The sequence below is a fragment of the Stenotrophomonas sp. 115C5 genome, from assembly GCF_056861055.1.
In genome coordinates, this window is the sequence record NZ_JBSPUQ010000001.1 from 111,553 (window position 1) to 167,321 (window position 55,769).

The following is a 55,769-nucleotide window of genomic DNA, read 5'->3' on the forward strand; positions in this document are numbered from 1 at the left end:
AGATTCACCACGCGGAAATCGCACTCACTGGCGCGGCTGACCGGCTCGCGCAGCGGTCCGGCCGGAATCATCCGGCCATTGCCGTAGCGGCGCTGCGCATCGACCACTTCGATCTCGATGTCGCGCGCCAGCCGGTAGTGCTGCAGGCCGTCGTCGCAGACGATCACATCGCAGCCGGCCTCGATCAGCGCCTTGCCGGCAGCAACGCGATCACTGTCCACGCGCACCGGCACGCCTGTCTTCCAGGCAATCAGCACCGGTTCGTCACCGCCCTTGGCGGTCGGCGTATCGGCCTTCACCCACAGCGGTTTGTCGGCATCTTCGCGGCCGTAGCCACGACTGGCCACGCCCGGCTTCCAGCCGGCGGCACGCAGGCGCTCCACCAGCGCGATGGTCAGCGGCGTCTTGCCAGTACCACCGGCGGTGATGTTGCCAACCACGATGACCGGCACCGGCAGCGTGTAGCGCTTGCGCCAGCCACGCCGATAGGCGCGCCGGCGCAGCGCGGTGACGCCGGCATACAGCGGCGCCAGCAGGCGCATCGCCCACGGAACCGGGCTGCCGTCGTACCAGTACGGCGGGGTCTGGGTACCCTTGCCGGCCATCAGTCCTGCCTTTCGCGGAACTGCATGCTGTGCAGATGCTGGTAGAGGCCACCCATGGTGAGCAGCTCCTTGTGGGTACCTCGCTCGACGATCCGACCGTGGTCCATCACCAGCACCTGGTCTGCATGCTCGATGGTCGACAGGCGGTGCGCGATGACCAGCGTGGTGCGCTCGGGCATCAATCGCTGCAGCGCGTCCTGCACCAGGCGCTCCGATTCGTTGTCGAGCGCTGCGGTGGCTTCATCGAGGATCAGGATCGGCGCGTCGCGCAGGATCGCGCGGGCGATCGCCAGGCGCTGGCGCTGGCCGCCGGACAGCAGCGCGCCGTTCTCGCCCACCGGGGTCTGCAGCTGCTGCGGCATGCGCGCGATGAACTCCCAGGCGTTTGCGGCTTCGGCCGCCGCTCGGATCTGTTCATCGGTCGCGTCCATGCCATAGGCGATGTTGGCGCCAATGGTGTCATCGAACAGCATGACCTTCTGCCCGACCATCGCCACCTGGCGACGCAGGTCGGCCAGCGGATAGTCATCCAGCGCCACCCCATCGAGGGTGATGCGCCCGCCGCTGGGTTCGTAGAAGCGCGGCACCAGCCGGATCAGGCTGGTCTTGCCACTGCCGGACCGACCGACGATGGCGGTGACCGTACCCGGCTTGGCCACGAAGCTGATGTCGTCCAGGGCGATGCCACTGTCTTCGCGGTAACGCAGCATGACGTGCTCGAAGGCCAGTTCGCCACGCACGCGCTGCACCGTGTTGCGGCCATCGTCGCGCTCGACCGGCATGTCGAGGATGTCGAACAGGCGCTCGGCGGCGGACACACCGCGGGAGATCGAGGACTGCACGCTGGTCAGGCGGCGCAGCGACGGGATGATCGCCGTCATCGAGATCATCAGGCCCATGAACTGGCCGGCATTGAGGCGGCCTGCCAGTGCTTCGCGGGTCGACACCCAGACGATCACCGCCAGCGCCAGCGCGGCCAGGAACTGGACCACGCTGGAGGCACCGGCACGGGTGATTTCCACCTTCATGTTCAGCGCCAGCATGCGGTTGGCCAGGCGCGAGTAGCGCGACATTTCGTGCTGCTGCGTGCCGTGCACCTTCACTTCCTGCTGGGCCGCCAGCGACTGCTCGGCAGTCTGCGCCATCGTGCCCATGCCGTCCTGGATGCCGCGGCTGATGCGCCGGTAGCGCTTGCCGACGTAGGACACGATCACGCCGATCATCGGCACCACCACCAGCATGGCCACGGTCACCTTGACGCTCATCTGCAGCATCACCGCCAGCATGGCGATGATGGTCAGGGTGTCGGCAACCACGGTCTTGAGCGCGTCGGCACTGGCCTGGGTGACCTGCTCGGTATCGAAGTTCAGGCGGCTGACCATCACCGGCGTCGATTCGGTATCGAAATGCGAGGACGGCAGGTGCAGGTACTTGGCCAGCACCTGTTCACGCAGGTCGCGCACCACGCTGCGACCGGTCTTGGCCAGCGCGTAGTCGCTCACCCAGGTGGCGGCGCTGCGCATCAGGAACAGGCCGAGGATGGTCAGCGGCAGGATCACCGCCATTTTCGGTTCGGGATTGACAAAGCCGCGGTTGACCAGCGGCTCCATCAGCTTGGTGAAGTGGTAGCCGGCCACCGACTCCACCGCCATGGCGATGACGGCGGCGACCATCATGCCCCAGTAGGCACGGGTGTATCCCAGCAGACGTTTGTAGATCGGCCACACCGGCGCGTGTTTGGAACTCATGGACGCACCTCGGGTGCTGTTGCAATGGCAATACGGCGGAAGCCGAGCTGACCGAGCGCATCCTGCGCGGTCACCACGGCCTGATAGGGCGTGCGGGCATCGGCACGCAACAGCACCGGCTGGGTGCGGTCGCTGCCGGCAACGGCCGCGATGGTCTGCTTGACCGACTCGACGTCGTTGCGCAGCACTTCCTGGTCATTGATGAAGTAGCGGCCTTCGGCGTTGATCAGCACGCTCAACGAGCGCGGTGGCTCATTGCTGGGCTGCTGGCTGGCCGTGGGCAGCTGCACCTGGAGTGTCGAGCGCGCGTCAAAGGTAGTGGTGACCACGAAGAAGATGATCAACACCAGGATGACGTCGATCAGTGGCACCAGGTCGATATGCGGCTCATCCTGGGATCGGTCGTTGCCGATACGCATCGATCAGGCCTTCGCCGTCGCCGCGCCGGCCGGGCGCGTGGCAGCGGCAGGGTTCATCACCCCGGGTCGGCCATCCAGCGTATCCAGCAGCGCGCTGGCTTCCTGCTCCATCTCCACCACGTAACCGTGGATGCGGCCCTTGAAGTAGCGGTGGAACATCAGCGCCGGAATGGCGACGATCATGCCGGTGGCGGTGCACACCAGCGCCTTGCCGATACCACCGGCCAGCTGGTTCACATCACCGACGCCGTGGTCGAGGATGCCCAGGAACATCTGGATCATGCCGATCACCGTGCCGAGCAGGCCCAGCAGCGGCCCGGCCGAAGCGATGGTGCCCAGCGCGTTGAGGAAACGCTCCATGCGGTGCACCAGGTGGCGGCCGGTGTCTTCGATGCGCTCGCGGATCTGGTCGCGCGGACGGTTGCGCGCTTCCAGCGCCGCGGCCAGCAGCGCGCCCAGCGGCGAGTTCGCGCGCAGGGTCTGCAGGTGGGCCGGGTCGAGCTTGCCGCGTGCCGCCCAGTTGCGCACTTCCTGGCCGAGGCCGGGCGGCAGCACTTCAGTACGCCGCAGGGACCAGAAACGCTCCAGGATGATCGCCAAAGCCAGTACGCCCAACAGCAGCAGCGGCACCATCGGCCAGCCACCGGCCTTGACCAGTTCCCACACGTTTCAACCCTCCGGCCCAACGGCCGCTTGTTCGATCGGCGATAGGATAGCAGCCGACCGCGCCCGCCCAGCGGCATCCCACCAGCGGGATGCGTGGATGCGCTGTTCACGCAGCTGCAGCCCTTGTGCGCCAAGCCATATGCGGATCGCCCCGGAATCGGCCGTGGCCAGTACCTCGGCCCCTTGCGCCTGCCAGCGCTGGACCACGTCCTGGCGAGGGTGCCCGAAGCGGTTGCGGTGCCCGGCCGAGACCACCGCCAGCCGTGGCGCCACGGCCTCAACCCACGGCGCGCTGGAGCTGCCGCCGCTGCCATGGTGGGGCACCAGGACCACATCCGCCTTCAGCGCTGCCGGAGACGCCTGCAGCAGCGTCCGCTCGGCCGGCCGGCCGATGTCACCCGGCAGCAGGACCACGCCGTGGCGGCTGGCGATGCGCAGCACGCAGCTGTCCTCGTTTTCGGCCTGACGGCTGCCCGGCGCCGGGTGCAGGACCTGGAAATCAACCCCGTCCCACCGCCAGCGCAGCCCCTGCTGGCAGGGCGTGGCGCCAGCGATGGTGCTGCCCGGTGGTGCCAGCAGCTGCAGTCCGGGCAGCTGCCGTCGCAGGCTGGACAGGCTGCCGGTGTGATCAAGATGGTCATGGCTGAGCATCGCCTGCCGGGGCGGCCCCTGGCCGAGCGCGCGCAGGGCCGGGACCAGAATGCGTTCGTTGCCCTCGCCGCCGGTCGGCGGCCCCACGTCGTACCAGAGCGCGTGCCGCGCCGTACGTACCAGCACCGCAGTGCCCTGCCCTACGTCATGCACCAGCAGCTCAAGCTCCCCTTCGGCCGGTGCATGCCGGGCGGGCCACAGCAGCGGCAGGCACAGCAGCAGGCCCGCCAGGCCACCGCCTGGGCCGCGCGGCAGCAGCCACCAGAACACCCCCGCCAATGCCGCCGGGACGGCCCAGCGCGGCGCCTCGGCCAACCACCACATCGCCTGCGGGTGCAGCGCCAGTGGCTGCAGCGCCTGCCAACTCAGCTCGAACAGCCAGGCAGCGGCACGCCAGGCCCAGCGCCCGGCACCGTCGTGCAGCACCTGCAGCGCAGTACCCAGCAACGACAACGGCACCACCAGCAGGGTCCACCACGGAATGATCGGCAGGTTGACCAGCGGCCCCAAGCGCGCGGTGCCGCCGAACAGGGCCACGCACAGCGGCAACAGGCCGAGGCTGGCCACGCCCTGGGCGGCCAGGAAGCCACGCAGGCCCCCACCGGCGCCCTCCGGCCCGGTTCGCGGCAGGCACCACAGCAGCCACAGCACGCCGCCAAAGCTGAGCCAGAAGCCGGCCGACAGCACCGACAGCGGCGCCGGCAGCAGCATCACCATCGCGGCCAGGGCCAGCCCCTGCCCCGCACCCACCGGGCGACGTCCGGCACGGGCCAGTGCCACCAACCCGATCATCAGCGCCGCGCGCACCGTTGGCAGCGCGCCGCCGGCTGCCACGGCATAGGCGGCTGCGGCCAGCGCCGCGCCCCATGCCGCCGCCTGCGGCCGTGGCCAGTACCGTCCCAGCAGCGGGCACAGCCACCACGACACGCGGCACAGCAGTACGCCGAAGCCCGCCACCACGCCCACGTGAAACCCGGAGATGGCGACCAGATGGGTCAGGCCCAGGGCGCGCAGGTGTTCCCAGTCGGCATCAGACAGGCCGCGGGTGTCGCCCAGGGCCAAGGCCTGCACGAACCGCGCGGCAGGATGTGCCACCTGCGTGGCGATGGCGTCACTGCTGCGCTCGCGCCAGGCCGGCAGGCCCTGCGCAGGCGCGTGCTCACGGGCAGCGCCCGGGTCGCGCACCGTGCCATTGCCGGAGATACCACGCAGCAATGCATGGCGTTCGCCATCGAAGCCGCCGGGATTGATCCGCGAGCGTGGCGCACGCACGCGCAACGACAACTGCCAATGCGCCCCTGCACGAACCGCATGGCGTCCGCCCTCGGCCCCGTGCGCTGACGATCCGCGCCACGGGTCGTTCCAGGTGATCTGCAGGCGCTTGCCACGCAACGCTGGCAACGTATCGGCCTCATCCACGTGCAGCACGAAGCGCGTGTAGCCGGGCCCGCTCTGTGGAAGATCAGCCACCCGCCCTCGCACCTGCACATCCTGCGGCGGCGTGCCGGGTGGTAGCTGGCTGTACATGGCCCACTGCCCGTGCACTGTTGCCCATGCCAGGCCGAGCATGACTGCAGCCCAGGTGCGGCCGCGCCAGCGCAGCAGCCAGCCCGCGCCACCGGCAACCGCCATCGGCACGCTCAGCCACAGCGGCAGCAGCGCCGGCATCTGCACGCAGGCCAGCGCGCCCAGCACCAGGCCGGCGGCGCAGCCGGGGCCGAACAGGGCCGGCGCGGAACGTTCGGAAGCCATTCCATCAGCCTGCCGCCGGGCGCGACAGGTTGCCTATCGGGGTTTTCCCCGCGTGGCTGTCAGCGCCGGACGGTGCCGCGGTGGAAGTTGACCCGGAAGCTGGCGCCGCCGCCGGCGGCCTCGCCGACACTGACCGAGCCGCCGTGGTGCTGCACGATTTCCTTCACCAGATGCAGGCCCAGGCCACTGCCACTGCCCGCCGCGCGGAGGCGATGGAACGGCTCGAAGATCGCTTCACGATCGCTCACCGGAATACCGGCACCCTGATCGCTGACTTCCAGCAGGCCGCGCGTGTCCAGGCGCACGCAGATGGTGCCGCGCCCGCCGCCATGGACGATGGCGTTGTGCACCAGGTTGGCGATCACCCGGCCCAGCGCCAGGCTGTCGCCGTGGATCCACACCGGCATCTCAGGTGCATCCACTTCGAAGCCGTAGCCGGCACCGACTACCAGCGGCGCCAGATCGGCTGCCGCTTCACGCACCAGCAGCGCCAGATCCAGCCGCTGCAGTGCGCCGACATTGCGATCAAGTCGCTGCAGGTCAAGCAGGTGCTCGGCGACGTTGCCGAGCCGCGCCACGTCGGTCAGCAGCTGCGACTTCAGCTCGCCCTGCGGCAGCTGCGACAGGCGCGCCTGCACCACTGCAATCGGCACACGCAGCTCGTGCGCGGCATCGGCAAGGAACTTGTCACGCGCCGCATAGCCCTGCTGCACCTTGTCGATCGCGTCGTTGAAGGCTTCGACCAACGGCGCGACCTCGGTCGACACCAGCTGCGCATCCAGCCGCGCACCCGGCTGGCCGATATCCAGCTCCTTGGCCTGTTGCGCGGAGCGGCGCACGCCACGCATCGCGCGGTGGATCACGGTCGGCATCACCAGCAGCGTGACCACGATCAGCGGCAGGAAGAACCACAGGCCGATCAGGCGCAGCACCATCAGCGCGCCGTCCAGCAGCCCGCCCTTCGGTGCCCCGCCCACCATCACCGTGATGCGCCGCCCGTCCTCGTTGCGGATCATCACCCGCGCCACATCCAGGTAGGGCGGCACCAGCGAACCGAGTTCGGTCGCGCCCAGCGTCGGCAACCGCGCCAGCAGCGGCGCGTGGATCGCCGGAATCGTGCCGCGCTCCAACCAGACCCCCTTGTCGTCGACTGCCGCGAACCAGAGGTTGCCGCCGGCACTGGCATCGAGCTTTTCCCAGCGTGCCTGGTCCAGCACCAGCCGGCCACCTTCGCTGTGCACCGCCTTGGCCACCGCCTCGGCCATGAACATGTCCATGCCCCAGGTGTCCTTGTCACCCCAGGTCAGGATCAACGCAACCACCGCGAACAGCACGGTAAAGGCCTGCGCCAGGAACAACCGCCAGGCCAGGCCCAGGGTGATGGAGCGGATCGGACGGGCCATCTCAGGCCTCCGCCAGCAGGTAGCCGACACCGCGGATCACATGGATCTCCACGCCGGCCCCGGCCTGCTGCAGCGCCTTGCGCAGCTTGGAAATGTGCGCATCAAGCGCATTGGACTGGATCTCATCATCAAACCCGTACACCGCCGCCTCCAGAGCGCTGCGGGTGACCGTGCGCCCCTGCCGCATCGCCAGCGCCTGCAGCACCAGCACCTGGCGCCGGGGCAGCGCCAACAGCTGGCCCTCCACCTGCGCCTGCAGCGATTCGAAGTCGAATTCCAGCCGGCCCAGATGCAGGCTTGGCGTCACCATCGCCGAGGGCCGGCGCGAGACCGCGCGGATCCGCGCCATCAGCTCCTCGATCGCCACCGGCTTCACCAGGTAGTCATCGGCACCGACATCCAGCCCCTCGACCTTGTCCGACAGCCTGCCCTTGGCCGTCAACATGATCACCGCCAGGTTCGGGCGCAACGCGCGCGCGGTGGCGACGAAAGCCGCGCCATCGCCATCGGGCAGCTGGCGGTCGAGCAGCATCAGCTGGTGCACCGGCTCGCGCAGCGCGACCGCGGCTTCGGCCAGGCTGCCGACCACGTCGGCGACCACGCCCTGCCGCTCCAGGCCCGATTGCAGGGCACGGGACAGATCGGGATCGTCTTCGACCAGGAGGATGCGCATCAGGGGCTCGGCTACCGGAAACGGTGCCGATCATAGTGCCTGGCGCCGGCTTTGGGCGCCTTCGCGTGCCGAATGCCAAGGCGCAATGTTCTGACAATGTTGTGCCCGCACCATGCACAGCCATCCCCCGCAAAGTGGCTGATCGATGCCGTCGCTGTCCCCGACCCTGCTGCGCCCGTTGCTGTTCTCCGCTGCCATCGGCCTTCCGTTGATCACCCACGCCGCCGACCGGAACCCGGGGGTGCAGGCCGGTATCAGTGCCGGCGCGACCTCAGGGGCCTACGCCCACTACGACGTCAAGCCGCTGGTCGTACCGTCCATTGCCTGGCAGGGCGAGCGCTTCTTCGCCAGCCCGGGCTCGCTGGGCATGTACCTGTACAAGCGCGAAGGCCTGCGCCTGTCGGCGGCGGTCACGCCCTACACGCTGCGCTTCAAGACCGACGACGTGAACGATCCTCAGCTGCGTCGCCTGCACAGCCGGCAGATGTCCGCCATGGCCGGCATCAATGGTGAATACAGCGCCGACTGGGGCATCGTCGAGGCCAGCGTGATGCGCGAGGTCACCGGCCACGGAGGTGGCATGGAATCGCGCCTGCACTACAGCTATCCGATCCAGGCCGGTCGCTTCACCTGGGTGCCCAAGGTCGGCGTGGTGCACTCCAGTGCGCGCCTGCTCGACTACTACTACGGCATCACCGACGAAGAAGCGCTGCGCTCGGGACTTGCCGCCTACACCCCGGGCAGCGCGACATCGCCGAGCCTGCAGATCGCGGTCAGTACGCCTCTGGGCACGAAGTGGCGCGCGACCGGCGTCGTCGCCAACCAGTGGTTCGGCGATGCCGTAAAGGACAGCCCGATGGCCCGTCGCGGCACGCAGACGTCGGCCTTCATTTCCCTGATGCGCTCGTTCTGATCGAGCGCCCGCAACGGACAAGGACCCCCCATGGCCTCCGTCTCCCCTGCTGCTGAAGCGCACGCGATCCTGCGTGCCCCGGACCTGGACAGCGCCGAGCGCGCCTACCTGGGGCTGCTGCCCGACCTGGAACACGTGAACGCACTGACGCGCCGCGCACTCGGCCTGTCGCGTGCCGCCGATGCGGCACGCGGCTATGCGTTGTCGATGACGCTGGTGGGATTGCGCCTGCAGGAACTTGAGATGGGCGAAGCAACCGCAAAGGAACATCGCCAGGCCACCCTGCGCAGCCTGCGCCAGGCCTTCAGCGCCTGAGCGCAGGCCAGCAACGCTGCCGGTGCTGCAGAGCCGCGGGAAGACTCAGCGGAACGTGGTCCACGCCAGCACTGCCGCCAGCAGGGCCACCCAGATCACCGCCTTGAAGGTACCCTCCAGCATGTTGCCGCCGAACAGCAGCTCGAGGATGGGATTGGGCCGGGAAACCGGAACGTGATCGCTCATGCGGCAGCTCCTTGCAGTGACGGCGCGATTGCGCGGTAGACCGAAGTCTACGCCTGCATGGCCCGGATTCATCGCCCCCCCGGCCGTCTTTGGCGGCTCAATTCCGGCCTTCGTCGCAGACCGGCTGCAGCACCCCACATGTCATGCCAGCCTGCGTGCACTTTCCCGCTGGAGCACCGTGCCATGCCGATGCTTGCCCTGATGCTGCTGCTCTCCAGCCTGTTCGGCGCGGGCAACGAACACTCTGAAGAGGCCCTTCGCAGCCAGATCCTGATTGCCGAAACCCAGCAGCCGGAAGCCGTACGACAGGATTGCGGTTCGCCCTCCCTGCTGCTTTACCGGCTGCGCCAGGACCGGGTCCTGAGGCTGGCCAACCAGCCTCTGCAACGCGAACCCGCCGATGCCCAGCCCACGCGTGGTGCGACGGTTCGCGTTGCCCAGCTCTGGGAGCGCGTGGACGGCCACTGGAAGTTGCAGCGGATGATCAGCGTCGAAGACCTGGCCGTGCAACGCTGACCATGTGGAACCATGGTCGATGCCTAAAACGAAAAAAGCCGGCCCAGGGCCGGCTTCCATCGTGATCCACCGCTGCACCGGCAATGCCGGGAGCCAGGTGGTGGGCGGTACAGGGTTCGAACCTGTGACCCCTACCATGTCAAGGTAGTGCTCTACCGCTGAGCTAACCGCCCATCTTGTTCTTGCCGCCCGAGAGCTGGCCTTGCTACGTAAAAACCCGGCGCCAGGGCCGGGCTTTGCAGTTCACGACAGCCTCCTTCCGGAGACTTCGTGGTGGGCGGTACAGGGTTCGAACCTGTGACCCCTACCATGTCAAGGTAGTGCTCTACCGCTGAGCTAACCGCCCGTTTTTGCTTCTGAACGTCCGCGATTGCGTCGGTGCAGGCCGCGTATATTACGGATGCCGGCCGTGAAGCGCAACACTTTTGTGAAGAAGATGCTGCACTGCCGCGTTCAGCCCAGACTCGCTTCCTTCAGCTGCCGGATCTGGTCACGCACGCGGGCGGCATCCTCGAATTCCAGGTCCTTGGCGTGCTGGTACATCTGCTGTTCCAGTGCCTTGAGACGGGACGCCAGCTGGGCCGGGCTGAGCGATCGATAGTCACTCCCCTCCTCGGCAACGCCGGGCCTGCCTTTGCCCTTGCCCTTCTTTGCTTCCTTCTCGGCGGCGTCCGAACGCGCCCCTTCCAGCACGTCGACGATCGGGCGCGCCACCGAGCGCGGCACGATGCCGTGCTCCTCGTTGTACTCGACCTGTTTGGCGCGACGACGGTCGGTCTCATCGATCGCGGCCTGCATCGAACGGGTGATCTTGTCCGCATACAGGATCGCCTTGCCGCGCACGTTGCGCGCGGCACGGCCGATGGTCTGGATCAGCGAACCGGTCGAGCGCAGGAAGCCCTCCTTGTCGGCATCCAGGATCGCCACCAGCGACACTTCCGGCATGTCCAGGCCTTCGCGCAGCAGATTGATGCCCACCAGCACGTCGAACTTGCCCAGGCGCAGGTCGCGGATGATCTCCACGCGCTCGACCGTATCCACATCCGAGTGCAGGTAGCGCACGCGGATGCCGTGCTCGGTCAGATACTCGGTGAGGTTCTCGGCCATGCGCTTGGTCAGCGTCGTGACCAGCACCCGGTCACCGGCCTTAATGCGCGCGTTGGCCTCGCTCATCAGGTCATCGACCTGGGTACCGACCGGACGGATCTCCACCACCGGATCGATCAGGCCGGTCGGGCGCACCACCAGTTCGGTGATCTCGTCACCCGCCTCGCGGTACTCGTACGGGCCTGGCGTAGCGGACACGTAGATGCTGCGCGGGCAGCGCTCTTCCCACTCCTCGAAGCGCAGCGGCCGGTTGTCCAGCGCCGAGGGCAGCCGGAACCCGAATTCGACCAGCGTCTCCTTGCGCGAACGGTCGCCCTTGAACATGGCACCGATCTGCGGAATGGTCACGTGCGATTCGTCGATCACCAGCAGCGCGTCGGCCGGCAGGTAGTCGAACAGGGTCGGCGGCGGCTCGCCGGCGTTCTTGCCGGTCAGGTGCCGGGAATAGTTCTCGATGCCGTTGCAGAAGCCGACCTCGGCCATCATTTCCAGGTCGAACTGGGTGCGCTGCGCCAGGCGCTGCGCTTCGACCAGCTTGTTCTGCGCGTACAGCTGCTCCAGCCGCTCCTTCAACTCGACCTTGATCGTCTCGATCGCTGCCAGCACACGCTCGCGCGTGGTGGCGTAGTGGGTCTTCGGGTAGACCGTGAAGCGCTGCATGTTGCGCAGCGTCTCGCCGGTGAGCGGGTCGAACAGGGTGATCTTCTCGACCTCGCCATCGAACAGTTCCAGGCGCAGGGCTTCGCTGTCCGACTCCGCCGGGAACACGTCGATCACTTCACCTCGCACGCGGAACGTACCGCGCTGCAGCTCATACTCATTGCGCGTGTACTGCAGCTGGGTGAGGTGGTTGATCAGGTCGCGCTGGTCGATGCGCTCGCCCTTGGACAGGATCAGGCGCAACGACAGGTAGTCTTCCGGCGCGCCCAGGCCGTAGATCGCCGATACCGTCGCCACCACGATCGCGTCCGGGCGCGACAGCAGGGTCTTGGTCGCCGCCAGTCGCATCTGCTCGATGTGCTCGTTGATCGAACTGTCCTTCTCGATGAAGGTGTCCGACGACGGCACGTAGGCTTCCGGCTGGTAGTAGTCGTAATAGCTGACGAAATACTCCACCGCGTTGTGCGGGAAGAACGCCTTGAACTCGCCATACAGCTGCGCCGCCAGCGTCTTGTTCGGCGCCATGATCAGCGTCGGCTTCTGCACGTTCTGGATGACGTTGGCGATGGTGTAGGTCTTGCCCGAGCCGGTGACGCCCAGCAGGGTCTGCTTGGCGATGCCCGCTTCGAAGTTGCTGGTCAGCTTTGCGATGGCATCAGGCTGGTCGCCCGCCGGCGAATACGGCGAGACGAGTTCAAAACGGTCGCTCATGGTGTTGCCAGTTCCCGGGAAGGGTGAGTATACGGGGCAAGCGGTGACGGCCGGCTGAGGGGTTTCCGGGCAGGCAGCCGCGGCGTTGGCCGATGGTGAATGCGCGAGCACGGAACGAGGCTGGAGGCATGTCCCTTCATCTTCGCCCTGCCCGGCTCCATCGCGGCCTCCATCTGATCGAGCTGCTGATCGCTGTCATGGTGCTGTCGGTCCTGCTGGCGTTGGCGTGGGGCCCCTGGCAACGCACGCTGCGGCACTTCCAGGCGGAAACGCTGCGCGCCGAACTGGTCGCCAGCCTGTCGATGGCACGCAACGCCGCCATCACCGAACGCCGCCGCGTGACGGTCTGCGGTTCGTCGGATGGCCTGAGGTGTGACTAGGCATGGAGCCAGGGCTGGCGGGTGCAGGTCGAACCGGCCAACAGCGCGACCGGCGCCGCAAGGGAACTCCGCGTACACAGGGCACGCCGGCGTCATGTCGACCTGCGCACCAGCGATCATCGGCCCGACATACGGTTCCGGCCCGACGGCCGCAATGCAGGCACCAACCAGTCCATCGTGCTGTGCATGAATGGACAGGAGCACAGCCGCGTCATCATCAGCGTCCCGGGACGGGTCAGGAGCCAGCGCCCGCGCAGTCCCACCCCGTGCTGAAAACTGAAATGCCATCGCGGAAACGAAAAAAGCCGCGATTTCTCGCGGCTTTTTCGAATCTGGCGCCCGAAGTTGGACTCGAACCAACGACCCCCTGATTAACAGTCAAGTGCTCTAACCGGCTGAGCTATTCGGGCGGGGTGCGCATTTTAGCCAGCGTTCGCAGGGGAGTGCAAGCCTTTTCTGCAATGTGGCGAAACGGCCCGCCCTTCACCAGCATCCGGGGCCCTTGCTGGCATTCGGCGTCTTTCGTCCGGCCTGATCAAGGGTCAGGGTCCCGCATTTGTCGTCTTCCTGGCCATTCTCCGGTACCGCCTGCAACTCGAACGCGGCCGCAGTCGCATCACCTTTCAAGGACAGTGCATAGAACGAGGTGCCGTTGCGCGGCGAGCTGGTGAACGGCAGAGTCAAACCGGCGTAGGTGTTCTGAGTGGTGTGATTGCGTTCCAGCACCTGCGCCAGTTCCACCAGATCGGCCTTGGCCTGGGCGCGCCGGGCCTTGCGCACGTGCTCGGTGTAAGCCGGCATGGCAACAGCGGCAAGAATCGCAACTACGGCAACGGTGATCATCAGCTCGATCAGAGTGAAACCACGGACGGTCCGAAATGATGATTTCATGCGCATAGGCTTCCCGGATTGCAAACAGTTCATCGAATCTGCCGCCATGACTGGCGCCCACAGGGCCGTGGCAGATACATGCCATCGGCCCCCTGGGTACCAAGCATATAGGTGCATGGTTCCAGCAACTCATCCACCTTGCACTTGGTCTTGCTGGGGTCGCAGGGTGTCAGCTTGGGGACAAACACACTGTTGTTGGTAATCGGTCCGCCCTGGCTGCCCTTGCCCCCCTTGGTCAGCTTGATTCCACCACAGTTGCCGGTGCAGATCGAATCACCGCCGGGCTTGTCGCTGAGGCCAGACATGCCTCCCCCGCCGGTCAGCAGGTACACACCGTAGCGCCAGTTGACCCCCCCGCTGCCACAGATGGCGCTCCCGGGAACATAGGTCAGGAAGAACACACGGCCACTCTGAATCGTCGGCGTTGCAATGAAACGCTCGCCATCAACGATTGAATCGACGGTCAGGTCTACGTACCAGCCACGCTTGTTCGTATAACTGACCGGATTGGAGGTAATGTCGCGGGTCTCATAGCCATTGCTGTCGGTGCCAACCAAGACGCTCTGCTGGACCAGGCTGGTGCGGTCGGCGATCGGTGTTTTCAGATCGTCCCATACGCCATACAGCGTCTGCACGCCGGTATTCGCATTGACGGTGTTGTCGTCGGCCGCGAAGTACTGCCCGGTACCGAAGAACAAACTGATGCCGCCGGCTGGACCGCTGCTGACTTCGATGCTTCCGGTGATGGGCTGGGCCACGTTGTTGCGGGTCGCAGTGAACAGTGGTGCTCCGCTATAGGCCACGTTCCAGTTGGCCGGATCATTGCTGGACAGATCGAACTTCCACAGATTGCCCTTCATGTCGCCGCCATACACCGTATCGGTCACCCCGTCCGCATTCTTCAGCGCCACCGGCACGATGTTCATCAGGCCATTGCGGCCCACGTACTTGGAATCAGCCGGACTCAAGCGCTTGAGCACCTTGCCGGTCTGGATATCGACCACGTACAGCACAGCCTTGCCACCTGACGAGTTCACACCGTTGCCGAACAGCGCGACAAAACGCGGTGCCCCACCACTGGTGGCGCTGGTCAACGGAACGATCGCTGGCTTGCCAAGCACGAAACCAAGATCTGATTCGTTCTTGCCGGATACTTCCCACAGCACCTTGCTGGCGTCGAACCCGCTCGGATCGCTGACATCCAGAGCGAATACCGAGCCATTGCCGACGCTTGCCGCATTCGGCGCCTTGCTCGCGCCACCGGCGCCGGTGGTCGCCGCCACCACGGTATGCCAGGAATCACCGTAATAGACATCCGAAGATGTCACCGGACCGTCCACATAGTAGCGGTGGCCATACTTCGGGTTCGCCAGTTCGGCAATGTGCTGCAGTGATGTGGACGGAATGAAAGCAAACTCCTCCCTGCCCGCCGCCGCTGTGGTGCTGGCATTGAAGCCGTGCAGCATGCCATCGTTGGCACCGACATAAACCATGGTTGGCGGTCCATTGGCCGCACGCTTTGCATTCAGGAAGGTCTTGTAGGCACTGCCGAGCGTCTGCTTCCACGCAACGCTCTGCGCCGTCCAGCCCCCATAGCCAAAATCATCGCGGTTGGACACGATTTCAGTAGTGGAGTTGATGATGTCACCCAGAGGCGAGGTGCGGGTCCGAAGCCCAGGCACTGCGCTGCCACTGAGATAGTTGACCAGTTGGTCGACAGTCGTGCTACCGAACCAGGCCGGGATCGGTGTCGGGGTGGTGCTGAAGCCCATCACCGCCAGCTTCTGCGCGCGGGTGCTGCCTGGAATGGCGGACGCCGTGAACGCCGCTGCAGCTACTGGCGTGACCACGTCCTTGGTGTCCTGCATGTTGGCGGATGTCGCCATGAAGATCTTGCGGTTGGCGCCCGCCATCCTGCTCGATGCACGCCACAATTCATCACCATCGGCGCCGCTGGGCAACACCTGGGTTCCCACCACGTCACCCGTCCAGTCATTTGAGCCGGCAGTAACCTTGTAATGCGAGCCTACCGTGAACGAGCCGGTAGTGATGCGTGCACCCGAGCCACTGCCACCGACCGGCGCGTCGCCCTCGGCAGCACTGGCAAAGATGTCATCCAGCGCCTGGCGCAGCTTGGAAGGATTGCGAGCCAGGAAGTAGTTGTCGGGTACTCCGGGCTTCTTGCTGTCCCACTTCTTGCCAGCCGGCACGCCGTATTTGGCGGCGTACCACAGCGGGCTTTCCAGCTGGCCGGCTGCCACACCACTTGAGGCCTTGTACTTGATCACCACCGGCCGATCCCACGTACTCGGGAAATCGTCGGACTGGGTAATGACGGAACCATTGCGCGCAGGACCGCTGGTGCCCCGTTGGTAATCACCCTTGCGCAGGGTCAGACGCTGCACCGTATCGGCGGCGTTCGAGCCGGAAATGGTATAGCCGGTCAGCATTGCGTTGCCGGCGAAGGCGGACAGGTTCTCGATTCGGATCAACACTTCGTCGGCCGCCACGGTGCTGCGCAAGGTGGTACCACGACTGGACTGATCGCGGTTGCACAGGGTGGTGGTGGTATTGGCAACCACGCTGCGGGTCGGATCAGCACGCCAGCACATGTCATTGGCACCCGGCGGCACAGTGTTGCAGGCTGCCCCTACGCAGTAGCTCATCATCGCCACAACGTCATTGTCGTGGTCATTGCCCCACAATGAGTCCTCCCATACCAGCGAGAAGCTGCCCGAACTCGCGTCATTCGCGTACGGCCGACCGTACTTGTTGTTGTTGACACCGGATTTCACTCCAACACCAACCGAACCCAGGAAGCAGCTGCGCCAACCGGCGTCCTTGATTTCCAGCCAACCGTCGTTGTTGGCCTGGCACAACGGCGCCAGACTGATGGTCTTGCCGCCGACCTTGATCTCGAACTTCGGCAGGTTCTCGGCCATCGCCACGGTATAGGTGGTGGCGGAGATCTTGTAACTGGCTGGCTTGCTCTGTACGCCTGGGCGCAGATCGGTAGCCGCTGCAGCCTTGGCCATGCCTGCCACCAGATAGCTACCCTCCATCGAAGGAATGTCGGGACAGATGCCACGCGCCAGGCTGAGATTGTCGACGGTACGCCCTTGGCAGATATCTTCGTGGGTATTGAGCACGGTGCCGCTCGGGGTCGTACCCACGCGACCGATCATCCAGCTTTTGCCGGCGATGCCCTCAGCGGTTCCGATATCGTTGGTCGCGGTAGTCGCGTTGATCGAAGCGGGCAACGTACCAATGTTGTCGCTGTCGAACGACGGCAGACCAGATGACATGACCAGAATGTTGCAGGTAGCGCAATAGGAGTTGCCGCCCTTGGCCGGGTCCCGATAGGGGTCGACCCAGGCAATGCCGGTTGGAAGCGTAGGGAGATCACCAGAATCACTGTAAACCTTGCTTCCACCCGTCACATAGCGCAGGGCTTCTGCATACATCTCCGCCAGCGGATTGCCCCAGGCGCTGCACTTCTGGTTGCCTGAGCCGGGGTTGTTGAGAATCTTGGATTTATCGGTGCCTACACGATTAAGAATGCCGTACTGGTTGCAGTCGGTCCAGTTATCCTTCCAGTTCCACTGGTCGATGCTGAAGTTGGAGATCGTGTTGATCACCCCTTCGCCATTGGCGGTCGCGCCGGACTTCATGTAGCAGAACTGTCCGGTGGAGAGATCGATCTCGTCACCGGTGCCGCAGAAGCTGTCACCATTGCCGGCCAGCTTGCCGATGTTCCTGCGCAATACGCCACCATCACGCGGATTGGCATATGTACCGGAAATCAGGCCAAAACGCAGGCGCCCGCTCTCGCCATAGGTCTGCAGCAGGCCGGCCGGCTTGTAACGATCGGTATTGCCACTGGTGTACTTGCGGCAGTAGTTTTCGCGCAAGGCGTCAGTGCCTCCCGCGCAGACATCCAGGCGCACAGCATAGTCCGCTGCCGATCCGGGCACGTCGCGCTTGCCGTCGGTATCGGTACGGCCGACGCCGCACTGATAACTGGCCGTCGATGCCCACTCGGACCAGTTGCCCGAAGCCACCCGCATCAGCGACCCGCTGGTGGCAGATGTGTTGCCATTGCAGAATGACCAGCCGGTGGAGTTCGCCGTCAGCGGTGCGAAGCTGCCGATGTCTGAACCGGTATACACCTTCACCCAAGCGTGCAGATCATTGGGAATCCGCGCGCGCTCGATGATGGTCTGGGTCAGGCTGTCTGTTGTGCGCAGTCCACCGTAAAGCACGCTACGCATGACGTCCAGCCTGCTCATGGTGACCCAGTTGAGGAAGTTGCCGGACCACTGGCCCGTGCAGCTATGACCGTTATTGCCACCGCCCTTCGCGGCAGCCTTGAACAGTGCGCTGGCTCCAGTTCCTGTCACCGAGTAGCAGAGTTTGGAGTCGAAGTAGCCGCCGTACTCGAATGCATCCAGATAGGTCGTATCGAGGATGCCGTCCTCACTGCCATCAGGACCGCCACCGATGTCGGTGTAGTCGCTGTATGCCTTGTTGAACAGCTGTTCGTCACGCGACATCACCATCATCATCAGCGGTGGCTGGCTCTGCTTGCTGTATAGCGGCTCCTGGGCGATATCGAAGTCACCAATGGCCGCACGTAGCGGAATCACCAGCGCGGCGACAGCAGCGACGACAGCACCAGCGGTACCCCATCGCAACCACTGGGACGGAGTGAGGCGGAGGAAACGGCGCGGAGTGTTCATGGAATGAAAACCGTATCGATGACGGCGCTGGCCGAAGCGTTGGTGGTGGCATCACTGGACAGGGCAGTGACCTGATAGATGTTGCCGGTGTCTTCGTTCAACTTCGCACCCACGCGACGACTGGAGGATGGGAAGCACTTGTCGATCCGACGGGTGTACTGCGCCGAGTTGGCGGAAACTCCATTGGCCCAGGTCAGTGGGTCGTAGGTTGGGCTGCAGGCCTCCTGCGCCGCAGCGTACAACCCACCACCTTCGATGGTGGTGGCAATGGTGTCCTCAACCTGACGGGCATTCTGCTCAGCGTTCTGGAACGCCAGGTTGGTCCGTAGATAATTGGCCGCCATGCGCTCCTGCATGCCTGTTACCTGCATGCCTGCGATGCCGATCAGGGCCAGCAGGATGAGCATGATCAGGGCAACGTAGAGCACCGCACCCCGTTGAGTGCGAGGAGGTTGCCAGCGGGGCGCGCGTAGAGCCATGGGATGCCTCAGTTGCCAAACAGGCGGTTACGGATTGCGATGGTCGTCTGGTAGGTGGAGCGCATGCGCCCATCACTGGGCGCGGCAAAGGTCACCCCCAGCGCAGTGAGTGCCGCCCCGTCCTTGGCCTGGGTAGCTGCGGCCGGGTCGGGGCTGGACATGACCAGACCCAGTTGCACGGCACCCACACGCCGCCAGGCCTGCGCGGTATCGGTCAATGACTTCTCCACGTCATCAGCGGTGCCTTGGCGGTCGATGAAGCCGGTTGGTGCGGTCCGCGTCAGGCCGCGATCCTGCCCGTACAGAAGCTGCATGTTAGCCACACCCTCGACCAGCGCTTCGGGCGCGCTGGCAGTGAATGCACCATTGGGAGCGGCACCGAAGCGGACGCGGTACAGCGAGGTCTGCTCCCTGTCGGCATCTTTACCGACGTAGAACACCACGCTTTCGGCGCGATGCAACATGGTCTGCCCTTCGGTATAGACGCTGCTGAAAGTGCCGGTGTTGTTCGGCGCGGTGTCAAAGGTCACGGTACCGGCAGCGGCATTCACTGCATTGGCCTGGAACGTGGTCGCGGAAATGCAATCTGCGACACCGAACAATCCCGGATTGCTGACACCACTGTTCAGCACCGCCACGCGCTTGGCGTCGAAACTGAAGATCGGCTTGGACGCGGTGCCGCCGATCAGGGTTACCGGGACACCGTCGGGCATCAGGTAGCGCATTGCCACGATATCGCTGCCGTTGACCCGGTTCGGCAGGGCATCAGCGATTTCCTTCGGCAGCACGGGGAGGTAGTCCACGCCGCCAGTCGGCGGATCAGCGCTGATCGTGACATCTTTGCCGGGCGCGGTCCCGACAGCTTCATAGCCCTGGATGGAACGGCCGAAGTCCAGGGTTGGATGCGCGCTGGCAGTCAAGGTGCTGTGCAGCGATCCGGAAAGATCGTGCGACTGGTCGTTGACGCAACCGAAATGGCCGGCCATCCGCAGTTCGCGCTGTAGGGTATCCATCGCGAACCGGCTATTTTCCTGCACGCGCGCCATGCCCTCGGACAACTGATAGGCCGCACGGGAGGCGGCGAACACCTGGATCACGGCGAGCATGATGATCAAGCCGATCGCGAGCGCAATCATGAGCTCGATCATCGACACACCAGCCAGATAACGACGGGAACGAAGCGTGCTCACAGGCGTGTACTCGCACTGAAGGTAGTGTCATCGGCATCTGCACTCCAGCGCTCATCTCCCCAGCTGACGCGCACCGTGACCACGTTGTTGTTGCGAGTAACGGATGCACTGGCGTTGTCGCCGAGCGCTTTGCCCAGCCGGCAACGCCAATCTTTCATGAAGGCTGCCTGATCAATGTCCTTGCCGATCGGCGGATTGCACTCGCTTGTAGTCGCTGAGTAGTCACCTACGTACAACGCGGCAGCTACACGATTGATACGGACCTGATCGAGCAGTTCATAGCTGAGGTTGGTGGCTTGGGTGCGGTAGTTCGCACTCTGTACGTAGCGTACGTTCATGGTCTGAAGCAGAGCAAAGCCAAGCAGCCCGATGCCGAGCACAAGAATGGCGATCAGCACTTCAATCAGGCTGAACCCGTTCTGCGCGCGATGGCGCGCCACTTTCCACTGGATGCGACGGCGATTCATTTGCAGGCCTCCTTGTGCAACCTGAGCTGGCCCGTAAGGGACACCGTCAGACGCCGTTGAAGTGGCTGGTCACCGCATTTGTCTGGGCGAAGAGTAATGTCGGTGGCGGTAGCGGCCCGACTGCGCCCACGGGGATCGAACGCCACCGACACCGCGTTCACATCAACTCCGGACATCGCTGCGCGTGGCTCGCTGTAACGCAGGACGGCCTCCCCGGCATCGAAGCCGCCATTGCCGTTGGTGTCATCCCACACCATCCAGCCTTCGGTCCATGACTTGCCATCGCAACTGGTACCGGTACTGGAAGCACACATGCCGGCGCCGTGCGCATTTTTGACCGCTTCCGAGCGCGCCAACGCCAGCGAGGCCATCAACTCGTTGCTGGTCGTGGCCATTCGATTGGAACGGATCGTACTTTGGAAGCTGGGATACGCGATGGTGCTCAGGATCGCCAGGACGGCAACCGTGACCATCAACTCAACCAGCGTGAAGCCGTTTTGCCGGCGCAAAGACATTGGACGCTCCCCAGCGTGTTGATGGCCACGATGGGCCATCGCCCTGCCCCCGGCAAGCGGCGGCAGGATGAACGGTCATTCCGGGGCGACGGGCGTCAAAGCCTTGACGACCCGCCCTCCCCTGCCTGTGCCGGCGCGATCCCCATCGCGCCGGCACAGGCTCAGGCCAGCACCTGGTAGCAGGGCTGGTATTCGCCGGAGATCTTCATCCGGCGCTGTTCGACGAAGGCACGCAGCAGCCCGTCCAGGGCCTGCATCATGTCCGGGTCGCCATGGATCTGGAACGGCCCGAACTGCTCGATGCGGCGCATGCCGTCTTCCTTCACGTTGCCGGCCACGATGCCCGAGAACGCCCGGCGCAGGTCGGCCGCCAGCGCGTGCGGGGCACGCCCGTGGTGCAGGTCCAGCGCGGCCATCGCCTCGTGGGTCGGCACGAACGGCTGCTGGTACTCCCACGGAATCTCGATCGACCAGTTGAAGAAGAACGAGTCCTTCTGCGCCAGGCGGTGCTCACGCACGCGCTTGATGCCGTTGGCCATCTTCTTTGCCACCGCCACCGGATCGCCGATGACGATCTCGTAGCGCTCGGCGGCCGCATCGCCCAGGGTCAGGCGGATGAAGCGGTCGATCTGCTCGAAGTACGGCGCCGCCACCGTCGGGCCGGTCAGGATCAGCGGGAACGGCAGGTCCTTGTTTTCCTCGCGCAGCAGGATGCCGAGCAGGTACAGGATTTCCTCGGCCGTGCCAACACCACCGGCGAACACGATGATGCCGTGGCCGATGCGGACGAAGGCCTCCAGACGCTTCTCGATGTCCGGCATGATCACCAGGTGGTTGACGATCGGGTTCGGCGACTCGGCGGCGATGATGCCCGGCTCGGTCAGGCCGATGTAACGCGTCACGGTACGGCGCTGCTTGGCATGGGCAATGGTGGCGCCCTTCATCGGGCCCTTCATCGCGCCCGGACCGCAGCCGGTGCAGATGTCCAGGCCGCGCAGGCCCAGCTCGTAGCCCACCTGCTTGGTGTACAGGTACTCGTCGCGCGAGATCGAGTGGCCACCCCAGCAGACGACCAGATTCGGGTCGCCCGGGTTGAGGATGCGCGCGTTGCGCAGCAGGCCGAACACCGCATTGGTGATGCCCTCGGACGACTCCAGCTCGGCCGCGTAGGCAGGGCCCATCTCGATGGCCATGTAGGCCAGGTCACGCACCACCGCGAACAACAGTTCGGCGACGCCGCGGATGATCTCACCGTCGACGAAAGCCATCGCCGGTGCATTGACCAGGTCGATGCGCACGCCGCGATCCTGCTGCGCCACCTGGATGTCGAAATCGGGATACAGATCGCGCGCCGCGCGCGGATCGTCAGAAGCACTGCCGCTGGTCAGCACGGCCAGCGCGCAGCGGCGCAGCAGCTCGTGCATGCCGCCGGCGGAGGCATCGCGCAGGCGGGCCACTTCGGCCCGCGACAGCACATCCAGCCCACCGCGCGGGTAGATCCGCGCGTCCTGCACCGGCAGTGCACGGGCTGATTTTTCGTTCGTGGTCATGTCCAATTTTTCGCTTCCTTCAAGGTTTCCGACTGTACTGCCGCCCCCTTAAAAAGCAAAACGGCCGGGAAGCCCGACCGTTGGATGTGTGCTTCCCGCGTTCGCCTCTCCGGGACCGCATCGGCGGCGTTGGCACCGCGCACATTTCCGGATGCTACGCCGATGCCAGGTGACCTGCAAGGACTTTCGCCTGAACGGAAAACGGCCGGGTTTCCCCGGCCGTTTTCACTTACTGCTTCAAGCTCTGATGGATCAGAACTTGTACTTCACGGTCAGCTGCATCGACCAGCGCGACACGGCGGTGTTGCCCTTGTCGTTGTTGTTTTCCTGGATCGCGGAATCTTCCGCACCGGTGAACGAGTACACGTACTTGCCGGTGGCCGGATCGATACCCGCATAGTTGGCCACGCGGCGGGTCGAGTAGAAGCCGTAATCGTCGATCAGGCCCCACTTCTTGTTGAGCAGGTTGCCGACATTCATGATGTCCAGCGCGATCTCGCCCTTGTGACTCTTCACGAAGCCCGGGAATTCCTGGCTGATGCGGACATCGAAGGAGTTGATCCACTTGGCACGGTGCTGGTTGGCCGGAACCACGCTGCCACGGTAGGCATCCAGCTCCGGGTTCTGCGCCAGCCAGTCGAAGAACTTCTTCTCCATGTCGGCGCCGCCAGAGAACAGCACGTCACCCGGGCCCTTCGGCACGTAGAACAGGTCGTTGGTGGTCGCACCGTCGCCGTTCGCATCGTTGTAGTAGATGTAACTGTACGGACGGCCCGAACGGCCTTCATAGAACAGGCCGACGCGGGTGGCGTTGTCACCGAAGAAGTTGTGCTTCCACTCCAACGTACCGGTGATACGGTCCTTGATCGCGTAGCGCGAGTTGTACGCAACATTGTCGTTGGCGTTCAGGCTCAGCGTGTTGTTCCAGTTCGAGGTGTTCTGCGAGCTGGACAGCGGGCTCACTTCCTTCGACTGGGTGTAGGTATAACCCAGCGACCAGCCCCAGTTCTCGGTCAGCGGCTTGGCCAGCGAGAAGGTTGCCTGGGTACCGCGACCCTTGTCGGTGTTGCGCAGCACCAGCACATCACCAATATCATTCGGGCGGTTTGCACGATCGATAGCACCGTTGGTGCCGGTGGTCATGCCCAGGTCCCCACGGGTGTTGGCCGGGTTACGACCCTGCGGATTCCAGTAGATCGCACGGCCATCCGGGCCGTAGGTGGTCGGTGCGGACACATCCAGACGATCGAAGTAGATACCGTCCTTGACCTTGGTCACCAGCACTTCAGCCGACGCCACGATGCCGTACCACGGCAGTTCGTGGTCGAACGCCAGGTTTGCCTTCCACACCGACGGCAGGCGGGTACCCGGAGCGATGATGTCCACGTTCTGGCGGGCAGACGCCGGGCCACCGGCCGGAACGTACGGGTTGTTGCCGTCCGGGCTGAAGGTGCCGATCGGAGGATTGCGCTGGTCATACTCGACGTAGTTCAGGCCCGTGTTCTGGTACGCACCTGCCAGCCACACATTCGGGGCGGCGCCACCGAACAGGCCCACGCCACCACGCAACTGGGTCGGACGCTCGCTGTCGAAGGTGTAATTGAAACCAACACGCGGCTGCACCAGATTCTTGTCAACCAGCTTGGTGTTGTTGAAGCCGTACAGCTGTTCGATGCGCGGGTTGTACAAACGCTGGGTGCTGAAGTCGGGCATGTCAATGCGCACGCCGAACATCAGGCTCAGGTTGTAGTTGATCGCCCAGGTATCCTGCACGAACACGCCCGTGTTCTTCAGGGTGAAGTCGGCCGGAATGTCACTGCGGCTGCCATCGGCGCGCGGCGCACGCAACTGGTAGCGCGCAGCCTTGCCTGCCAGGAAGTCGCTGACGCTGTTGAACTCGTATGCGCCGTTGAGGTTGCGGCCATAGAAGTTCATCAGCTCGTTCTTCGAATAATCGAAGCCGAACTTGACGGTGTGGTCGCCAACGTACCAGGTACCTGCACCGAAGGCGCTCAGTTCCTTCGACTCAACGATGTTGACGTGGGTGTTCTGCTCTGTACCCACGTACAGCGAATCGTTGCCCGAACGGATGCGGATCTGCGGCATGTCGACCAGCGGAACGCGATTGGCCGAGTAATCCTTGTGCGAGACCTTGAACTCGGTCGAGAAATTCTCGGACCAGTCGCTGAACAGCTCACCCATCCAGGTTTCGTATTCGGTCGGCTGCTGGTACCAGAAGTTGCTCAGCGAGATCGCACTGTTGTTCACCTGCGGGAAGCGAACGACGTTCTGCTCCATCTTGTTGTAACGCAGGGCCGCGCGGTGGTTCTCGTTGATGTTCCAGTCCAGCTTGACCGCGTACTCTTCGATTTCGGTCTTGCTGCTCGGCGCGGACAGCGAGCCCGGGTCATAGCCCAGCTTGCCCAGGTAATTCTGGACGTCAGTGATGTCCTTCTGGGTAATGGTGCCCTTGCCGATCGGCGTATCGCTCAGACTGATGCCGGCGGCCGAACGCTCGTACTTTTCGTAGTTGGTGAAGAAGAAGAGCTTGTCCTTGACGATAGGGCCGCCGAAGGTCATGCCGTAGGTCTTCTCGTCCTCGAACCCGTTGAAGTCCTGCTTGTCACCTTCCAGGCGCGAACGGACCATGTCCTTGTCGCGGTACGAACCGTACACGGTGCCGTGGAATTCGTTGGTACCCGACTTGGTCACGGCGTTGATCACCGCACCGGTACCACCTGCGATGGTGGTGTCGTAGTTGGCCAGGTCGATGTTGATTTCCTGGATGGCATCCATCGACACCGGCTGACGCTCGGTCGGCAGGTTGTTGGAGCCCAGGCCGAACGGATCGGAGGCGCTGATGCCATCGATGCGGATGGCGTTGTAACGGGTGTTCTGGCCACCGGCCGAGATCGCGCCGTCAGCCTTGCTGACCTGCGAGATGCGCGGGTCCAGGCGGATGTAGTCCTGGATGTTGCGGTTGGCCGACGGCAGCGCGTCCATCGTTTCGCGCGTCACGTTGGTGCCGCTGCCCATCTTGGTGGCGCTGAACAGGTCCAGGCCGCCGGCAGTGGCAACAACGTTCACGGCATCCAGGTTCGTCGCCGCCAGATCACCGCCCAGGTTGGCATTGACCGTGTTGACCTGGTTCAGGTTCAGGTAGACACCTTCTTCGGTCTTGGTGCCTTCACCGGACTTGGTGATGGTGATGGTGTACGGGCCACCCACGCGCAGGCCGCGCGCGTTGTAGCGACCCGACGCATCGGTGGTGGCACGCGAAACGGTGCCCGACTCGGTGTGGGTGATGGTGACTTCAGCACCAGCAACAGGCTGGCCTGCGGCGGACATCACCTGGCCGCCGACACCGGCAGAGGTGCTCTGGGCGAAGGCGGGAGCGGCGGCGAGCGCAGCCACGAGACCAAGGGTGAGCTTGGACATCCGGAGTGGGTGGGTCATTTTTCGGTAGCCTCGATGCGAGTTGGCGATGGCGGAAAAAAAGCGCATCCAAACAGCCCTGCGGGTGGCTGGTCGGACATTTATCTGGGGTTCCCTACCGCTTGGCTGAAGGAAGCCACAACGGTTAACACTAGATTAACACGCTACGCCATCAATGTGACGGTTGTGCGACAAACGGCACCGGATCGCAACGCAATCGTGACGGGTTCTTCACTCCGCCTTACCCCGGCATTTACTCGCCGGGTAGCGCCTCGCTGGCATCGAGAATCTGGCCGCGCCAGGTGGCGCCAGCACCGGACAACAGGGTCACGGCCGCGGCGGCGGCGACCTCAGGGCCTTGCGCGGCCGGATCCTGGTCTACGGAATAGGCCCGGGCCCGCAGGGCCGTGCGCAGCGGACCGGGGTACAGGCCACTCACCCTTACCGGGCTGCGGCCGAGTTCGTCGTGCAGGCTGGCGATCAGGCCACGCAGGCCATGCTGGGCCACGCCGTAACCGCCCCAGTAGGCCTGACCGACCCGTTCGGGGGCATCGACCGCAAACACCAGCGCCGCATCTTCGCGCTGCCGCAGCAGCGGCAGGCAGGCCTGGGCCAGCCAGGCGGGCGCAGTCAGGGTGACGTGCACCGCGCGGGCAAAACTGGCCGGGTCTGCCAGCTCAAACGGGGTCAGGCCCGGGAAGTGAGCGGCACAGACCAGCAGGCCGTCCAGGCGCCCCAGCTCGCGCTGCAGGGCCTGGGCCAGCTCGGCATAGTCGTCGGGGCCCGCGCCTTCCAGGTCCAGCGGATACAGCAGCGGCTCCGGGCCGACCGCCTGCACCTGGGCGTAGACACGGTCCAGGCGGCGAGGCTTGCGGCCCAGCAGAACCACGGTGGCCCCGGCGGCCGCAGCAGCCACTGCCGCCGCACTACCCAATCCGCCACCGGCACCGGCGACCAGCACCACGCGATCCTGCAACGGGCGGCCATCGAGCGCCCCGTCGGTCGGTGACGTCGATGGCCAGGCACTCATCCCTGGGTCGCCTCTTCGACGATGCGCTTGAGCTCGCCGGCTTCAAACAGCTCCAGCACGATGTCACAGCCGCCAATCAACTCACCGTTGATGAACAGCTGCGGGAAGGTCGGCAGGTTGGAAAAGCGCGGCAGGTTGGCGCGGATCTCGGGCTCTTCCAGCACGTTGACGGTGCGCAGGGTGACTGCGCCGGCCGCCATCAACGCCTGTACGGCGCGGCTGGAGAAGCCGCACATCGGGTATTGCGGGGTGCCCTTCATGAACAGCACGAGCGGGTAACGATCGACCTCGGCCTGGATTTGCTGCATTACCGCCACAACCACACTCCTTGCTTCGCCGGACAAACCGACCGTGATGGTCGGCTAGACTGCCCACGGTAGCCGCCATTGTAAGCGGATGGAACCGGCTGCCGCCGCCCCCCTGGCCACGAACCTGTCCATGCCTGTCGAATTGCCCGCCCTGCCCTATCTTCCCGGCTCCCTGCAGCCGCACCTGTCCGCACAGACCGTGGAACTGCATCACGGCCGCCACCATCGCGCCTATGTGGATGCCGTCAACGCCGGCATTCTCGGCACCGAGTGGGAGGAAGCGTCGCTGGAGGAGATCGTCCGCCACGCCCAGGGCACGCTGTTCGATGCCGCCGCCCAAGCCTGGAACCATGGCTTCTACTGGCAGTGCCTGCGCCCGCGCGGCGGCGGTGAGCCGCAGGGGCGACTGGGCGAACTGGTCAAGCGCCAGTTCGGCGACGTGCAGCGCCTGCGCGAGGAATTCAACCGCACCGCACTGGGCCTGTTCGGCTCCGGCTGGGTCTGGCTGGTGCAGCATCCGGGCGGGCAGCTGGGCCTGCAGGCCACCCGCAATGCAGGCACGCCATTGACCGGTGAAAGCACCCCGCTGCTGTGCTGCGACGTCTGGGAGCACGCTTACTACACCGACTACCAGAACGATCGCGCGCGGTATCTAGACGCGTTCTGGCAGATGGTCAACTGGGAATTTGCCGAAAGCCAGCTGCGCTGACCCCTGTAGAGCCCAGCCCATGCCCGGCTGCTGTCCGGCCAGCCGAGCATGGGCTCGGCTCTACAGATCAGGCATCACGCGCTCTCGTGCGCGGCCACGGCGTCCATCACCCGCGCCGAGTACACCAGCGCCGCACCGGCGTTCAGCGACACCGCCACACCGAGCGCCTCGGCGATCTCCTCGCGGCTGGCGCCGTGCTTCAGCGCGGCATCCACGTGCACGGTGATGCAGCCGTCGCAGCGGGTGGTCACCGCCACCGCCAGCGCGATCAGCTCGCGGGTCTTGGCATCGAGGTGGTTGGTCTGGGCACCGGCGTTGGCCAGCGTGGCATAGCCCTTGACCGTGTCCGGCGAGAGCTTGCCGATCTCGCCGATACGACCCTTCAGTTCCTTGCGGTAGGCGTTCCAGTCGAGCATGGGGGTGACTCCTGAGAAAGGAGCTCCACGCTACCACCGGGAATGTTGCGCCGATGCCTGCACCAGCGCGTCACAGCGTTGCACTGCCGGCCAACGGCCGGCACTACCGGGCTCAGCGATTGCGCAGCGCGTGTACCGCCGGTGCCACCTGGGCCTGGCGATCCAGCTCCAGGCCGACCTGGTCCAGCGCATCGGCCAATGCAGCGGCATCATCGTCGCGCAACGTGGCGTGGCCGACCTTGCGACCTTCGCGCGGCTCCTTGCCGTAGTCGTGCCAATGGCCACTGGCCTGCGCCAGCACCGGCGCCGGGTCGGGCATCGCGCCCAACCAGTTCAGCATGCAGGCATGGCCGAGCATGCGGGTGCTGCCCAGCGGCAGGCCCAGCACGGCACGCAGATGGTTCTCGAACTGCGAGGTCTCGCTGCCTTCGATGGTCCAGTGGCCGGAGTTGTGCACGCGCGGTGCCATCTCGTTGGCCAGCAGTTCGCCGTCACGACAGAACAGCTCCAGTGCGAACACGCCCACATACTGCAGGTGCTCGGCGACGCGGCGGGCATAGCCGATCGCGGCCTGTTGCTCGGCATCGGACAGCACGGCCGGGGCCACGCTGGCCGACAGCACGCCGTCGACATGCCAGTTGCCGGTGACCGGCCAGGCCTCGAAGCTGCCATCGCGGCCACGCACAGCGACCACACTGACCTCGCGCTGGAAGGCAACGAAGCCTTCCAGGATCAGCCCGGTGCGCTCGACCTGTGCGCCAAGCGCGTCCCATGCAGCGTCGATGTCGGCTTCGCTGCGCAGGCGGAACTGGCCCTTGCCGTCGTAACCGAGGCGACGGGTCTTGAGGATGCACGGCAGGCCGAACTCGGCGGCCTTCGCGGCCAACTCGTCACGGCTGCGGATATCGGCAAAGGCCGGCAGCGGGATACCCAACTGCTGGAACAGGGTCTTCTCGCTCAACCGGTCCTGGGCCACCGCCAGCGCGGCCGGCGGCGGATAGACCGGCACGCGGTCGGCCAGGAACTGCGCGCTGTCGGCAGGCACGTTCTCGAAATCGAAGGTGACCACGTCCACCTTGGCGGCGAAATCCGCCAACGCCTGGCGGTCATCGAAGGCGCCGACGGTGAGCGGCGCCAGCGGGCCGCTGCAGGCGTCGGCCGCCGGGTCATACAGCTCGAAGCGCAGCCCCAGCGGCGCACCGGCCAGGACCATCATGCGGGCGAGCTGGCCGCCGCCCAGGATGCCGACGGTCAGGCTCATTGGCGCGGATCGTCGTGGGCCATCACGTCTTCGGTCTGGCGTGCACGGAAGGCGTCGAGCGCCTGGCCGATCGCCGGCTGGTCGCTGGCCAGCATCGCTGCGGCGAACAGCGCGGCGTTGGAGGCGCCAGCATTGCCGATGGCGAAGGTGGCGACCGGAATGCCGGCCGGCATCTGCACGATCGACAGCAGCGAATCCATGCCGTTGAGGGCCTTGGACTGCACCGGCACGCCCAGCACCGGCACGGCGGTCTTGGCGGCGATCATGCCCGGCAGGTGCGCGGCCCCGCCGGCACCGGCGATGATCGCGCGCAGGCCACGCGGGCCCGCCTGCTCGGCGTAACTGAACAACACATCCGGCGTCCGATGCGCGGACACCACCTTCACTTCGAACGGAACACCCAGGGCTTCAAGCTTCTGGGCGGCGTGCTGCATGGTTTCCCAGTCGGAACGGGAACCCATGACGATGCCGACAAGCGGCGCGATCGGGTTGGGGGTCATTGGCCGTCACCTGCCTTAAAGACGTATTCTAGCCATCTTCCACGCAAGACGAAGAACCATGGATCGCAAGCTGCTCGACCTGCTGGTGTCGCCGGACACCCGCCAGCCCCTGTCCCTGCTGGATGGCAAGGGCCTGGAAGCCCTCAACAAGGCCATTTCCGCCGGCGCGGTGAACAAGGCCGATGGCAATCCGCTGGCGCAGCCGCTGCGCGAAGCGCTGGTTACCCGCGACCGCAAGCAGGTGTTCCGCGTTGACGACGGCATCCCGGTGCTGCTGGCCGAGGAAGCCATCCCCACCGCCCAGATCGCCGACTTCCCGGCCGCATGAGCGCGCTGCCGACGCCGGATGCGGCCGTTGTCGCCGCCGATGTCGCGCGTGCGCTGGCCGAGGACCTGGGCAGCGGCGACGTCACCGCTGCGCTGTTGCCCGACCAGGCTGACAGCGCGTACCTGCTGTGCAAGCAGGACGGGGTGATCGCCGGTCGCCCCTGGTTCGACGCCACCCACCGCGCGCTCGACCCGGAGGTGCGCATTGAATGGCGTGTCTCCGAAGGTGACGCGGTCACTGCCGGCACCGTGCTGGCCATGCTGCATGGGCGCAGCCGCAGCCTGGTGAGCGCCGAGCGCACCTCGCTGAATTTCCTGCAGACGCTGTCCGGCACCGCCACCACCACCGCGCGTTACGTGGCGGCGGTGGCCGGCACCGGCACGCGCATCCTCGACACCCGCAAGACCCTGCCCGGCCTGCGCCTGGCGCAGAAGTACGCAGTGCGTTGTGGCGGCGGCGAGAACCACCGCTTCGGCCTGTACGACACGGTGATGCTGAAGGAAAACCACATCCGCGCTGCCGGTTCGCTGCCCGCAGCCGTGGCTGCCGCGCGCCGGCAATGGCCCGCGCTGCCCCTGGTGGTCGAGGTGGAGGATCTGGCGCAGCTGCGCCAGGCGCTGGAAGCTGGTTGCGAACGCATCCTGCTGGATGACTTCAGCCCGGACCTGCGCCGCGAGGCCGTGCGCATTACCGCCGGCCGCATTCCGCTGGAAGTGTCCGGCAGCGTGGGCCTGGGCGGCCTGCGTTCGATCGCCGAGGACGGCGTGGACTGCATCTCCATTGGCGGCCTGACCAAGCACGTGCAGGCGATTGACCTGTCGTTGAAGCTGGGCCCGCCACCGGGTTGAGGCCTACGGGACCTTGTAGCGCCGAGCCCACGCTCGGCTGCTTCTCGATCTGCGGCGCGCCCTGCACGCGTTGAGCCGAGCACAGGCTCGGCTCTACACGATCCGGGACGCCTTCACGGCTCGGCTACGGCCGCCTCTGCGACGCTGCCGACATCCCCCACAGGAGCCGCGCATGCGCCGGATGCTATTGCCTGCCTGTCTGCTGCTCGCGGCAGCCCCCTTGTCCGCAGCGGCCGCCGAAGCGTGCGATGTACCGCCCCGCTTCGGCCTGAGTCCGCTGGCGGTGGCCATCCGCAACACTGCCTGCAACGAGCACCGGCTCTGGTACCGGCCCTTCATCGACCGCGATGGCCGCGCCGCCAGTCTCAGTGTCACCGAAGCCGAAAGCGATCACCTGGCCGACAACGGCCTGATCGCCTGGCAGCGCGTGGCCGGCTACTGGCGCAACAGCGGCACGCTCAACGCGATGGGCAGCATCGCGGGTGCCAGCAGCTGCCTGGCACCGCTGGGCACGCGCTACACCGACAGCGACTGCCGTGCCTTCCTGGTCGACAACCCGTGGTCGGCCGCGTTCATTTCCTGGGTGATGGTGCAGTCCGGCGTTCCCGGCTTCAACACGTCGCCGCGCCATATCGACTACATCCGCGCCGCGTATCAGGGCGGCCCCTCGGGCGTGCCGTACCGGCTGGTCGATCCCGCGACCGCAAAGCCCGCGCCCGGCGACCTGCTCTGCTTCCTGCGCGACCGCAGCACCACGCTCAGCTACAGCGGGCTGGTGCAGGCGCTGGGCAACGGTTCGGTGGGCCACTGGAAATCGCATTGCGAAGTGGTGGTGGCTGCCAACCTGGGGGGCGACCAGACCCTGTACCTGGTCGGTGGCAATGTCATGAACACCGTGGCGATGCGGTTGCTGCAGCTGGACCGCACCGGGCTGATCAAGTTGCCTCCGGCACGCGAACGCAACAGCACCGGCATCGACCCCAGCTGCACGCCCGGCCGCGAGGACGAATGCAGCTTCAACCGCCAGGACTGGGCAGCGCTGCTGCAGTTGACCGCCACATCACCGCTGGTGATGCCGTCACCAACTGCGACGCCAATGCAGCCCGCGCCTGCGCCGCAGCCGGTCGTCATACCGCCTCAACCAGTCTCTGCTGGTCCACAACCGACGCGGTGATGCCAGGCGCTTGATCCAGCGCGCGTTCGCCGCCATCTTTGCGGGATCGACCTCTGACGGCTTACGCCATGCCCACCCTGCTGCTGTTGCTGATTGCCGGCGGAATCATCTATTTCTTCTGGAATGCCGCACGTTCGGCCGCCGAGCGCGCGGTCGAACTGGGGCGCAATGCCTGCCGCGCCGCCGATGTGCAGTGGTTGGACCAGGCGGTGCACGCCACCGGCCTGCGCCTGTCGCGCGGCGAGGATGGCCGGCTCGGTTTCGAGCGCACCTTCAAGTTCGAGTACTCCTACGATGGCATCGATCGCCACGTGGGCCGCATGGTCCTGCGCGGCGACCAGCTGATCTCATTCACTGGCCCGGGCGCGGCGCGGATCAGCCAGATCCGGCCGGATGTGGACGATGCCGAGGATGTGTAGGACCTGAAGGTGTGCCGACCAGCGGTCGGCACCCACACAATTCCGGCACCCGCCGATAAATCCTGCAAAGGAAAACGCCGCCCATCGGGGCGGCGTCGGAAACATTACTTGACCACGCGCAGGTTCGGGCGCCCCTTCGGCGGCGGACTGGCCGGCGGCGTATCGTCCGGCGGCGTGCCTTCCTCGTGCAGCAGCTCGTCGCTGGTCGGCGCGGTTTCGTTGCCCGGAATGTCATCCGGCAATGCCATGCCCTGCCCGGTCTCGCGGGCGTAGACGGCCAGCACGGCGCTGATCGGTACCTGCACCGGGTAGCTGGTGCCGGAGAAGCGCGCCGAGAAGCTCACCATCTCGTTGTCGATCATCAGCCGCACGACGGCACGTTCGGCGATGTTGAGCACGACCCGGCCATCCTTGACCGCCGAAGGCGGGACCTGCACGCCGGGAACGCCGGCGTCGACCAGGATGTGCGGGGTCAGCTGGTTGTCGTTGATCCATTCCACCAGCGCCCGCAGCAGGTACGGGCGGTGGCTGGTCATGTGGAAGAAGTCTTCGGTCATGCGTGAAGTGTACGCGCCCGGCGCCCTGCCGGGGCGGATCGCCTGCACGCCGGTCGGCGTGCAGACGGGTAACGCATGCCCGGATCAGACCGGCAGATCGCGCAGCTTCTTTTCCTGATCGGTCAGGCTGCGGACGAAACCGGGATGGCGGAAGATGCGGTTGCCGTAGTCTTCGATCGCCTTGCCGTCCTTCGGCAGCGGTACGTCCAGCGACTGCAGGCGCCAGATGATCGGCGCCATCGCGCAGTCGGCCAGGCTCATTTCCGGGTTGAGGAAGAACTTGCTGGCCTTGAACAGCGGCAGCGAGGCGGTCAGCAACTCCTTCAGGCGCTTGCGGCCGGCCTCGGCCTGGGTCTTGTTGCCCAGCTGGATGGCCTGCACCTGCGGCACCCAGTCGTGCTCGATGCGCAGCATGGCCAGACGGATGCGCGCACGCGAGAGCGGATCGACCGGCATCAGCGGCGGATGCGGGTAGCGCTCGTCCAGGTATTCGCTGACCACCGACGCGGCGTAAAGCACCAGTTCGCGTTCGACCAGCGTCGGCACCGAGTGGTACGGATTGAGGTCGATCAGGTCTTCAGGCGGGTTCTGTGGATCGACCGGAACGAAGTCGAAGGTCACACCCTTGGCCGCCAGGACCAGGCGTACACGGTGGCACAGTACATCGTCGTTCGAGGAAAACAGCGTCAGTGTATTGCGCATGCGTACGCTCGCCGCCATCAAAGGCTCTCCCACGACAGGAGACCGCCTGCCGCATCGGCGCCGCCGGCACCGTGCCAGCGATCGACTCCTCCCCGAGTGTGCAACCGACCATCACAAAAGCCAATAGGCCCGTGCGATGGCCGGCGGCATAATCAGTGAACGTCCTTCCAGTATTCCTTCTTCAGCAGGTACAGCAGGAAAGTCAGCAGGGCCAGGAACAGGATCACCCACACGCCCAGCTGCTGGCGCTTGAGCGCGGCCGGTTCACCGGCATATTCGAGGAAGTTGGTGATGTCCCGCACGGCCTGGTCGTACTGCCCGGCATCGACCGAACCCGGCGTTTCAATCTTCAGGCCGGTCACCGGCGGATCCATGCCCGGCGCCTCCGGCTTGCCATGCACGGCATGCTGCAGGCCCTGCATTTCCCACAGCGGGTTGGGCATGGAGGCATTGGCGAACAGCGCGTTGTTCCAGCCCAGCGGCCGGCTGCTGTCCAGGTAGAACGACTTGAGATAGGTGTAGACCCAGTCGCTGCCCCGCACGCGCGAGATCAGGCTGAGGTCCGGCGGCATCTTGCCGAACCACTTCTCGGCATTCTCCTTGGGCATCGCCACCGGGATCGGATCGCCGATCGCCGAGCCGGTGAAGTTGAGGTTGTTCATCACCTCTTCCTCGGTCAGGCCCAGGTCCTGCGCCATCCGCGAATAGCGCAGGTACTTCAGCGCATGGCAGCCGGAGCAGTAGTTCATGTACAGCTGCGCGCCGCGCTGCAGCGAGGCACGGTCACCCAGGTCGTTGCCGGCCTGCAGCAGCTTGGTGCCGCCTTCGGCGGCGGAGGCCAGGAAACTGCCCAGCATCAGGGTGGCCATCAGGGCCAGCCGGACCATCCAGCGCTCAGTCATGGGTGGTCACCCTCTCCGGTACCGGCTTGGTCTTGTCCAACCTTGTCCATAGCGGCATGGTGATGAAGAACGCGAAGTACAGGAAGGTCAGCACCCGCCCGATGTAGGTCTCGTGCACGTCGGTGCCAGGGCCGGAACCAATCACGCCCAGCCACACGAAGCACACCGCCAGCACACCCAGCATCACCTTCGAGATCCAGCCGCGGTAGCGCACCGACTTCACCCTGGCCTTGTCCAGCCACGGCACAAGGAACAGGATCGCAATGGCCGAGAACATCACCAGCACGCCACCCAGCTTGTTGGGCACCACGCGCAACATCGCGTAGTAAGGCGTGTAGTACCAGACCGGCTTGATGTGCTCCGGGGTCACCAGGCGGTTGGCCTCGGTGAAGTTGTCGTGCTCCAGGAACAGGCCACCGAAACCGGGTGCGAAGAAGATGATGAAGGCGGCGATGATCAGCAGGAAGCCGGCGCCGACGCCATCCTTGAGCGTGTAGTACGGGTGGAACGGAATGCCGTCGGCCGGCGCGTTCGGCGACCAGCGGTTGCCCTTCGGCCCCTTCTTGATCTCCACGCCATCGGGATTGTTCGAACCCACTTCGTGCAGCGCGCCCAAGTGCAGTACCACCAGCAGCAACAGCACCAGCGGCAATGCGATGACATGCAGCGCGAAGAAACGGTTGAGCGTGGCGTCACTGGGCAGGTAGTCGCCCATGATCCATTCGGTCAGGCCGTTGCCGATCACCGGTATCGCGCCGAACAGCGAGATGATCACCTTGGCGCCCCAGAACGACATCTGGCCCCACGGCAGCACGTAGCCCATGAAGGCTTCGGCCATCAGCACCAGGTAGATCAGCATGCCCAGGATCCACACCAGCTCGCGCGGCTTCTGGTAGCTGCCGTACAGCAGGCCGCGGAACATGTGCAGGTAGACCACGATGAAGAACAGCGAGGCACCGGTGGAGTGCATGTAGCGGATCAGCCAGCCCCACTCCACATCACGCATGATGTATTCGATGGAGCCGAACGCCTCGGCGGCGTTGGTCTTGTAATGCATCGTCAGGAAGATGCCGGTGACGATCTGGTTGACCAGCACCAGCAGCGCCAGCGAACCGAAGTAGTACCAGATGTTGAAGTTCTTAGGCGCGTAGTACTCGCTGACGTGCTTGCGGTAGACCGGCATCAGGCCCGGTGCGCGGGCATTGACCCAGTCGGCCACGCCGCTGGCGGTACGGCTGAGGATATTGGCCATCAGGCAGCCCCCTGAGGATCGACACCGATGATGATGGTGTTGTCGTCCTGGTAGTGGTGCGCGGGCACCTTCAGGTTGATCGGCGCCGGCACGTCCTTGAAGACGCGGCCGGACATGTCGAAGCGCGACTTGTGGCAGGGGCAGAAGTAGCCGCCCTTCCACTGCGGGTCGTAGGGCTCGGGCCGGATCTCAGCGACCATTTCCGGCGAGCAGCCCAGGTGCGTGCACAGGCCGACCAGCACGGAAATATCCGGCTTGATCGAGCGCAGCTCGGGGTTCTGCTTCAGCACGTAGTCTGGCTGCTGGTCCTTCTCGCCGGACTCGGGGTCCTTGAGACGGCCATCCAGCCCGTGCAACGCGTCGAGGATCGCCTTGGACCGCTTGACGATCCAGATCGGCTGGCCACGCCATTCCACGATCAGGCGTTGGCCTTCCTGCAGGGCGCTGATGTCGGCCACCACCGGTGCGCCGGCAAGCTTGGCGCGGGCACTGGGGTTCCAGGATTTGATGAAAGGAACTGCGGTGAATCCGACGCCGACGGCGCCCACCACGGCTGTGGTGGCAGAAAGAAAACGCCGACGTCCGGTGTTGACTGGATCGTGTACCCCATCGTTGGCCATCCGGCACTCCGATATTGATTAGGTAGCTTTAAGGCTGCCAGCGGATCCGGTGGGGGCCAGAGCCGCATTGAATCACGGTCGAGTGTAGCGGAACCGTCGCGCGCCACACAACGCTCTTTGCAAGGAGTGCCGACTAACAGTCGGCACCTACCTGTTCAACGGTGTGCCGACTAACAGTCGGCACCCACCAGTCTGCGGTACCTACTGGTGACTCAGGGCACTACGGTAACGCTCGGCCAGCTGCCCGACCCGGCGCACGTAGTACTGGGTTTCGCTGTAGGGCGGTACGCCGCCATGGCGGTCGACCGCGCCTTCGCCAGCGTTGTAGCCGGCTGCGGCAAGGGTCAGGTCGCCATTGAAGCGCTTCAGCAACCACGCAAGATACTGCACGCCGCCGCGGATGTTCTGCCCGGCATCGTAGGAGTCACTGACCCCGAAGCGCGCGGCGGTTGGCGGCATCAGCTGCATCAGGCCCTGCGCACCGGCACGGCTGAGCGCGGTCGGGTTGTAGGCCGACTCGGCATGGATGATGGCCCGCACCACCGCCTCTTCCACGCCGAACTCGCGTGCGGCCGAGGTGATCTCGGTCTGGAAGGCCGAGGTGTTCAGGCGCACGCTGCCGAAGTCCACGCGTGGATTGACCCCGCACGCGTAGCAGCGCTCCATGAAGCTGTAGCGGATGGTCCGCACTGGGCCGAGGTTGGCGACCTGGGTCGGGCGCGCACTCGTGTAGTGGCGCACGCCGTCCTTCATGAAGGAATAGACCTGGCCGCTGACCATGCGCCCGGCGCGCGAGGCGACCGGCTGTGCCGGCGCGGCGGCTGCAGGCGCAGGCGCAGGCGCGACCGTTGCCGGCGTGGCGGCGCTGGCGGCGCTGGCGGCAACGGCAACCGGGTTGCGTTCGATGCTGGCCACCGTGGTCGGCGCCGGCCTGGGCGCGGCCACCACCGGGCGCGGTGCCGGACGGGTGTCGCGGCTGTAGCTGATGGTGCTGCAGCGCGCACCCGCCACCCGCTTGCTCACATAACTGGTGACGCCGTCAGGGCCCTGGCACTTGTACAGGGTGCCGGCGCTGGCCGGCGCAGCGGTCAGCGCAGCGATGATGATCGCCGTTGTCCCCAGTATCCCCTTCATGGCGGCGAGTGTCCCAGCTTCGCCGGGGCTTGCCAAGCGAGGTGGCTCAGCCTGTGACCGGCGGCACAGCCAGCACCTGGCCCAGCCCGGCCAGGCGCTGGGCCAGTTCGTCGCGCAGGCCCGGCGGCGTGGTCCACAGCGCCACCGGCACGCGGTCCAGGCTGAGGATCTGCGCCAGCATCATGCCCCGGCTCTCGGCCCCCATGCGCAGCAGGCAGTGCTCGGCGCCATCCGCCTCCAGCACCCCGCACCAGGGCGGAATGCGGCCTTCCAGTTCGGCGCGGCTGCCGGCCAGGCGGACGATGGCCTGCAGCGCGAACGGGGCCTGGCTGACCGCCTGCCGCACCATCACGTCCGGCGGCGCCGGGGTGCGCCGGTGCATGCCCGGCTCGGAGCACTCACGTACCGCGCCCATCCGGTCCACGCGCAGGGTGCGCCAGTCCTGCCGGCCCAGATCCCAGGCCAGCAGGTACCAGCGCCGGCCGTAATTGACCAGGTGCTGCGCCTCGACTTCGCGCTGGGTAACAGCCTCCTGCGCGCTGCGGTATTCGAAGGCCAGCCGTGACGCCTGCCGGCAGTACTGGGCCAGCCGTCCGAGCAGGCGTGCGTCGGTGGACGGAAGATCGGACAGGGTGGCCGTCGCTGCATGCACCTCGCCGGCCTGCTGGCGGCGACGGGTCGGCACCAGCGGGTCGAGCTTGGACAGCAGACCACGCGCGGTGTCGTCGATGCCGGCGACGGTGGCCGAGGCGGCGCGCAGGGCGATGGCCAGGGTGGTTGCCTCCTCCTCATCCAGCAGCATCGGCAGTACCGGTGCCCCGGCCCCCAGCTGATAGCCGCCCCCTACCCCGGCCGAGGCCTGCACCGGGTAGCCCAGCTCGCGCAGGCGCTCGATATCGCGGCGGATGCTGCGTCGGTCCACGCCCATGCGCTCGGCGAGCTCGGCCCCAGACCACTGGCGGCGGGCCTGCAACAGAGCGATCAGGCGCAGCAGTCGGTGGGCGGTATGGCGCATGAAGGATCGAGGACAGAAGTCGTCCGCAATAGTGCCCCAGGATGGCCTCCAGTTCACCACCGCAAGGAGCAATGCCATGAATTCACGCCAGATCACCCTGTATCACGCCGCCCGTTCCCGCTCGAGCGGCGCCGTGGCCCTGCTCGAAGCGCTGGGTGCCGACTACCGCATGCAGGTGCTGGACCTGAAGGCCGGCGCCAACCTGGCCCCGGCCTATCTGGCCATCAACCCGATGGGCAAGGTGCCGGCCATCGTCCACAACGGCGCACTGGTAACTGAACAGGTGGCCATTTATCTGTACCTGGCCGACCTGTATCCGGAAGCCGGGCTGGCCCCGCCGATCGGCGACGCCCTGCGCGGGCCCTACCTGCGCTGGATGGCCTTCTATGGCGCCTGTTTCGAGCCGGCGATGATCGACAAGGCGATGCATCGTGAACCGCCGCCGCGCCTGATGTCGCCCTACAACGACGCCGAGACGGTGCTGCAGGTGATCGAGGCCCAGCTGGCGCAGGGCCCGTACCTGCTCGGCGAGACCATGAGCGCCGCCGACGTGCTGTGGGGCAATGCGCTGGCCTGGACCACCGCCTTCGGCCTGGTACAGCCGGCGCCGGCAACGGCCGACTACATCGCCCGGATGAGCGCGATGACCGCCTTCGACCGGTCGCGGCGGATCGATGCGGAGCTGGTGGCGGCGTAATCAGCGCCCGCCTTGCACAAGACAGCCGAGCGTGGGCTCGGCTCTACAGTGATGACCACGCCGGGCTTGGGCTTGGCCGCATGAACGCGGCGGCTGGCGCGGGATGCGGGTAGAATTGCCCGCTTTCCCGCCACCCGAATGGATTAAGCGCCATGACCGGGACGCCAGACGTCTTTCCGCCCGCCACGCCGGGCGGTACCCCGCTCGTTGCCCTGCCCGCTGGTCCGCGCAAGCCCGACCAGGTCAAGGGCAAGCTGTACATCAAGACCCACGGTTGCCAGATGAACGAGTACGACTCAGCCAAGATGGCCGACGTGCTTGCCGCCAGCGATGGCCTGGAACTGACCGACAGCCCGGACGACGCCGACGTCATCCTGGTCAACACCTGCTCCATCCGCGAGAAGGCGCAGGAGAAGGTGTTCAGCCAGCTCGGCGTGTGGAAGGGCCTGAAGAACAAGGGCCGTGAGGTCATCATCGGCGTGGGCGGCTGCGTTGCCTCGCAGGAAGGCGAAGCGATCATCAAGCGCGCACCGTTCGTCGACCTGGTGTTCGGGCCGCAGACCCTGCACCGCCTGCCGGAGCTGATCCGCGCCCGTCGCGAGCAGAAGCGCCCGCAGGTGGACATCAGCTTCCCCGAGATCGAGAAGTTCGACCGCCTGCCGGAACCGCGCGCCGAGGGCGCTTCGGCGTTCGTGTCGATCATGGAAGGCTGCTCGAAGTACTGCTCGTTCTGCGTGGTGCCCTACACCCGCGGCACCGAAGTCAGCCGCCCGTTCGAGGACGTGGTGGTGGAAGTGGCGCAGCTGGCCGCGCAGGGCGTGCGCGAGATCAACCTGCTCGGCCAGAACGTCAACGCCTACCGTGGGCCTTATGGGGATGGCGAATTCGCCGACCTCGGCCTGCTGATCCGCACCATCGCCGAGATCGATGGCGTCGGCCGCATCCGCTTCACCACCTCGCACCCGCTGGAGTTCAGCGATTCGCTGATCGATGCATTCCGCGACGTGCCGCAGCTGGCCAACTTCCTGCACCTGCCGGTGCAGGCCGGCAGCGACCGCGTGTTGTCGGCGATGAAGCGCGGCTACACCGCACTGGAATTCAAGTCGAAGATCCGCAAGCTGCGCGCGGTGCGCCCGGACATCTCGATCAGCTCGGACTTCATCGTCGGCTTCCCCGGCGAGACCGATGCCGATTTCGAGAAGACCATGAAGCTGATCGAAGACATCGGCTTCGACCACAGCTTCTCCTTCATCTATTCGCGCCGCCCGGGCACGCCAGCGGCCGACCTGGAGGACACGATCAGCGATGCGGAGAAGCACGCGCGCCTGTCGCGCCTGCAGGAGCGCATCAATGCGCACGCGGCCAGCATCTCCGAGAAGATGGTCGGCACGGTGCAGACCGTGCTGGTGGAAGGTCCGTCGCGCAAGAATCCGAACGAGCTGACCGGCAAGACCGAGAATATGCGTTCGGTGAACTTCCCGGCGCCGGCGCGGCTGATCGGCCAGTTCGTGGATGTGGTGATCACCGAAGCGCTGACCAATTCGCTGCGCGCGCGGGTGGTGGCGGAGTAAGGTCTGGGTGTGCCGACCAACGGTCGGCACCCACCGGAAATGATGCCGGCCAGCGGCCGGCACTACCGAATGACAGGCCTTAATCCAATCGTTTGCGGAAACGCAGGATCGCCAGCGTCATCATCACCACGATGAAGGCCAGCAGCGCCAGCGCGTCGTGCCACAGCTCCCACAGCGAGGCGCCGCGCAGCATGATGCCGCGCACCAGCCGCAGGAAGTGGGTCAGCGGCAGCACTTCGGCCAGCCATTGCACCGGCCGCGGCATGCCAGCGAACGGGAACATGAAGCCCGACAGCAGGATCGACGGCAGGAACAGGAACAACGTCATCTGCATCGCCTGGAACTGCGAGCGCGCGCGCGTAGAGATCAACAGGCCCAGCGCCAGGTTGGCCAGCACCAGCAGCACGGCGGCCAGATAGATATCGAGCAGGCTGCCGCGGATCGGCACCTGGAACAGCCAGGTGCCCAGCACCAGCACCAGCGTGGTCTGCAGCAGGCCAATCGCTGCATAAGGCAGCACCTTGCCCACCATCAGTTCGCTGCGCGACACCGGCGTTGCGATCAGCAGTTCCATGTTGCCGCGCTCGCGCTCGCGCACCACCGCCACGGCCGTGAACATCACCAGGGTCATGGTCAGGATCACCCCGATCAGTCCCGGCACGATGTTCACCGCCGAGCGCCGCTGCGGGTTGTAGAAGCTGGTCACGCTGACCTGTCCACTGGCGATGCTGCCCTCGCGCAGGGGACGCGTGTTGCTGGTCGGACGCGTATCCAGCGGCACCTGCGCCAGCTGGATCGCTGCGCTCTGCACCACGGTGTCGCTGCCATCGACCAGCACCTGCACCGCCTCGCGACCGTCAAAGCGGCGACGCTCGAAGTCGGCCGGCACCACGATGCCGACACTGATCTCGCCACGGCGCAGCGCCTGCATCAGCTGGTCGGGCGTGTAGGCCTCGCTGCGCGGCGTGATCACGCCGGTCGCGACCATGTCCTGCACCAGCGCGCGCGAGGCGGCACTGTTGGCCTGGTCGGCGACACCGGCGTCGAGGTGACGCAGGTTGAGATTGATCGCATAGCCGAACAGCAACAGCTGCATCACCGGAATACCGACGATCATCGCCAGCGTGATGCGGTCGCGCCGTAGCTGCCGCAGTTCCTTGAGCATGATCGCCCACAGCCGGCGCAGGTTCATTCCGCCGGCTCCCGGCCACGACCACGGGTGGCAGCCACGAACACGTCTTCCAGGTTCGGTGCCACCTTCTCGATGCTGGCCTGCGGGTCAGCACTGGCCAGCGCACGGCCCAGCACTGCGATGTCCGCCGCTCCCTCATTGCACAGCACGCGCAGATGGGTGCCGATCTGCGCCACGCTGAGCACGCCGGGCAGATCGGCCAGTGCGCGGCTGGCCAGGCGCGGCTGCGACGCGGTGACCTGCAGCGTGCGCCCTTCCAACCGTGCGCACAGTTCAGCCGGTGTGCCATCGGCCACCAGCGCACCACGATCGAGGATCGCCAACCGATGGCAGCGCTCGGCTTCGTCCATGTAGTGGGTCGATACCAGCACGGTGGTACCGGCGTCGGCCAGTTCAAACAGGGCCTCCCAGAAATCGCGGCGTGATTCCGGGTCGACCGCGCTGGTCGGCTCGTCCAGGAACAACAGCTCGGGCGCATGCACGACGGCGCCGGCCAGCGCCAAGCGCTGCTTCTGGCCACCACTGAGGGTGCCAGCCAGCTGCGGCTGCCTGTCCAGAAGACGATACTGCTGCAGCAGCTCGTCGACCCGCTGCCGGGCCTGCGCGCGTGGCAGGTCCTGGATGGCGGCGAGGAATTCCAGGTTCTCGCGCACCGAAAGATCTTCATACAACGAGAAGCGCTGGGTCATGTAGCCGATGCGCCGGCGCAGTGCTTCGGCCTGCTCGGGAACCGCCAGGCCCAGCACCTCGATCTGCCCGGCACTCGGTTCCAGCAGGCCGCACAGCATGCGGATGGTGGTCGACTTGCCCGACCCGTTCGGCCCCAGGAAGCCATAGACCTGGCCACGCGGCACGGTCAGGTCGACATTGTCCACGGCCAGCAGATCGCCGAAGCGGCGGGTCAAGCCCTGCGCATGCACCGCGATGTCCGCACCGGTGCTCAGAAGCGCACCTGTACCGGAAGACCCGCTGGCAGCTTCTGCATGTCGCTGTTCCCGTCCACTTCGATCTCGGCCAGATAGCTCAGGCGCTCGACGTCATCACCGGTCAGTGCGTAGTACGGCGTGAACGACGGCTCGCTGCGGATCGCACGCACGTGCCCCGTCAGCACCATGCTGCCTCCCTCCAGCTGTATCTGCGCGGCCTGTCCGACCTTGACCTGCAGGCGCAGCGGCTGCGGCAGGTAGACGCGTGCATAGGGGCGCTCGCCGACCAGCATCACCGCCAGCGGCGCGCCGACCGGCGCCTGGTCCCCCTGCCGGTAAGGCAAGGCATCGACCACGCCGTCGCGCGGTGCGCGCAGCTGCAGCTTCTGCAGATTGACGCCCTGCACTACCTGCTGCGCCTGCGCAGCGTCCGCTGCGGCCTGCCCCTGCGCGATGTCCTGCGCGCGGCTGCCATGCACCCGCTCCAGCCAGGCCTGCTCGGCGGCACGCACGCTGGCTTCGGCGTTGCCGGCCGCAGCCCGTGCCCGGTCCAGCTCGGCGGCGGCGATCAGGCGCTGTCGCGCCAACGGTTGCACCCGCTGGTAGTACGCGCTGGCTTCAACCGCCTGCGCACGCAGGGCCGCCAGCTGCGCCTGGGCCTGGGCGATCTGCTCCTGCCTCGGGCCGATCTTCAGTTCCTCCAGCTGCGCCTGCGCGCGCACCGTGTCCGCCTGCGCTGCAGCGAACTGCGCATCGCCACGGGCCGGGTCGAGCTGCATCAGCACCGTACCGGCCTTGACCTGCTGGCCCTCGCGCACGTCCACCGTGGCGATGACTTCGGCCGCCGGCGCCGGCACCGTGATCCGGTCCCATTCCAGCGTGCCTAGTGCAGTCGGCGCTGACTGCCCGCACCCCGCAAGCAGGCCGATGCCCGCCAGTCCGATCCCACGCATCCCGTTGCCGATGCCCATGCCATCCCCTCCTGCGACGGCGACACGGTGCCATGTACCCCGTGCACCCTCAATGATTCCGATCAGCCCTGACGGTTTTTTCACCACACGTGGGCAAGCCTTTTGCCGCAAGGCTCCGCACCACCTATCCACAGGTTGATTCGGCATCATTCCACAACCGCTGTGGAAATCCGCCAGGACGTGGCTTTGTTGCTCGCCCGGCAACGAAACCTGCACTGCCATCACGATGAATGCCCCCGTGCAGGCCACCTGTGGCAGTGCTGCCGCAGCGACGAACGGCCATGACGCTTTTTTCACCAAGACCTCATGGGCCTTGTGGCACAAGCATTGCAAAGGGCTATCCACAGGTTTCCGCGCGCCCCGTCCACACCGGGTGTGGAAAACGCTGTATCGACCGTCTGCTGGCCGTGTGCCCCGCACGCGCGCTACCCTTGTCCTCCCTGAATACACTGCGGTGGAAGGCGTCCGCCCCACCCCAAGCAATGAAAAGCATCGATCATCGAGACTTCACCCTGTCGCCGGAAGACAACGAGCGACTGGCCAACCTGTGCGGCCCCTTCGACGGGCACCTGCGCCAGATCGAGCTGAAGCTCGGCGTGGAGATCGCAAATCGTGGCTTCGTGTTCCGCATCAGCGGGCCGAACGAAGCCATCGTCGAGGCGCAGAAACTGGTTGAAGCGCTGTACGCCGAAGCCGGCGAAACCACCTTCGACAACCACGCCATCCACCTGCGCCTGGCGCAAGCCAACGTCGAGCAGATCGCCGAACGCTCCTACGAAGCGCAGGAGGTGGCGATCAAGGTCAAGCGCGGTACGGTGCGCGGTCGCGGTGCCAACCAGGGCCGCTACCTGCACCAGATCGCCACGCATGACATCAACTTCGGCATCGGTCCGGCCGGTACCGGCAAGACCTTCCTGGCCGTGGCCAGCGCGGTCGAAGCACTGAACGAATCGCGGGTGCAGCGCCTGATCCTGGTGCGCCCGGCGGTGGAGGCCGGCGAGAAGCTGGGCTTCCTGCCCGGCGACCTGAGCCAGAAGGTCGACCCCTACCTGCGACCGCTGTACGACGCCCTGTACGAGATGATGGGCGTGGAGAAGGTGGTCAAGCTGCTGGAGAAGAACGTCATCGAGATCGCACCGCTGGCCTACATGCGCGGCCGCACGCTCAACGATGCGTTCGTGATCCTGGACGAAGCACAGAACACCACCATCGAGCAGATGAAGATGTTTCTGACCCGCCTGGGTTACGGCTCCACTGCGGTGGTCACCGGTGACCTGACCCAGACCGACCTGCCCAAGCATGTGAAGTCCGGCCTGCGCGACGCCATCGACGTGCTGCGTGAGGTCGAGGGGGTCAGCTTCACCTTCTTCGAATCCCGTGACGTGGTCCGCCACCCGCTGGTCGCACGCATCGTCAGCGCCTACGACCGCCGCGACCTGCATCAGATCCAACCTGGAGCAACTCCATGACCCGTGGTCCCGTGCGACTGGACGTCGCCGTCAGTTATGCCCTGCCACGTGCCGGCCTGCCGGCGGCAGTCAGCTTCCGCAAGTGGGTGGCCGCCGCGTTGAAGGGCCGCATCCGCGAGGCCGACCTGGCCATCCGCGTGGTCGATGCCAAGGAAGGGCAGTCGCTGAACCGCCATTACCGCGGCAAGGACTACGCGACCAATGTGCTCAGCTTCCCGGCCGAAGTACCCGAAGGCCTGCCCAAGGGCGTCAAGTTCCCGCTGCTGGGTGACCTGGTGATCTGTGCACCGGTGGTGGCACGCGAGGCCGACGAACAGGGCAAGGCGCTCAACGCCCACTACGCGCACCTGACCGTGCACGGCGTGCTGCACCTGCTCGGCTGGGACCACGAGGACGACAAGGAAGCCGAGGCGATGGAGCAGCTGGAACGGGAGATCCTGGCCGAGCTGGGCATCGACGACCCATACGCGGGCGAGCGCTGACACCGGGCTCTGTTCCGAGCCCATGCACTCACGGAAGAGGAGCGCAGCATGTCCCTGCCCGCACTTGTGCTTGCCGCGCTACTGCAGTCCGGGGCTGGCCTGATGCCCGATCCTGACCGTCCGTCACCGTTCCCCACCAGTGACAGCGAGGCCGACATCGCCGCAAAGATCGCCGAACTACGGGCGTTCTTTGGCAGCAACGAGCGCGACACCCGCAATACCGTCGCCACCGCCCAGCAACGGGCGCTGATCGACCGCCTGGAAGCGCGGCACGCGGCCCGCCTGGCCGGCATCTGGGTGGACAATGCGAGGGGCTGGAACGTTGTGGTGCGACTGACAGGCGCCGCACCCGAGGCCGATGAGACACACCCAGGGGCGGATGGCCCGCAACGTGTGCACTACATCACCGGCGCCGCGATGACCGAAGCGGAGATGGAGCGCCGCCTGCATGCTCAGCGGGACGGGCTGCTCGCCCAGCTGCCCGACCAGTTCGGCTATAGCCTGGATGTCAAGACCGGGGAGCTGGAGGTGGAACTCCGGGATACCCCAGCCAACCGCGCAACGGCGGCGACCGTGCGCGACCACCTGCAGGTGCAACTGGGCTACCCGGTCAGGCTGCGCTGGTATCCGGCGACATCGCAGCGGCGATCCCCCTGACCAACGTGGCCTGCGGGCGCCGGTCCGCGCGCTGCGCTATTGTTCGCCGCCAGGCATGGGGCGCAAGGAAACCAAGGATGACCTCGGACAACGGCTCGATGATGTTTACGCTCGGCGTGGGTCTTTTCGCCGTGCTGCTGGCGCTTGGCGCCTATGCCGTGCGCCGCATCAGCGCCCGCGACCCCAGCGGCAGGCATTGGCTGCTGCGCAGCCTGGCCCTGCTGTCGCCCCTCTGCCTGCTGACCGGCGCGGTGATCGGCCTGATCGGCCCGCATCTCAATGGCGAACGGGAACCGGCCCATACCCCCGCACTGTGGGGGGCGTCGATGATCCTGGTACTGGCGGGTGCGCTGACTCTGCCGGTGTTGTGGCGGATGCTGGTGCACCGGCACCTGGGCCGCCCGGTCAACGCGCTGCCGTTCTTCCATGCCAGCCGGACCTCGCTGCTGGTGCTGTTCGTGCTGGCCCTGATCTACCTGAAAGCAAGCGGCAAGGCGGCGGACGACCTGATGCCGTGGCTGACAGGTCCAGGCCTGTGGCCGGCAGTGGTGCGTGCCGCAGGGGAAGCCATGCAGATCGCCATGACGTCGGTCGTGCTCACCTTGTCCTTCATGGTCGTGCGGTTCCTGATGATGGGTTTCGCGCGCCGTCTGGTGGCACCGCTCCGGCGCTCGCCAGGGCTATGATGGCGCCCCTCTGCCTGCGGAAACCGCTCGTGTCACTGCGCTGCTGCCTGCCTCTGCTGTGTGTCCTTGCGGTCCCATCCGCGTTCGCTTCCCGCCTGGACCTGCCGGCGCTGATCGAATGCCGCCAGGGCGTGGCCGACCAGGCTGCGCTGGCGCCGTTGCTGGCCGACCCGCTGGCGGCCGTGGCCCAGGGCCTGCAGCCGCTGCCGCAGGGCAACCAGTTCATGAGCGAGTACCGCCTGGCCCAGCCGATCAGCGTGTTCGGCGTGAGCACCGAGCGGGTGGCGGTGGCCGGGGCCAGCGTCATGGCAGTCCTCGACCAGGCCGACCCACGCCCGCTGGCCAAGCGCCTGGCGCTGGAGACCGGCTACGACCAGGACGGCAAGTTCATGGCCGGCCGCGAGCTGGTCAGCCGCGACGTGACCGACCCGAAGACCGGCGAGGCCCAGATCGAGTCGATCATCCTCAGCGTCTCCACCGTGGCCTCCCACCCGGGCAAGACCCTGGCCGGCTGCACCTACAGCCTGGACCTGCCCGAGGAAGCGGCAGCCCCGGGCTCCCCTGCCCCGGCCACCGGCAGTCACTGACAGGCCGCCACATCCTGCTAGACTTGGGCCAACGCCCGGCCTGCCGGGTGCCTTTTTTCCAGAGATGTCAGAAGACGACAGTAGTAGCTCCCCTGCGGAGCACAGTGAAAAGAAGCGCGGCTGGCTTGAACGCCTGACCTCCGCCTTCTCCGGCGAACCCCATACCCGCGACGAGCTGGTCGCTGTCCTGCACACCGCGCAGGAAGAGGGTCTGATCGCCGCCGATACCCTGAAGATGATGGAAGGCGCCATTTCGGTGGCCGAGCTGACCGTGGGCGACGTGATGATCTCGCGCTCGCAGATGGTCTCGCTGCCGGTCGAAGCGCCCTTCCTGGAACTGATGAAGCAGGTGGTCGAATCCGGCCATTCGCGCTTCCCGGTGCACGGCGAAAACAAGGACGACATCCTCGGCATCCTGCTGGCCAAGGACCTGCTGCGCGGCGTGGTTGCCGACAACGGCCCGGCCAACGTGCGCGAGCTGCTGCGCCCGGCGGTACTGATCCCGGAGGCGAAGAAGCTCAACGTGCTGCTGAAGGAGTTCCGCCTGTCGCGCAACCACATGGCCATCGTGGTGGACGAGTACGGCGGTGTCGCCGGCCTGGTCACCATCGAGGACGTGCTGGAACAGATCGTCGGCGAGATCGATGACGAGCATGACGAGGCCGAGGATCCTTCCGCTCAGATCGCGATCCAGTCCGACGGCCAGTACGTGGTCGACGCGCTGACCCCGATCGGCGACTTCAACGCACGCTTCGGTGCCACCTTCTCCGACGAGGACTACGACACCATCGGTGGCCTGGTCACCGAGGCCGTGGGCCATCTGCCGGAAGTCGGTGACGAGCTGGCGCTGGACCGCTTCATGTTCCGCGTGGCCCGCGCCGATGCGCGCCGGGTCCAGGCCTTCCACGTGACCGTGCTGCCGCCGGACGCGCAGGACGACGCTTGAAGCGCTGCGGCCTGATCCTGACGCTGTGGCTGGCACTGTGCGTGCTGGCCATGGCCCTGCCGCTGGCCGCGTTCGCGCAGCCGGCGGCGGCCCCGCCCGCTGCGCCCGGCACCGGCGCCGAGGCCCCTGCGCCGCGCATCGGCGTGGTCACCATGCAGCCGGGCACGGTGTTCTTCGAACGCTTCGGCCACGACGCCATCGTCGTGGTCGATCCGCTCAGCGGCGAAGCGACCTCGTACAACTTCGGGTACTTCGATCCGTCCGAGGACGATTTCATCAGCCGCTTCGCGCGCGGCGAAATGATGTATTACCTGGTGGCGCTGCCGCTGCAGCAGGACCTGTCCTACTACGACGAGACCGGCCGTGGCGCCAGCGTGCAGTGGCTGGACCTGCGCCCGGACCAGGCGCGCGCACTGGCCGCCGACCTGGCCGAACGGGCCAAGCCGGAAAACGCGCGTTACCACTACGACTACTACACCGCCAACTGCGCCACGATGGTGCGCGACACGGTGGACAAGGCACTCGGCGGCGGCCTGCAGTCGCAGCTGTCGGGACGCTCGCGCGGCAACACCTACCGCAGCGAATCGGTGCGCCTGGCCTCGCCGGCGCCGTGGATGTGGCTGGGCTTCGACGTCGGCCTGGGGCCGTTCGCCGACCAGCCGCTGTCGCGCTGGCAGGAAGCCTTCGTGCCGATGCGCCTGGCCGATGCGCTGCGCCAGGCACGTAACAGCGATGGCCGTCCGCTGGTGCAGTCCGAACAGCAACTGCTGCCGCACCGTATCGATCCGGAGCCGAAGGAATCCGCGCGCCGCTGGTGGCCGTGGCTGCTGCTCGGGCTGATCGTGGCCGGCGGCGTCCTGGCGCTGCGCAGCCGCCCGCGCCTGCTGGCCGGGCTGGCCCTGCCGTTCTGGCTGCTGTGCGCCCTCTTCGGCGGCGTGCTGGTGTTCCTGTGGGGCTTCAGCATCCACTACGCCGCGTGGGCCAATCGCAACCTGCTGTTGCTTTCGCCGCTGGCGGTGCTGCTGCTGCCCGGGGCGATCAGCCTGCTGCGCCGGCGCGTGCCGGGCCGCATGTTCAGGATCGTACTGTGGCTGCTGGCGGTACAGGCGGTGGCCGCGCTGGTGCTGCACTGGCTGAGCCTGCAGGCGCAGTACAACGTGCAGTGGATCGTGCTGCTGCTGCCCGTCCACGTCACGCTGGCATGGGTGCTGGGGCGTACTCCTCACTTGTCCAAAACACAGCCCTGACGCACGATGGCGGGCATGTCATTGCCCGCCTCCGCTGCCGCGCCCGCCTCGGCCAACCCCGCCTGCGTCATCAACTGCGTCCACTACGATGACGAGGGCAAACGCCACGACATCACCCTGGACGCCATCAGCGATGTCATTGCCGGTGGCAATGGCTTCGTCTGGGTCGGCCTGTACGACCCCAATGACGATGTGCTGTTGAAATTGCAGGAAGAGTTCTGCCTGCACGACCTGGCCATCGAGGATGCGCGCAATGCGCACCAGCGGCCCAAGGTCGAGACCTACGGCAATTCGATGTTCGTGGTGGTGACGACCGCGCAGATGGTCGACGAGCGCATCCAGTACGGCGAAACCCACGCCTTCCTCGGCCCACGCTTTCTGGTGACGGTGCGCCATGGCGCTTCGCTGTCCTACGCCCCGGTACGCGCGCGGGTCGAGCGCGAGCCCCAGCTGCTGAAAATGGGCCCGTCGTACTGCCTGTATGCGGTGACCGACTTCGTGGTCGACAACTACCTGCCCATCGTGCACCGCTTCCGCGACACCCTGGACCTGCTCGAAAAGGACATCTTCGCCGACACCTACAAGCGCAGCACCGTGGTGCGGCTGTACGAGCTCAAGCGCGAACTGAACAAGATGCGCATGGCGGTGGCGCCGCTGCAGGACGTGCTGGCACAGCTGCGTCGCTATCAGGGCGAACTGATCCCCGACGAGGTGAAGCTGTACATCCGCGACGTGCACGACCACGCGGTACGCATCAGCGATGTGATCGACACCCTGCGCGAGATGCTGGGCACCGCACTGAGCGTGAACCTGTCGCTGGTGACGCTGGCGCAGGGCGAGACGGTCAAGCGGCTGGGTGCATGGGCGGCGCTGCTGGCGGCGCCGACGCTGATCACCAGCTGGTACGGCATGAACTTCAGCCACATGCCCGAGCTGAGCGAACCGTGGTCGTACCCGCTGATGATCGTTGGCGTGGGCGGTGTGTGCGTGGGCTTGTACCGGCTGTTCAAGCGCGCGAAGTGGTTGTAGATCGTATCGACCAACGGTCGATACCCACAAAACCGGGGACATATCGACCAACGGTCGATACCCATCAGACCGGTAGGCCACGACCGTTGGTCGTGGCGCATTGGATGGTCCATCAAGCCACGTAGACAGTCTTGATGTTCATGAACTCATGGATGCCATGGTCGGCCAGTTCGCGACCGAAACCGGACTGCTTGCTGCCACCGAACGGCAACCGCGCGTCGCTCTTGACGATGGCGTTGACGAACGCCGCACCGCATTCCATGCGCTGGGCGAAACGTTCACCGCGCACCGGGTCGCGCGTCCACACGCTGCCGCCCAGGCCGAAGCGGGTGTCGTTGGCCACGCGCAGTGCCTCGGCCTCGTCAGCGACACGGATCACCGCAGCTACCGGGCCGAACAATTCCTCGTCATACGCCGGCATGCCAGGGCCGACCTGGTCGAGCACGGTGGCCGGATAGCCGGCGTGCGTGCCCGCAATCGGCTCACCACCCACCAGCACCCGCGCGCCCTTGGCCACGCTGGCCTGCACCTGCTTGTGCAGTTCGTCGCGCAGGTCGGCACGCGCCATCGGCGCCAGCGTGGTACTGCGCTCGTCAGGGTCGCCATACTGGCGCTCACCCGCCGCTTCGACAAAGCGGCGGGTGAATTCATCGGCCACCGCATCGACCACGATGAAGCGCTTGGCCGCGATGCAGGTCTGCCCGCTGTTGTCGAAACGTGACTTCACTGCCGCGGCCACGGTCTTGTCGAGGTCGGCATCGTCGAGCACCACGAAGGCATCGCTGCCGCCGAGCTCCATCACCGACTTCTTCAGCTGGCTGCCGGCATTGGAAGCGATCGAGCGCCCTGCCCGCTCGCTGCCGGTCAGCGTCACCGCCTTCACCCGTGCGTCGCGCAGCACCTCGGCGGCCTGGTCGTTGTCGATGTGCAGTACATCGAACACGCCATCGGGCAGGCCGCCGTCACGGCACACCGCCAGGATCAGGTCGGCGCACTGCGGCACGTTGCTGGCGTGCTTGAGTACGGCCACGTTGCCAGCCATGAACGCCGGGGCCAAAAAACGGAACACCTGCCAGATCGGGAAATTCCACGGCATCACCGCGAACACGCAGCCGATCGGCTCGTAGCGCACATAGCTGCGCTGGGCTTCGGTGTCGATCAGCTGCGGCTTCAGGTAGTCGGCCGCGTGGTCGGCGTAGTACTCGCAGGCGGCCGCGCACTTGTCGACCTCGGCCAGCGCCTCAGCCTTGAGCTTGCCCATCTCGTGGGTCATCGCCTGCTGCAGGTCATCGCGACGGGCGCGCAGCTGCGCGGCAATCTGGCGAAGGATGGCGCCGCGGTCCTGCAGCGAGTGATCAGCCCAGCCGGGGAAGGCATCGGCAGCGGCCTGCAGGCGCTGCTCGATGTCGGCTGCACCCATCAGTTCATGGCGGTAGGTCACCTGGCCGGTGGCCGGGTTGATGATCTCGACGGTCATGGGGGATCTCCATCTGGAAGACCCCCATTGTGCGCCGCTGTCCGTGAGCCGGGTGTTGCCGGCGCTGTCGACAGGCCGTGTGCTCAGCCGTTGTCCTGTCGCGCCAGCTGCAGATCGCGCTGGCGCCGCTTCTCCGCACGCGCATTGATGTACCAGCCGATCACCGCGGCGATCGACACCGCCGACACCAGCAGCGTGGCCAGTGCGTTGATCTTCGGGCTGATGCCCATGCGCACCGAAGCGAACACCTTCATCGGCAGCGTGGTCGAGCCCGGCGTGGCGACGAAGCTGGCCACCACCACATCATCCAGCGACAGGGTGAACGCCAGCAGCCAGCCTGCCACCAGCGCCGGCGCGATGATCGGCAGGGTGATGCGGCCGAACACGGTCAGCCGGCTCGCGCCCAGGTCCATCGCGGCTTCTTCCAGCGACAGGTCCATCTCCTGCAGGCGCGAGGACACCACTACGGTGACGAAGCACAGTGTGAAGGTGACGTGCGCGATCCAGATGGTGGTCAAGCCACGCGCCGGGAACCCGGGAATCGCACCCATCGAAGCCAGCAGCGCCATCAGCGAGAAGCCGAGGATCACATCCGGCATCACCAGCGGTGCGGTGACCAGCGCGCCAAACAGCGGCTTGCCGCGGAAGCGCTTGAAGCGGGTCATCACCATCGCCGCCAGCGTGCCCAGCACGGTGGCCGTGCAGGCGGTCCAGAACGCCACCACCAGGCTGGTCCACATCGCCTCCATCAGCGCGCGGTCGGCGAACAGGTCGCTGTAGGCGCGGGTGGAGAACCCGGCCCAGACCATCGCCAGCCGCGAGCTGTTGAACGAATAGAACATCAACAGCAGGATCGGCAGGTACAGGAAGGCGAAGCCGAGCAGCAGCACGCCCAGCCCCAGGCCCTTGGCGCTACGCGGGCTCATGCCTGCTTCCCTTCCAGCAGGCGCTGCTGGGAACGGTTGAACAGCAGGATCGGCACCAGCAGCAGCAGGATCATCGCCACCGCCATCGCCGAGGCGCCCGGCCAGTTACGGTTGTTGAAGAACTCGTTCCACAGCTGGCGGCCCACCATCAGCGTCTCCGAGCCACCCAGCATTTCCGGGATCACGAATTCACCGATGGCCGGAATCATCACCAGCATGCAGCCGGCGATGATGCCCGCCTTCGACAACGGCAGGGTGATGCGCAGGAACGCCTGCCACGGCTTGGCACCGAGGTCGTAGGCCGCTTCCAGCAGGCGGTGGTCGTGCTTGACGAGGTTGGCGTACAGCGGCAGCACCATGAACGGCAGGTAGCAGTAGACGATGCCGATGTAGGCGGCGGTCGGGGTGTCGATCAGCTGCAGTTTCGGCAGGCCCATCGACGTCATCAGCGACTGCAGGCCGGTGAACTGCAGGAACTGGTCGAGCAGGCCGTTGCGGTCCAGGATCGCCTTCCACGCATACACGCGGATCAGGAACGAGGTCCACGACGGCAGCACCACCAGCATCATCGCCACGTTGCGCGCGGCCGGTGACAGGCGGGCGATGGCATAGGCCATCGGGTAGCCGATCAGCAGGGTCAGGAAGGTCGAGATCGCTGCGATCTTGATCGAGCTCAGGAAGGCCTGCGCATAGATCGAATCGCGGAACAGCGCCAAGTAGTTTTCCAGGTTCAGCTTCAGCGAGAAGCCGCCATCGGCGTACTGCAGCAGCCAGGTGTACGGCGGCGAGCCGACCCGGCTGAGCGAGAAGCTGATCATCAGCACGATCAGGAACGGCACTGCGAAGAACAGCAGCAGCCACAGGTACGGAATGCCGATCACCGTGGCACGCAGCCCCGGCAGCCAGCGCTTCAGGCCGGCCGTGCTCATGAGGTCAGCACCACGCCGTCGTTGTCGCGCCAGTGCACCCACACCTCGTCGCCCCAGGTGAGGCCATCACTGGCCCAGCGCTGCGAGTTGGCGAAGTTGGCCAGCACCTTGGCGCCGCTGGGCAAGCGCACGTGGTAGACCGAGTGGCTGCCGAAATAGGCGATGTCCTCGATCACGCCCTGGGCCTTGTTGGTGTGCCCTTCCGGCTCGTCCTTGCCGATCATCACCTTCTCCGGGCGCAGCGCGAACGCGACCGGCTGCCCTTCATAGCCGGTGATGCCATGGGCGATGTAGATCGGCGCCGGGAACAGCGGCGAGCGCACGGTCACATACTCCGGCAGGTCCTCGTCGATCACCCCGTCGAACAGGTTGACCGAACCGATGAACTCGGCGACAAAGCGGTTGGCCGGCTGCTCGTAGACCTCGTCCGGCTTGCCGACCTGCTGGATCCAGCCGGCATCCATGACCGCGATGCGGGTGGCCATGGTCATCGCTTCTTCCTGGTCGTGGGTGACCATCACGCAGGTCACGCCCGACGATTCGATGATGCTGACCAGTTCCAGCTGCATCTGCGAGCGCAGCTTCTTGTCCAGCGCGCCCATCGGCTCGTCCAGCAGCAGCAGCTTCGGCCCCTTGGCCAGCGACCGCGCCAGCGCCACGCGCTGCTGCTGGCCGCCGGACAGCTGGTGCGGCTTGCGCTTGCCCAGGTGGCCCATCTGCACCAGGTCGAGCATCTCGCCGACGCGCTTGCTGATCGCGTCCTTGCCCAGGCCATCCTGCTTCAGGCCGAAGGCAATGTTCTGCTCGACCGTCATGTGCGGGAACAGGGCA

General features: G+C 65.9%; 55 protein-coding genes, 3 tRNA genes and 1 pseudogene (2 of these 59 only partly in view). 20 read left to right on the top strand and 39 right to left on the bottom strand.

The genetic code is table 11. From position 1 onward, the window contains the following. The 7 genes in view from lpxK to AC13FN_RS00600 are tightly spaced (at most 59 nt apart) and all read right to left on the bottom strand, a layout consistent with a single transcriptional unit that may run on beyond the window. Positions 1–605 carry the 5' portion of a tetraacyldisaccharide 4'-kinase gene (gene lpxK, locus AC13FN_RS00570; protein ID WP_109813808.1) on the bottom strand. The gene continues 415 nt to the left of window position 1, outside the view, so only the first 605 of its 1,020 coding nucleotides appear in the window; its start codon is at positions 603–605; its stop codon lies off the left edge, out of view. Continuing rightward, positions 605–2,353 carry a lipid A export permease/ATP-binding protein MsbA gene (msbA, locus tag AC13FN_RS00575; protein WP_010486079.1) on the bottom strand — a complete coding sequence of 583 codons (1,749 nt, stop codon included), beginning with the start codon at positions 2,351–2,353 and terminating at the stop codon, positions 605–607. Before msbA ends, lpxK begins: the two co-directional genes overlap by 1 nt. Continuing rightward, complete coding sequence (locus tag AC13FN_RS00580; protein ID WP_260364318.1) at positions 2,350–2,772, bottom strand: ExbD/TolR family protein; 423 nt, start codon at positions 2,770–2,772, stop codon at positions 2,350–2,352. Before AC13FN_RS00580 ends, msbA begins: the two co-directional genes overlap by 4 nt. 3 nt (positions 2,773–2,775) lie before the next feature. Beyond that, positions 2,776–3,438 (bottom strand): MotA/TolQ/ExbB proton channel family protein, encoded by a 663-nt coding sequence (locus tag AC13FN_RS00585; protein WP_019337175.1) that lies wholly within the window; start codon positions 3,436–3,438, stop codon positions 2,776–2,778. Between the two features lie 3 nt (positions 3,439–3,441). Next, a complete protein-coding gene (locus AC13FN_RS00590) occupies positions 3,442–5,841 on the bottom strand; it encodes a DNA internalization-related competence protein ComEC/Rec2 (protein ID WP_482984316.1) in 2,400 nt (799 codons plus the stop codon). A gap of 59 nt (positions 5,842–5,900) precedes the next feature. Next, a complete protein-coding gene (locus AC13FN_RS00595; RefSeq protein WP_197578859.1) occupies positions 5,901–7,244 on the bottom strand; it encodes a sensor histidine kinase in 1,344 nt (447 codons plus the stop codon). A gap of 1 nt (position 7,245) precedes the next feature. Next, entirely contained in the window at positions 7,246–7,917 is a 672-nt protein-coding gene (locus tag AC13FN_RS00600; RefSeq protein ID WP_482984315.1) for a response regulator transcription factor, read from the bottom strand. A 145-nt stretch (positions 7,918–8,062) separates the two neighbouring features. Between AC13FN_RS00600 and AC13FN_RS00605 the strand changes: the two genes are divergently transcribed. Together AC13FN_RS00605 and AC13FN_RS00610 are read left to right on the top strand one after the other, a co-directional pair. Next, complete coding sequence (locus AC13FN_RS00605; protein WP_482984314.1) at positions 8,063–8,830, top strand: MipA/OmpV family protein; 768 nt, start codon at positions 8,063–8,065, stop codon at positions 8,828–8,830. 30 nt (positions 8,831–8,860) lie between these two features. Continuing rightward, positions 8,861–9,145 (top strand): hypothetical protein, encoded by a 285-nt coding sequence (locus AC13FN_RS00610; protein ID WP_019337170.1) that lies wholly within the window; start codon positions 8,861–8,863, stop codon positions 9,143–9,145. 45 nt (positions 9,146–9,190) lie between these two features. On the opposite strand, the gene AC13FN_RS00615 is transcribed toward AC13FN_RS00610, so the two are convergent. Further along, the gene (locus tag AC13FN_RS00615) at positions 9,191–9,331 is read right to left on the bottom strand and encodes a hypothetical protein (protein WP_010486087.1); all 141 of its coding nucleotides are present in this window, start codon (positions 9,329–9,331) and stop codon (positions 9,191–9,193) included. 183 nt (positions 9,332–9,514) lie between these two features. On the opposite strand from AC13FN_RS00615, the gene AC13FN_RS00620 reads away from it, so the two are divergent. Further along, the gene (locus AC13FN_RS00620) at positions 9,515–9,847 is read left to right on the top strand and encodes a hypothetical protein (protein WP_482984313.1); all 333 of its coding nucleotides are present in this window, start codon (positions 9,515–9,517) and stop codon (positions 9,845–9,847) included. A 98-nt stretch (positions 9,848–9,945) separates the two neighbouring features. Here AC13FN_RS00620 and AC13FN_RS00625 read toward each other — a convergent pair. The 3 genes from AC13FN_RS00625 to uvrB all read right to left on the bottom strand — a co-directional run bounded on the left by AC13FN_RS00625 (position 9,946) and on the right by uvrB (position 12,325). Next, a tRNA-Val gene (locus tag AC13FN_RS00625) sits at positions 9,946–10,020 on the bottom strand. A gap of 98 nt (positions 10,021–10,118) precedes the next feature. Next, positions 10,119–10,193, bottom strand: a tRNA-Val gene (locus AC13FN_RS00630). 107 nt (positions 10,194–10,300) lie between these two features. Further along, positions 10,301–12,325, bottom strand: a complete 2,025-nt coding sequence (gene uvrB / locus AC13FN_RS00635) for an excinuclease ABC subunit UvrB (protein WP_019337166.1) — start codon at positions 12,323–12,325, stop codon at positions 10,301–10,303. Positions 12,326–12,453: 128 nt separating this feature from the next. On the opposite strand from uvrB, the gene AC13FN_RS00640 reads away from it, so the two are divergent. Beyond that, complete coding sequence (locus AC13FN_RS00640) at positions 12,454–12,705, top strand: pilus assembly FimT family protein (protein WP_482984312.1); 252 nt, start codon at positions 12,454–12,456, stop codon at positions 12,703–12,705. Between the two features lie 15 nt (positions 12,706–12,720). After that, positions 12,721–12,978: pseudogene (locus tag AC13FN_RS00645) on the top strand (GspH/FimT family protein); the annotation flags it as partial. A 60-nt stretch (positions 12,979–13,038) separates the two neighbouring features. Here the strand turns inward: AC13FN_RS00645 and AC13FN_RS00650 are convergent. The 11 genes from AC13FN_RS00650 to grxD form a co-directional block, all read right to left on the bottom strand. Beyond that, a tRNA-Asn gene (locus AC13FN_RS00650) sits at positions 13,039–13,115 on the bottom strand. A 73-nt stretch (positions 13,116–13,188) separates the two neighbouring features. Then, positions 13,189–13,602, bottom strand: coding sequence for a type IV pilin protein (locus AC13FN_RS00655; RefSeq protein WP_065428005.1), 414 nt, complete (start codon positions 13,600–13,602; stop codon positions 13,189–13,191). Between the two features lie 23 nt (positions 13,603–13,625). After that, positions 13,626–18,335 (bottom strand): pilus assembly protein, encoded by a 4,710-nt coding sequence (locus AC13FN_RS00660; RefSeq protein WP_478415848.1) that lies wholly within the window; start codon positions 18,333–18,335, stop codon positions 13,626–13,628. Next, positions 18,332–18,742: a pilus assembly PilX family protein gene (locus tag AC13FN_RS00665; RefSeq protein ID WP_343144385.1), complete on the bottom strand. Its 411-nt coding sequence runs from the start codon at positions 18,740–18,742 to the stop codon at positions 18,332–18,334. The genes AC13FN_RS00660 and AC13FN_RS00665 overlap by 4 nt, the downstream gene beginning before the upstream one ends. 80 nt (positions 18,743–18,822) lie before the next feature. After that, the gene (locus AC13FN_RS00670) at positions 18,823–20,004 is read right to left on the bottom strand and encodes a PilW family protein (protein ID WP_082587874.1); all 1,182 of its coding nucleotides are present in this window, start codon (positions 20,002–20,004) and stop codon (positions 18,823–18,825) included. Continuing rightward, entirely contained in the window at positions 20,001–20,471 is a 471-nt protein-coding gene (pilV, locus tag AC13FN_RS00675; protein WP_049436552.1) for a type IV pilus modification protein PilV, read from the bottom strand. Before pilV ends, AC13FN_RS00670 begins: the two co-directional genes overlap by 4 nt. Next, positions 20,468–20,986 (bottom strand): GspH/FimT family pseudopilin, encoded by a 519-nt coding sequence (locus AC13FN_RS00680; RefSeq protein ID WP_049436551.1) that lies wholly within the window; start codon positions 20,984–20,986, stop codon positions 20,468–20,470. Before AC13FN_RS00680 ends, pilV begins: the two co-directional genes overlap by 4 nt. 161 nt (positions 20,987–21,147) lie before the next feature. Continuing rightward, positions 21,148–22,536 carry a nucleotide 5'-monophosphate nucleosidase PpnN gene (gene ppnN / locus AC13FN_RS00685; protein WP_049436550.1) on the bottom strand — a complete coding sequence of 463 codons (1,389 nt, stop codon included), beginning with the start codon at positions 22,534–22,536 and terminating at the stop codon, positions 21,148–21,150. 252 nt (positions 22,537–22,788) lie between these two features. Further along, complete coding sequence (locus AC13FN_RS00690; protein ID WP_482984311.1) at positions 22,789–25,992, bottom strand: TonB-dependent receptor; 3,204 nt, start codon at positions 25,990–25,992, stop codon at positions 22,789–22,791. A 232-nt stretch (positions 25,993–26,224) separates the two neighbouring features. Beyond that, a complete protein-coding gene (locus AC13FN_RS00695) occupies positions 26,225–27,001 on the bottom strand; it encodes an SDR family NAD(P)-dependent oxidoreductase (RefSeq protein WP_235652121.1) in 777 nt (258 codons plus the stop codon). Beyond that, entirely contained in the window at positions 26,998–27,318 is a 321-nt protein-coding gene (gene grxD / locus AC13FN_RS00700) for a Grx4 family monothiol glutaredoxin (protein ID WP_005408852.1), read from the bottom strand. The genes AC13FN_RS00695 and grxD overlap by 4 nt, the downstream gene beginning before the upstream one ends. Positions 27,319–27,439: 121 nt before the next feature. Between grxD and AC13FN_RS00705 the strand changes: the two genes are divergently transcribed. Next, entirely contained in the window at positions 27,440–28,018 is a 579-nt protein-coding gene (locus tag AC13FN_RS00705; RefSeq protein WP_049423333.1) for a superoxide dismutase, read from the top strand. 74 nt (positions 28,019–28,092) lie between these two features. Here AC13FN_RS00705 and AC13FN_RS00710 read toward each other — a convergent pair whose 3' ends face one another. The 3 genes from AC13FN_RS00710 to purE all read right to left on the bottom strand — a co-directional run bounded on the left by AC13FN_RS00710 (position 28,093) and on the right by purE (position 30,195). After that, positions 28,093–28,434 (bottom strand): carboxymuconolactone decarboxylase family protein, encoded by a 342-nt coding sequence (locus AC13FN_RS00710; RefSeq protein ID WP_004152082.1) that lies wholly within the window; start codon positions 28,432–28,434, stop codon positions 28,093–28,095. Positions 28,435–28,546: 112 nt separating this feature from the next. Next, on the bottom strand, positions 28,547–29,695 hold the full coding sequence (locus AC13FN_RS00715) for a 5-(carboxyamino)imidazole ribonucleotide synthase (protein ID WP_197578854.1): 1,149 nt from the start codon (positions 29,693–29,695) through the stop codon (positions 28,547–28,549). Continuing rightward, positions 29,692–30,195, bottom strand: a complete 504-nt coding sequence (purE, locus tag AC13FN_RS00720; protein ID WP_005412808.1) for a 5-(carboxyamino)imidazole ribonucleotide mutase — start codon at positions 30,193–30,195, stop codon at positions 29,692–29,694. The genes AC13FN_RS00715 and purE overlap by 4 nt, the downstream gene beginning before the upstream one ends. Before the next feature lie 58 nt (positions 30,196–30,253). On the opposite strand from purE, the gene AC13FN_RS00725 reads away from it, so the two are divergent. The 4 genes from AC13FN_RS00725 (at position 30,254) to AC13FN_RS00740 (ending at position 32,964) form a co-directional block, all read left to right on the top strand. Beyond that, entirely contained in the window at positions 30,254–30,523 is a 270-nt protein-coding gene (locus AC13FN_RS00725; RefSeq protein ID WP_005408847.1) for a Trm112 family protein, read from the top strand. Beyond that, on the top strand, positions 30,520–31,371 hold the full coding sequence (gene nadC / locus AC13FN_RS00730; protein WP_482984310.1) for a carboxylating nicotinate-nucleotide diphosphorylase: 852 nt from the start codon (positions 30,520–30,522) through the stop codon (positions 31,369–31,371). Before AC13FN_RS00725 ends, nadC begins: the two co-directional genes overlap by 4 nt. A gap of 172 nt (positions 31,372–31,543) precedes the next feature. Next, positions 31,544–32,545, top strand: coding sequence for a DUF2272 domain-containing protein (locus AC13FN_RS00735; RefSeq protein WP_197643815.1), 1,002 nt, complete (start codon positions 31,544–31,546; stop codon positions 32,543–32,545). 68 nt (positions 32,546–32,613) lie between these two features. After that, positions 32,614–32,964 (top strand): DUF3301 domain-containing protein, encoded by a 351-nt coding sequence (locus tag AC13FN_RS00740; RefSeq protein ID WP_049436544.1) that lies wholly within the window; start codon positions 32,614–32,616, stop codon positions 32,962–32,964. 104 nt (positions 32,965–33,068) lie between these two features. Here the strand turns inward: AC13FN_RS00740 and AC13FN_RS00745 are convergent, their stop codons facing one another. From AC13FN_RS00745 to AC13FN_RS00775, 7 genes are all read right to left on the bottom strand, one after another. After that, complete coding sequence (locus tag AC13FN_RS00745) at positions 33,069–33,521, bottom strand: ClpXP protease specificity-enhancing factor (protein ID WP_005412806.1); 453 nt, start codon at positions 33,519–33,521, stop codon at positions 33,069–33,071. A gap of 84 nt (positions 33,522–33,605) precedes the next feature. After that, positions 33,606–34,241 carry a glutathione S-transferase N-terminal domain-containing protein gene (locus AC13FN_RS00750; RefSeq protein ID WP_005408842.1) on the bottom strand — a complete coding sequence of 212 codons (636 nt, stop codon included), beginning with the start codon at positions 34,239–34,241 and terminating at the stop codon, positions 33,606–33,608. A gap of 134 nt (positions 34,242–34,375) precedes the next feature. Further along, positions 34,376–35,125, bottom strand: coding sequence for a cytochrome c1 (locus AC13FN_RS00755; protein ID WP_049436543.1), 750 nt, complete (start codon positions 35,123–35,125; stop codon positions 34,376–34,378). Beyond that, positions 35,118–36,377 (bottom strand): cytochrome b, encoded by a 1,260-nt coding sequence (locus tag AC13FN_RS00760; protein WP_006429450.1) that lies wholly within the window; start codon positions 36,375–36,377, stop codon positions 35,118–35,120. The genes AC13FN_RS00755 and AC13FN_RS00760 overlap by 8 nt, the downstream gene beginning before the upstream one ends. Continuing rightward, positions 36,377–36,997, bottom strand: coding sequence for a ubiquinol-cytochrome c reductase iron-sulfur subunit (gene petA, locus AC13FN_RS00765; protein WP_004151998.1), 621 nt, complete (start codon positions 36,995–36,997; stop codon positions 36,377–36,379). Before petA ends, AC13FN_RS00760 begins: the two co-directional genes overlap by 1 nt. 201 nt (positions 36,998–37,198) lie before the next feature. Further along, positions 37,199–38,131 (bottom strand): lytic transglycosylase domain-containing protein, encoded by a 933-nt coding sequence (locus AC13FN_RS00770; RefSeq protein ID WP_482984309.1) that lies wholly within the window; start codon positions 38,129–38,131, stop codon positions 37,199–37,201. A gap of 46 nt (positions 38,132–38,177) precedes the next feature. After that, a complete protein-coding gene (locus AC13FN_RS00775) occupies positions 38,178–39,146 on the bottom strand; it encodes a helix-turn-helix transcriptional regulator (RefSeq protein ID WP_049436541.1) in 969 nt (322 codons plus the stop codon). A 76-nt stretch (positions 39,147–39,222) separates the two neighbouring features. Here AC13FN_RS00775 and AC13FN_RS00780 point away from each other — a divergent pair, with 76 nt between their 5' ends. Continuing rightward, a complete protein-coding gene (locus AC13FN_RS00780) occupies positions 39,223–39,843 on the top strand; it encodes a glutathione S-transferase family protein (protein WP_049436540.1) in 621 nt (206 codons plus the stop codon). Between the two features lie 152 nt (positions 39,844–39,995). Further along, a complete protein-coding gene (miaB, locus tag AC13FN_RS00785) occupies positions 39,996–41,414 on the top strand; it encodes a tRNA (N6-isopentenyl adenosine(37)-C2)-methylthiotransferase MiaB (protein ID WP_049435924.1) in 1,419 nt (472 codons plus the stop codon). Positions 41,415–41,493: 79 nt separating this feature from the next. Here miaB and AC13FN_RS00790 read toward each other — a convergent pair whose 3' ends face one another. Genes AC13FN_RS00790 through AC13FN_RS00800 form a run of 3 tightly spaced genes read right to left on the bottom strand, consistent with a single transcriptional unit; the run spans position 41,494 to position 44,503 of the window. After that, on the bottom strand, positions 41,494–42,606 hold the full coding sequence (locus tag AC13FN_RS00790; protein WP_049431320.1) for an ABC transporter permease: 1,113 nt from the start codon (positions 42,604–42,606) through the stop codon (positions 41,494–41,496). Further along, on the bottom strand, positions 42,603–43,526 hold the full coding sequence (locus AC13FN_RS00795; RefSeq protein ID WP_010486131.1) for an ABC transporter ATP-binding protein: 924 nt from the start codon (positions 43,524–43,526) through the stop codon (positions 42,603–42,605). Before AC13FN_RS00795 ends, AC13FN_RS00790 begins: the two co-directional genes overlap by 4 nt. A 20-nt stretch (positions 43,527–43,546) precedes the next feature. Then, entirely contained in the window at positions 43,547–44,503 is a 957-nt protein-coding gene (locus tag AC13FN_RS00800; RefSeq protein ID WP_217015577.1) for an HlyD family secretion protein, read from the bottom strand. Between the two features lie 482 nt (positions 44,504–44,985). On the opposite strand from AC13FN_RS00800, the gene AC13FN_RS00805 reads away from it, so the two are divergent. From AC13FN_RS00805 to AC13FN_RS00840, 8 genes are all read left to right on the top strand, one after another. Then, complete coding sequence (locus AC13FN_RS00805) at positions 44,986–45,972, top strand: PhoH family protein (protein ID WP_019337148.1); 987 nt, start codon at positions 44,986–44,988, stop codon at positions 45,970–45,972. Beyond that, complete coding sequence (ybeY, locus tag AC13FN_RS00810; protein WP_005408831.1) at positions 45,969–46,454, top strand: rRNA maturation RNase YbeY; 486 nt, start codon at positions 45,969–45,971, stop codon at positions 46,452–46,454. The genes AC13FN_RS00805 and ybeY overlap by 4 nt, the downstream gene beginning before the upstream one ends. 48 nt (positions 46,455–46,502) lie before the next feature. Then, the gene (locus tag AC13FN_RS00815) at positions 46,503–47,111 is read left to right on the top strand and encodes a hypothetical protein (RefSeq protein ID WP_053442773.1); all 609 of its coding nucleotides are present in this window, start codon (positions 46,503–46,505) and stop codon (positions 47,109–47,111) included. Between the two features lie 77 nt (positions 47,112–47,188). Continuing rightward, on the top strand, positions 47,189–47,797 hold the full coding sequence (locus AC13FN_RS00820; protein WP_049482916.1) for a hypothetical protein: 609 nt from the start codon (positions 47,189–47,191) through the stop codon (positions 47,795–47,797). Then, positions 47,797–48,384, top strand: coding sequence for a hypothetical protein (locus tag AC13FN_RS00825; protein WP_053443804.1), 588 nt, complete (start codon positions 47,797–47,799; stop codon positions 48,382–48,384). Before AC13FN_RS00820 ends, AC13FN_RS00825 begins: the two co-directional genes overlap by 1 nt. 64 nt (positions 48,385–48,448) lie before the next feature. Beyond that, positions 48,449–49,330: an HlyC/CorC family transporter gene (locus tag AC13FN_RS00830; RefSeq protein WP_482984308.1), complete on the top strand. Its 882-nt coding sequence runs from the start codon at positions 48,449–48,451 to the stop codon at positions 49,328–49,330. Continuing rightward, entirely contained in the window at positions 49,327–50,577 is a 1,251-nt protein-coding gene (locus AC13FN_RS00835) for a lipoprotein N-acyltransferase Lnb domain-containing protein (protein WP_482984307.1), read from the top strand. Before AC13FN_RS00830 ends, AC13FN_RS00835 begins: the two co-directional genes overlap by 4 nt. 6 nt (positions 50,578–50,583) lie before the next feature. Beyond that, complete coding sequence (locus AC13FN_RS00840) at positions 50,584–51,606, top strand: magnesium and cobalt transport protein CorA (RefSeq protein ID WP_019337144.1); 1,023 nt, start codon at positions 50,584–50,586, stop codon at positions 51,604–51,606. Between the two features lie 112 nt (positions 51,607–51,718). On the opposite strand, the gene AC13FN_RS00845 is transcribed toward AC13FN_RS00840, so the two are convergent. The 4 genes from AC13FN_RS00845 to AC13FN_RS00860 form a co-directional block, all read right to left on the bottom strand. Further along, positions 51,719–53,083, bottom strand: coding sequence for an NAD-dependent succinate-semialdehyde dehydrogenase (locus tag AC13FN_RS00845; protein ID WP_099560219.1), 1,365 nt, complete (start codon positions 53,081–53,083; stop codon positions 51,719–51,721). Positions 53,084–53,166: 83 nt separating this feature from the next. Then, positions 53,167–54,009, bottom strand: coding sequence for an ABC transporter permease subunit (locus AC13FN_RS00850; protein ID WP_054171377.1), 843 nt, complete (start codon positions 54,007–54,009; stop codon positions 53,167–53,169). Next, on the bottom strand, positions 54,006–54,938 hold the full coding sequence (locus AC13FN_RS00855; protein ID WP_197579510.1) for an ABC transporter permease subunit: 933 nt from the start codon (positions 54,936–54,938) through the stop codon (positions 54,006–54,008). Before AC13FN_RS00855 ends, AC13FN_RS00850 begins: the two co-directional genes overlap by 4 nt. Then, on the bottom strand, positions 54,935–55,769 hold the 3' portion of the coding sequence (locus AC13FN_RS00860; protein ID WP_019337141.1) for an ABC transporter ATP-binding protein. 302 nt of this gene lie beyond the right edge of the window; 835 of the gene's 1,137 nt are visible here — the last part of the coding sequence; its start codon lies beyond the right edge, outside the window; it ends in the stop codon at positions 54,935–54,937. The genes AC13FN_RS00855 and AC13FN_RS00860 overlap by 4 nt, the downstream gene beginning before the upstream one ends.

Excerpts from the sequence above, each read along its gene's own strand:
- msbA (WP_010486079.1), bottom strand. The coding sequence starts at position 2,353 with ATGAGTTCCAAACACGCGCCGGTGTGGCCGATCTACAAACGTCTGCTG.
- AC13FN_RS00580 (WP_260364318.1), bottom strand. The coding sequence starts at position 2,772 with ATGCGTATCGGCAACGACCGATCCCAGGATGAGCCGCATATCGACCTG.
- AC13FN_RS00590 (WP_482984316.1), bottom strand. The coding sequence starts at position 5,841 with ATGGCTTCCGAACGTTCCGCGCCGGCCCTGTTCGGCCCCGGCTGCGCC.
- AC13FN_RS00595 (WP_197578859.1), bottom strand. The coding sequence starts at position 7,244 with ATGGCCCGTCCGATCCGCTCCATCACCCTGGGCCTGGCCTGGCGGTTG.
- AC13FN_RS00600 (WP_482984315.1), bottom strand. The coding sequence starts at position 7,917 with ATGCGCATCCTCCTGGTCGAAGACGATCCCGATCTGTCCCGTGCCCTG.
- AC13FN_RS00605 (WP_482984314.1), top strand. The coding sequence starts at position 8,063 with ATGCCGTCGCTGTCCCCGACCCTGCTGCGCCCGTTGCTGTTCTCCGCT.
- AC13FN_RS00610 (WP_019337170.1), top strand. The coding sequence starts at position 8,861 with ATGGCCTCCGTCTCCCCTGCTGCTGAAGCGCACGCGATCCTGCGTGCC.
- AC13FN_RS00615 (WP_010486087.1), bottom strand. The coding sequence starts at position 9,331 with ATGAGCGATCACGTTCCGGTTTCCCGGCCCAATCCCATCCTCGAGCTG.
- AC13FN_RS00620 (WP_482984313.1), top strand. The coding sequence starts at position 9,515 with ATGCCGATGCTTGCCCTGATGCTGCTGCTCTCCAGCCTGTTCGGCGCG.
- uvrB (WP_019337166.1), bottom strand. The coding sequence starts at position 12,325 with ATGAGCGACCGTTTTGAACTCGTCTCGCCGTATTCGCCGGCGGGCGAC.
- AC13FN_RS00640 (WP_482984312.1), top strand. The coding sequence starts at position 12,454 with ATGTCCCTTCATCTTCGCCCTGCCCGGCTCCATCGCGGCCTCCATCTG.
- AC13FN_RS00655 (WP_065428005.1), bottom strand. The coding sequence starts at position 13,602 with ATGCGCATGAAATCATCATTTCGGACCGTCCGTGGTTTCACTCTGATC.
- AC13FN_RS00660 (WP_478415848.1), bottom strand. The coding sequence starts at position 18,335 with ATGAACACTCCGCGCCGTTTCCTCCGCCTCACTCCGTCCCAGTGGTTG.
- AC13FN_RS00665 (WP_343144385.1), bottom strand. The coding sequence starts at position 18,742 with ATGCTCATCCTGCTGGCCCTGATCGGCATCGCAGGCATGCAGGTAACA.
- pilV (WP_049436552.1), bottom strand. The coding sequence starts at position 20,471 with ATGAATCGCCGTCGCATCCAGTGGAAAGTGGCGCGCCATCGCGCGCAG.
- AC13FN_RS00680 (WP_049436551.1), bottom strand. The coding sequence starts at position 20,986 with ATGTCTTTGCGCCGGCAAAACGGCTTCACGCTGGTTGAGTTGATGGTC.
- ppnN (WP_049436550.1), bottom strand. The coding sequence starts at position 22,536 with ATGACCACGAACGAAAAATCAGCCCGTGCACTGCCGGTGCAGGACGCG.
- AC13FN_RS00690 (WP_482984311.1), bottom strand. The coding sequence starts at position 25,992 with ATGACCCACCCACTCCGGATGTCCAAGCTCACCCTTGGTCTCGTGGCT.
- AC13FN_RS00695 (WP_235652121.1), bottom strand. The coding sequence starts at position 27,001 with ATGAGTGCCTGGCCATCGACGTCACCGACCGACGGGGCGCTCGATGGC.
- AC13FN_RS00705 (WP_049423333.1), top strand. The coding sequence starts at position 27,440 with ATGCCTGTCGAATTGCCCGCCCTGCCCTATCTTCCCGGCTCCCTGCAG.
- AC13FN_RS00710 (WP_004152082.1), bottom strand. The coding sequence starts at position 28,434 with ATGCTCGACTGGAACGCCTACCGCAAGGAACTGAAGGGTCGTATCGGC.
- AC13FN_RS00715 (WP_197578854.1), bottom strand. The coding sequence starts at position 29,695 with ATGAGCCTGACCGTCGGCATCCTGGGCGGCGGCCAGCTCGCCCGCATG.
- purE (WP_005412808.1), bottom strand. The coding sequence starts at position 30,195 with ATGACCCCCAACCCGATCGCGCCGCTTGTCGGCATCGTCATGGGTTCC.
- AC13FN_RS00725 (WP_005408847.1), top strand. The coding sequence starts at position 30,254 with ATGGATCGCAAGCTGCTCGACCTGCTGGTGTCGCCGGACACCCGCCAG.
- nadC (WP_482984310.1), top strand. The coding sequence starts at position 30,520 with ATGAGCGCGCTGCCGACGCCGGATGCGGCCGTTGTCGCCGCCGATGTC.
- AC13FN_RS00735 (WP_197643815.1), top strand. The coding sequence starts at position 31,544 with ATGCGCCGGATGCTATTGCCTGCCTGTCTGCTGCTCGCGGCAGCCCCC.
- AC13FN_RS00740 (WP_049436544.1), top strand. The coding sequence starts at position 32,614 with ATGCCCACCCTGCTGCTGTTGCTGATTGCCGGCGGAATCATCTATTTC.
- AC13FN_RS00745 (WP_005412806.1), bottom strand. The coding sequence starts at position 33,521 with ATGACCGAAGACTTCTTCCACATGACCAGCCACCGCCCGTACCTGCTG.
- AC13FN_RS00750 (WP_005408842.1), bottom strand. The coding sequence starts at position 34,241 with ATGGCGGCGAGCGTACGCATGCGCAATACACTGACGCTGTTTTCCTCG.
- AC13FN_RS00755 (WP_049436543.1), bottom strand. The coding sequence starts at position 35,125 with ATGACTGAGCGCTGGATGGTCCGGCTGGCCCTGATGGCCACCCTGATG.
- AC13FN_RS00760 (WP_006429450.1), bottom strand. The coding sequence starts at position 36,377 with ATGGCCAATATCCTCAGCCGTACCGCCAGCGGCGTGGCCGACTGGGTC.
- petA (WP_004151998.1), bottom strand. The coding sequence starts at position 36,997 with ATGGCCAACGATGGGGTACACGATCCAGTCAACACCGGACGTCGGCGT.
- AC13FN_RS00770 (WP_482984309.1), bottom strand. The coding sequence starts at position 38,131 with ATGAAGGGGATACTGGGGACAACGGCGATCATCATCGCTGCGCTGACC.
- AC13FN_RS00775 (WP_049436541.1), bottom strand. The coding sequence starts at position 39,146 with ATGCGCCATACCGCCCACCGACTGCTGCGCCTGATCGCTCTGTTGCAG.
- AC13FN_RS00780 (WP_049436540.1), top strand. The coding sequence starts at position 39,223 with ATGAATTCACGCCAGATCACCCTGTATCACGCCGCCCGTTCCCGCTCG.
- miaB (WP_049435924.1), top strand. The coding sequence starts at position 39,996 with ATGACCGGGACGCCAGACGTCTTTCCGCCCGCCACGCCGGGCGGTACC.
- AC13FN_RS00790 (WP_049431320.1), bottom strand. The coding sequence starts at position 42,606 with ATGAACCTGCGCCGGCTGTGGGCGATCATGCTCAAGGAACTGCGGCAG.
- AC13FN_RS00800 (WP_217015577.1), bottom strand. The coding sequence starts at position 44,503 with ATGGGCATCGGCAACGGGATGCGTGGGATCGGACTGGCGGGCATCGGC.
- AC13FN_RS00805 (WP_019337148.1), top strand. The coding sequence starts at position 44,986 with ATGAAAAGCATCGATCATCGAGACTTCACCCTGTCGCCGGAAGACAAC.
- ybeY (WP_005408831.1), top strand. The coding sequence starts at position 45,969 with ATGACCCGTGGTCCCGTGCGACTGGACGTCGCCGTCAGTTATGCCCTG.
- AC13FN_RS00815 (WP_053442773.1), top strand. The coding sequence starts at position 46,503 with ATGTCCCTGCCCGCACTTGTGCTTGCCGCGCTACTGCAGTCCGGGGCT.
- AC13FN_RS00820 (WP_049482916.1), top strand. The coding sequence starts at position 47,189 with ATGACCTCGGACAACGGCTCGATGATGTTTACGCTCGGCGTGGGTCTT.
- AC13FN_RS00825 (WP_053443804.1), top strand. The coding sequence starts at position 47,797 with ATGGCGCCCCTCTGCCTGCGGAAACCGCTCGTGTCACTGCGCTGCTGC.
- AC13FN_RS00830 (WP_482984308.1), top strand. The coding sequence starts at position 48,449 with ATGTCAGAAGACGACAGTAGTAGCTCCCCTGCGGAGCACAGTGAAAAG.
- AC13FN_RS00840 (WP_019337144.1), top strand. The coding sequence starts at position 50,584 with ATGGCGGGCATGTCATTGCCCGCCTCCGCTGCCGCGCCCGCCTCGGCC.
- AC13FN_RS00845 (WP_099560219.1), bottom strand. The coding sequence starts at position 53,083 with ATGACCGTCGAGATCATCAACCCGGCCACCGGCCAGGTGACCTACCGC.
- AC13FN_RS00850 (WP_054171377.1), bottom strand. The coding sequence starts at position 54,009 with ATGAGCCCGCGTAGCGCCAAGGGCCTGGGGCTGGGCGTGCTGCTGCTC.
- AC13FN_RS00855 (WP_197579510.1), bottom strand. The coding sequence starts at position 54,938 with ATGAGCACGGCCGGCCTGAAGCGCTGGCTGCCGGGGCTGCGTGCCACG.